41 protein-coding genes (1 of these 41 running past the window's edge) are annotated in these 57,671 nt (G+C 43.2%); 19 read left to right on the top strand and 22 right to left on the bottom strand.

Annotated elements, in window-relative coordinates; translation table 11 throughout:
- On the bottom strand, window positions 1-1,323 hold the 5' portion of the coding sequence (locus HUJ21_RS16785; protein ID WP_291371802.1) for a T9SS type A sorting domain-containing protein. Its footprint begins 1,023 nt before the window's first position; only the first 1,323 of its 2,346 coding nucleotides appear in the window; its start codon is at window positions 1,321-1,323; its stop codon lies beyond the left edge, outside the window.
- 253 nt (window positions 1,324-1,576) lie between these two features.
- Here HUJ21_RS16785 and HUJ21_RS16780 point away from each other — a divergent pair, with 253 nt between their 5' ends.
- From HUJ21_RS16780 to HUJ21_RS16765, 4 genes are read left to right on the top strand one after another with little or no spacing between them, the layout of a single operon-like run.
- Window positions 1,577-2,755: a DUF4105 domain-containing protein gene (locus HUJ21_RS16780; protein WP_291371840.1), complete on the top strand. Its 1,179-nt coding sequence runs from the start codon at window positions 1,577-1,579 to the stop codon at window positions 2,753-2,755.
- A 55-nt stretch (window positions 2,756-2,810) separates the two neighbouring features.
- On the top strand, window positions 2,811-4,850 hold the full coding sequence (uvrB, locus tag HUJ21_RS16775) for an excinuclease ABC subunit UvrB (protein ID WP_291371801.1): 2,040 nt from the start codon (window positions 2,811-2,813) through the stop codon (window positions 4,848-4,850).
- Entirely contained in the window at window positions 4,847-5,287 is a 441-nt protein-coding gene (locus HUJ21_RS16770; RefSeq protein WP_291371800.1) for a hypothetical protein, read from the top strand. The genes uvrB and HUJ21_RS16770 overlap by 4 nt, the downstream gene beginning before the upstream one ends.
- Window positions 5,288-5,293: 6 nt before the next feature.
- Window positions 5,294-5,929 carry an ATP-binding protein gene (locus HUJ21_RS16765; protein WP_291371799.1) on the top strand — a complete coding sequence of 212 codons (636 nt, stop codon included), beginning with the start codon at window positions 5,294-5,296 and terminating at the stop codon, window positions 5,927-5,929.
- Here the strand turns inward: HUJ21_RS16765 and HUJ21_RS16760 are convergent.
- A complete protein-coding gene (locus HUJ21_RS16760) occupies window positions 5,919-6,425 on the bottom strand; it encodes a regulatory protein RecX (protein WP_291371798.1) in 507 nt (168 codons plus the stop codon). The two genes, HUJ21_RS16765 and HUJ21_RS16760, sit on opposite strands and share 11 nt — an antisense overlap.
- Window positions 6,426-6,498: 73 nt before the next feature.
- Between HUJ21_RS16760 and tpiA the strand changes: the two genes are divergently transcribed.
- A complete protein-coding gene (gene tpiA / locus HUJ21_RS16755; protein ID WP_291371797.1) occupies window positions 6,499-7,260 on the top strand; it encodes a triose-phosphate isomerase in 762 nt (253 codons plus the stop codon).
- A gap of 77 nt (window positions 7,261-7,337) precedes the next feature.
- The gene (gene prmA, locus HUJ21_RS16750) at window positions 7,338-8,174 is read left to right on the top strand and encodes a 50S ribosomal protein L11 methyltransferase (RefSeq protein ID WP_291371796.1); all 837 of its coding nucleotides are present in this window, start codon (window positions 7,338-7,340) and stop codon (window positions 8,172-8,174) included.
- A gap of 10 nt (window positions 8,175-8,184) precedes the next feature.
- Here the strand turns inward: prmA and HUJ21_RS16745 are convergent, their stop codons facing one another.
- Window positions 8,185-9,567 carry a DUF4270 family protein gene (locus HUJ21_RS16745; RefSeq protein ID WP_291371795.1) on the bottom strand — a complete coding sequence of 461 codons (1,383 nt, stop codon included), beginning with the start codon at window positions 9,565-9,567 and terminating at the stop codon, window positions 8,185-8,187.
- Window positions 9,527-10,339 (bottom strand): glycogen/starch synthase, encoded by an 813-nt coding sequence (locus tag HUJ21_RS16740; protein ID WP_166146112.1) that lies wholly within the window; start codon window positions 10,337-10,339, stop codon window positions 9,527-9,529. Before HUJ21_RS16740 ends, HUJ21_RS16745 begins: the two co-directional genes overlap by 41 nt.
- A 128-nt stretch (window positions 10,340-10,467) precedes the next feature.
- Here HUJ21_RS16740 and panC point away from each other — a divergent pair, with 128 nt between their 5' ends.
- From panC to HUJ21_RS16710, 6 genes are all read left to right on the top strand, one after another.
- Window positions 10,468-11,316, top strand: coding sequence for a pantoate--beta-alanine ligase (panC, locus tag HUJ21_RS16735; protein ID WP_291371794.1), 849 nt, complete (start codon window positions 10,468-10,470; stop codon window positions 11,314-11,316).
- A 16-nt stretch (window positions 11,317-11,332) separates the two neighbouring features.
- Complete coding sequence (gene panD, locus HUJ21_RS16730; protein ID WP_166146106.1) at window positions 11,333-11,680, top strand: aspartate 1-decarboxylase; 348 nt, start codon at window positions 11,333-11,335, stop codon at window positions 11,678-11,680.
- Window positions 11,677-12,672 (top strand): lysylphosphatidylglycerol synthase transmembrane domain-containing protein, encoded by a 996-nt coding sequence (locus HUJ21_RS16725; protein ID WP_291371793.1) that lies wholly within the window; start codon window positions 11,677-11,679, stop codon window positions 12,670-12,672. The genes panD and HUJ21_RS16725 overlap by 4 nt, the downstream gene beginning before the upstream one ends.
- Window positions 12,673-12,711: 39 nt before the next feature.
- Window positions 12,712-13,404, top strand: coding sequence for a zinc metallopeptidase (locus tag HUJ21_RS16720; protein ID WP_291371792.1), 693 nt, complete (start codon window positions 12,712-12,714; stop codon window positions 13,402-13,404).
- A 96-nt stretch (window positions 13,405-13,500) separates the two neighbouring features.
- Window positions 13,501-14,640 carry an acyl-CoA dehydrogenase gene (locus HUJ21_RS16715; RefSeq protein WP_291371791.1) on the top strand — a complete coding sequence of 380 codons (1,140 nt, stop codon included), beginning with the start codon at window positions 13,501-13,503 and terminating at the stop codon, window positions 14,638-14,640.
- Window positions 14,641-14,780: 140 nt separating this feature from the next.
- Window positions 14,781-15,710, top strand: coding sequence for a helix-turn-helix domain-containing protein (locus tag HUJ21_RS16710; protein ID WP_166146094.1), 930 nt, complete (start codon window positions 14,781-14,783; stop codon window positions 15,708-15,710).
- Here the strand turns inward: HUJ21_RS16710 and HUJ21_RS16705 are convergent.
- Genes HUJ21_RS16705 through HUJ21_RS16695 form a run of 3 tightly spaced genes read right to left on the bottom strand, consistent with a single transcriptional unit; the run spans window position 15,693 to window position 17,132 of the window.
- Window positions 15,693-16,472, bottom strand: coding sequence for a geranylgeranylglyceryl/heptaprenylglyceryl phosphate synthase (locus tag HUJ21_RS16705; protein ID WP_291371790.1), 780 nt, complete (start codon window positions 16,470-16,472; stop codon window positions 15,693-15,695). The two genes, HUJ21_RS16710 and HUJ21_RS16705, sit on opposite strands and share 18 nt — an antisense overlap.
- Window positions 16,456-16,788, bottom strand: a complete 333-nt coding sequence (locus HUJ21_RS16700) for a hypothetical protein (RefSeq protein WP_291371789.1) — start codon at window positions 16,786-16,788, stop codon at window positions 16,456-16,458. The genes HUJ21_RS16705 and HUJ21_RS16700 overlap by 17 nt, the downstream gene beginning before the upstream one ends.
- Window positions 16,789-16,790: 2 nt before the next feature.
- Window positions 16,791-17,132, bottom strand: coding sequence for a phage holin family protein (locus HUJ21_RS16695; protein ID WP_291371788.1), 342 nt, complete (start codon window positions 17,130-17,132; stop codon window positions 16,791-16,793).
- 265 nt (window positions 17,133-17,397) lie between these two features.
- On the opposite strand from HUJ21_RS16695, the gene HUJ21_RS16690 reads away from it, so the two are divergent.
- Together HUJ21_RS16690 and crtD are read left to right on the top strand one after the other, a co-directional pair.
- Entirely contained in the window at window positions 17,398-18,045 is a 648-nt protein-coding gene (locus tag HUJ21_RS16690) for a DsbA family oxidoreductase (protein ID WP_291371787.1), read from the top strand.
- A 35-nt stretch (window positions 18,046-18,080) separates the two neighbouring features.
- Window positions 18,081-19,550 carry a 1-hydroxycarotenoid 3,4-desaturase CrtD gene (gene crtD, locus HUJ21_RS16685; protein WP_291371786.1) on the top strand — a complete coding sequence of 490 codons (1,470 nt, stop codon included), beginning with the start codon at window positions 18,081-18,083 and terminating at the stop codon, window positions 19,548-19,550.
- Here crtD and HUJ21_RS16680 read toward each other — a convergent pair.
- The 5 genes from HUJ21_RS16680 to HUJ21_RS16660 all read right to left on the bottom strand — a co-directional run bounded on the left by HUJ21_RS16680 (window position 19,547) and on the right by HUJ21_RS16660 (window position 30,291).
- Complete coding sequence (locus tag HUJ21_RS16680; protein WP_291371785.1) at window positions 19,547-20,947, bottom strand: transporter substrate-binding domain-containing protein; 1,401 nt, start codon at window positions 20,945-20,947, stop codon at window positions 19,547-19,549. The genes crtD and HUJ21_RS16680 overlap by 4 nt on opposite strands.
- Before the next feature lie 124 nt (window positions 20,948-21,071).
- The gene (locus HUJ21_RS16675; RefSeq protein ID WP_291371784.1) at window positions 21,072-22,391 is read right to left on the bottom strand and encodes a TolC family protein; all 1,320 of its coding nucleotides are present in this window, start codon (window positions 22,389-22,391) and stop codon (window positions 21,072-21,074) included.
- Window positions 22,392-22,393: 2 nt separating this feature from the next.
- Window positions 22,394-25,456, bottom strand: a complete 3,063-nt coding sequence (locus tag HUJ21_RS16670; protein WP_291371783.1) for an efflux RND transporter permease subunit — start codon at window positions 25,454-25,456, stop codon at window positions 22,394-22,396.
- Window positions 25,457-25,462: 6 nt separating this feature from the next.
- A complete protein-coding gene (locus HUJ21_RS16665) occupies window positions 25,463-26,539 on the bottom strand; it encodes an efflux RND transporter periplasmic adaptor subunit (protein ID WP_291371782.1) in 1,077 nt (358 codons plus the stop codon).
- Window positions 26,540-26,919: 380 nt separating this feature from the next.
- Window positions 26,920-30,291 (bottom strand): TonB-dependent receptor, encoded by a 3,372-nt coding sequence (locus tag HUJ21_RS16660; protein WP_291371781.1) that lies wholly within the window; start codon window positions 30,289-30,291, stop codon window positions 26,920-26,922.
- 421 nt (window positions 30,292-30,712) lie between these two features.
- On the opposite strand from HUJ21_RS16660, the gene HUJ21_RS16655 reads away from it, so the two are divergent.
- Window positions 30,713-31,402 (top strand): lysoplasmalogenase, encoded by a 690-nt coding sequence (locus HUJ21_RS16655; RefSeq protein ID WP_291371780.1) that lies wholly within the window; start codon window positions 30,713-30,715, stop codon window positions 31,400-31,402.
- Between the two features lie 183 nt (window positions 31,403-31,585).
- On the opposite strand, the gene aspS is transcribed toward HUJ21_RS16655, so the two are convergent.
- Entirely contained in the window at window positions 31,586-33,346 is a 1,761-nt protein-coding gene (gene aspS, locus HUJ21_RS16650) for an aspartate--tRNA ligase (RefSeq protein ID WP_291371779.1), read from the bottom strand.
- Window positions 33,347-33,580: 234 nt separating this feature from the next.
- Between aspS and HUJ21_RS16645 the strand changes: the two genes are divergently transcribed.
- The 4 genes from HUJ21_RS16645 to HUJ21_RS16630 all read left to right on the top strand — a co-directional run bounded on the left by HUJ21_RS16645 (window position 33,581) and on the right by HUJ21_RS16630 (window position 40,949).
- Window positions 33,581-34,858, top strand: coding sequence for a peptidoglycan DD-metalloendopeptidase family protein (locus HUJ21_RS16645; protein ID WP_291371778.1), 1,278 nt, complete (start codon window positions 33,581-33,583; stop codon window positions 34,856-34,858).
- A gap of 564 nt (window positions 34,859-35,422) precedes the next feature.
- A complete protein-coding gene (locus HUJ21_RS16640; RefSeq protein WP_291371777.1) occupies window positions 35,423-38,707 on the top strand; it encodes a SusC/RagA family TonB-linked outer membrane protein in 3,285 nt (1,094 codons plus the stop codon).
- A 12-nt stretch (window positions 38,708-38,719) separates the two neighbouring features.
- Window positions 38,720-40,348: a SusD/RagB family nutrient-binding outer membrane lipoprotein gene (locus HUJ21_RS16635; RefSeq protein ID WP_291371776.1), complete on the top strand. Its 1,629-nt coding sequence runs from the start codon at window positions 38,720-38,722 to the stop codon at window positions 40,346-40,348.
- Between the two features lie 28 nt (window positions 40,349-40,376).
- Window positions 40,377-40,949, top strand: coding sequence for a hypothetical protein (locus tag HUJ21_RS16630; RefSeq protein WP_291371775.1), 573 nt, complete (start codon window positions 40,377-40,379; stop codon window positions 40,947-40,949).
- Between the two features lie 114 nt (window positions 40,950-41,063).
- Here HUJ21_RS16630 and HUJ21_RS16625 read toward each other — a convergent pair whose 3' ends face one another.
- The 9 genes from HUJ21_RS16625 to HUJ21_RS16585 form a co-directional block, all read right to left on the bottom strand.
- Window positions 41,064-42,632 carry an amidase family protein gene (locus HUJ21_RS16625; RefSeq protein WP_291371774.1) on the bottom strand — a complete coding sequence of 523 codons (1,569 nt, stop codon included), beginning with the start codon at window positions 42,630-42,632 and terminating at the stop codon, window positions 41,064-41,066.
- Window positions 42,633-42,639: 7 nt separating this feature from the next.
- Window positions 42,640-44,394 carry an asparaginase domain-containing protein gene (locus tag HUJ21_RS16620; RefSeq protein WP_291371773.1) on the bottom strand — a complete coding sequence of 585 codons (1,755 nt, stop codon included), beginning with the start codon at window positions 44,392-44,394 and terminating at the stop codon, window positions 42,640-42,642.
- 14 nt (window positions 44,395-44,408) lie between these two features.
- Window positions 44,409-45,563 (bottom strand): acetamidase/formamidase family protein, encoded by a 1,155-nt coding sequence (locus HUJ21_RS16615; RefSeq protein WP_291371772.1) that lies wholly within the window; start codon window positions 45,561-45,563, stop codon window positions 44,409-44,411.
- Between the two features lie 202 nt (window positions 45,564-45,765).
- Window positions 45,766-47,349, bottom strand: coding sequence for an amidase (locus HUJ21_RS16610; RefSeq protein WP_291371771.1), 1,584 nt, complete (start codon window positions 47,347-47,349; stop codon window positions 45,766-45,768).
- A gap of 245 nt (window positions 47,350-47,594) precedes the next feature.
- On the bottom strand, window positions 47,595-49,109 hold the full coding sequence (locus HUJ21_RS16605) for an amidase (protein WP_291371769.1): 1,515 nt from the start codon (window positions 49,107-49,109) through the stop codon (window positions 47,595-47,597).
- Window positions 49,110-49,250: 141 nt separating this feature from the next.
- Window positions 49,251-50,843 (bottom strand): amidase, encoded by a 1,593-nt coding sequence (locus tag HUJ21_RS16600; protein WP_291371767.1) that lies wholly within the window; start codon window positions 50,841-50,843, stop codon window positions 49,251-49,253.
- A gap of 37 nt (window positions 50,844-50,880) precedes the next feature.
- Window positions 50,881-52,428 (bottom strand): amidase, encoded by a 1,548-nt coding sequence (locus HUJ21_RS16595; RefSeq protein ID WP_291371765.1) that lies wholly within the window; start codon window positions 52,426-52,428, stop codon window positions 50,881-50,883.
- 27 nt (window positions 52,429-52,455) lie between these two features.
- Window positions 52,456-53,937, bottom strand: coding sequence for a SusD/RagB family nutrient-binding outer membrane lipoprotein (locus HUJ21_RS16590; protein ID WP_291371763.1), 1,482 nt, complete (start codon window positions 53,935-53,937; stop codon window positions 52,456-52,458).
- 77 nt (window positions 53,938-54,014) lie between these two features.
- The gene (locus HUJ21_RS16585) at window positions 54,015-57,251 is read right to left on the bottom strand and encodes a SusC/RagA family TonB-linked outer membrane protein (protein WP_291371761.1); all 3,237 of its coding nucleotides are present in this window, start codon (window positions 57,249-57,251) and stop codon (window positions 54,015-54,017) included.
- Between the last annotated feature and the right edge of the window lie 420 nt (window positions 57,252-57,671).

Raw genomic sequence — 57,671 nt, 5'->3', positions numbered from 1 at the left:
CAGGTTGAGCCAATTTCCTCCTGAGTAGCTGTAACTTCCTGTAGCCCCAAAATCAAGGGTCAAATCCTGGTCATGAAAATTTACCGTTCCAGCCACCTGGCTGAAGGAATCAAAAATGGTTAACCTATGTCTTACATTCACTGTACCCGATGCTTTATCCAAATACAATCCGGACAATTCCAATCCTGGCACTTTCAATTCCTGATCCATGCTTCCCGTCAGTTGCAGTTCGGTGTCTAGCCCATTGACCTGCCCACCGAAAAGATATTCCATATCCCCCTGAACTGAAAGCTCCTCCGGAAGATTTTTGGTAGCCAGTCCCTCGAAATAAAGGTTTTGGTACGGGAAATCTGATTGGGAGTCGGCCATGGAGGCTTGTAAAAACTCCTGTGAGGCCCCGTCAGCTTTATAATAAACATCACCATCCAATACCACATTGACCGCATCGATGACGGGTTCCTCTCCCAACATCACAAGGCTAGCCCCCTCCTCCAGGATAAAAGAGCTTGCGGGTTTGGTATCTGACCTTCTAATCAATTGGTTAAACTCACGGGTAGCTTCTGAAATAAGCGTTGCCCCTGCTGCAATTCGAAATTCCCCAAAATCTCCTGTCCCAAATACATCGTCGGTTGTGAAAGAAAAGGTGGATGAGGCAGGAGTTCCTTCGGTATTAACAGTTTGTCTTACTGTACCATTCTGTATCAAAAAACTGCTTGCTTTAAACACTGCGTTTACAACGAGTTCCTGACCCGGATTTGGATCAAATACCACAGCATACCTGCTAGCCAGGTTTTGCCCGCTCCAGGAATTCCTATCCACAACAATTCTTGAATCGCCTTTGAAAACAATCCTGCCCTCCTCAGGATAAATCCAATCGTCTCCCAACCAGGCACTACCATATAATATGAAGTCATTTTCATCCCTATCAAAACTATGGAGACTCCCGTAAATGTCCAGATCGAAATTTTGAAGATTCAATTTTTTCCCAGCGTCAGCTGCACCAAATAAATAAAGGTTATTGACTTCTTCATTTCCCGTCAATCTGATTTCATTTTTTTTGATTATGAAAACATCGTGATCCCTATTGGGTGAAATGGCAGCAGCCACCCAGCCCGTGCCATCATAAACCAGCCAGCTGCCAGGATCATCCCAGTCACCAACACCACCTTCAGGCAGATTGGATTTATAGCTCAGTGTTGATAAGGGAATCTGCGCTTCTGCCGAAAGCACTAATACCAACAACAAGCCAAACACCGCAACCGCCCTGGCCAATAAAAGCCAGTGAAGGTCTTTGAGGGAATTTTTTTTATAAAAAATATCCATAATAAAAATGAATAGATGATAAAAATAATTATTCCCCAAATAAATTCAAAGTATGTAATTCGTATATTTTTATGTAAAATTCATTTTTTTTGTTTCAAACCAATATTTTCACGTAAAAGTTACCAAACAGGATTTACTTAAACCCTTATCGGAAAACGGAATTAAACCAGTAAATTTGGCCTGTCGAAATGGTTTTACCTGATATACACCTATGCAACTTGCTTTTTCTCCCATTACCTCCTTAAAAACCTGTATGATGAGCATGGGGCTTTTTTTGCTCCTGGTAGCTGCGATACCCTCCCAGGCACAGCAATATAAAATCAGCCTGCTCACCTGTGATCCAGGAGATGAACTGTATTCTACCTTTGGACACAGTGCCATCCGAATACGGGAACTGGATTCAGGACAAGATCTGGTTTTCAATTATGGCACATTTGATTTCAATACACCCTTTTTCTATGTCAAGTTTGTCCGCAGGACCCTGGATTACCAATTGTCACTTACCACCACAGAGCAATTCCTTTATGAATACAATTATTTCAAACGAAACGTCAGGGAACAGGAACTGAACCTCTCCAATAACCAGGCTAAAGCAATAGTTGCATTTTTGCAGGAAAATTACAGACCTGAAAACCGAAAGTACCGGTATGACTTTTTCTTTGACAACTGTTCGACCAGAATCAGGGAAATGATGGAAACCGTCCTGGGTTCCTCCCTTAAGTGGAACCTGAGCGCGGAAGGGCCTGAAAAAAGTTTTCGAAATCTCATAGATGAATATGTTTACCCCCTTCCCTGGTCAGATCTGGGAATTGATCTTGCCTTGGGGGCTGTAATCGACCGGAAGGCCGATGAAACAGAGAAAATGTTTCTGCCGGATTATCTGGAGGCTGCCTTTGAAAGTGCCAGCATCATCGGGGATGGCCCGGAAAGGCCCCTGGTCAGCCAAAACAACACCGTTTACGAATTTCCGGATGATGGCTCACAAAACTGGAGTGTTTTCAACCCCTATATGGTTTTTTGGGCGTTGGCCATCGCCACAGTATTGCTCACCTTTCTGGGCTTTAAAAGGAAAAGGCTTTATTTGGGTTTTGATATTGGCCTGTTTACGGTTTTGGGCTTGTTGGGGCTACTGTTGGTTTTTCTTTGGTTTTTCACAGAGCATTCTCAGACTAAAAATAACTGGAATATTTTCTGGGCCTTTCCCCTGCACCTTTATCTGGCCCTAAAATTAGCCCTCAATTCCCAACAGGCCTTGGTAAGAAAACTGTTGCTGGGGGCCATGATCCTTGCTGATCTTGCTTTGGTTATCTGGATTTTAAATTTCCAATCCTTTCATCCCAGTATTCTTCCCCTACTGCTCATCATTATTATACGCACCAATTTCTTGTATTATAACCTCAACATATTCAATCGTTTGGGTAAAAGTACCTGATTCCGAAAACTATTTCCTGCCTTATGGGCGTTGTATCTAAGTAAATTAAAATTATATGGATTTTAATATCATTTCGGATTATGAACCTACAGGAGACCAACCTACCGCCATCAAAAATCTGGTATCGGGGGTAAATTCCGGGGAGCCGGCGCAGGTACTACTGGGTGTAACAGGTTCCGGCAAAACGTTTACCATTGCCAATGTAATCCAGGAGGTACAGAAGCCTACATTGGTCCTGAGCCACAACAAAACATTGGCTGCCCAGCTTTACGGGGAATTCAAACAATTTTTCCCGGAAAATGCAGTGGAGTATTTTATCAGCTATTACGACTACTATCAGCCGGAAGCCTTTATTCCTACCAGTGGAACCTACATTGAAAAAGATTTATCCATTAATGAAGAAATAGAAAAGTTGCGCCTTTCCGCCACTTCCGCACTACTTTCAGGCAGAAGGGACGTGATTGTGGTGGCTTCGGTTTCCTGCATTTACGGTATAGGAAACCCGGAGGAATTTGGTAAAAATGTCATCAAAATCCAGGAAGGTGACAGGATTCCCAGAAACCAGCTTTTATTCAAACTGGTGGAAGTACTATACAGCCGGGCTACAGGTGATTTTACCCGGGGCACCTTCAGGGTTAAAGGCGACACCGTGGATATATTTGTGGCCTATGGGGATTTTGCCTACCGGCTTTTTTTCTGGGGAGATGAAATAGAAGCCATTCAGCGAGTAGATCCTGCAAGTGGCAAAAAAATTTCAGATGAGAAAATTATCACCATTTTTCCTGCCAATTTATTCGTTACAGGCAGGGACGTGATCGATACCGCTATTCATGAAATTCAGGATGACCTTGTTTCACAACTTAGTTTTTTTGAAAAAGACATGAAATTGATGGAAGCAAAAAGGCTGAAAGAACGGACTGAATTTGATCTCGAAATGATTCGTGAGTTGGGGTATTGCTCCGGTGTGGAGAATTACTCCAGGTACTTTGACCGCAGGCAACCCGGCACCAGACCCTTTTGTCTTTTGGATTATTTCCCGGATGATTTCCTGCTGGTCATTGATGAAAGTCATGTCACCCTGCCCCAGGTAAGGGCCATGTGGGGTGGAGACAGGTCAAGGAAAATGAACCTGGTGGATTATGGTTTTAGGTTACCTTCAGCTTTGGATAACCGGCCTTTGAAATTTGATGAGTTTGAGTCACTGACTAATCAGGTCATTTATGTCAGTGCAACCCCTGCAGACTATGAGCTAACCAAATCCGAAGGGGTGGTGGTGGAACAGATCATCCGGCCCACCGGACTACTGGACCCGGTGATCGAAGTCAGGCCCAGTGGGAATCAAATAGATGACCTTTTGGAGGAAATTGACCAAACCATTAAAAATGGCTTCAGGGTATTGGTCACCACTCTTACCAAGCGAATGGCTGAGGAATTGGACAAATACCTGGCCAAGGTAGGGGTCAAATCCAGGTACATTCACTCAGAAGTAAAACCACTTGACCGGGTGGAAATTTTGCGGGAGCTGAGATTGGGCATTTTTGATGTACTCGTGGGCGTGAATTTGCTGCGGGAGGGTTTGGATCTTCCCGAGGTAGCCCTGGTAGCTATCCTTGATGCGGATAAGGAAGGTTTCCTCAGGAACGAAAGAAGTTTGGTGCAGACCATAGGGCGTGCCGCCCGAAACGAAAATGGCAAAGTGGTCATGTATGCCGATAAAACCACCGAAAGCATGCAGCTGGCCATCGATGAAACCAATCGGCGAAGAGCCCGGCAAAAAGAATACAACGAAGCACATGGCATTACCCCAAAAACGGTCATTAAATCCCACGACCGGATCATGGGGCAGACCAAGGTGGCCGACAGCAAAAGAAACGCTAAAATATATGTGGAAAATAACCCTGAAGAAGTGGATGTAGCGGCAGATCCCATCATTCAGTACCTAAGCAAGGATAAATTGGAGAAGCTGATCAAACAAACCCAAAAGAGAATGGAGGCTGCCGCCAAAGAATTGAATTTTATGGAGGCTGCCCGGCTCAGGGACGAATGGATGGGGCTTAAAAAAAGATTGGAAACGTTAAACGGGGGCACCTCATGAAAAAAAAACTGATTCCCACTCTTTGTTTATTGCTGTTACTTGGCGGAATCACAATTGGGCATGCCCAGCAGGCTGCCGGCAGTTTTTTAATCAGTGGGGGAATGGATCTTATCAGGTCTGATGTCAGGGGAATATTCCAAAAGGCTCAAATTGGTGCCGAAATCAATTATTTTCACCTGCACCACTTGTCCTTTTCGGGCGGATATGAATACAATACAGAAGGACCCAACCAAATTACAGGTGGTCTGAGGTTTTATCCGTTGGAGGCGGCATTCATTCGTGCCCGGGCCCTGGTGGGCAACAACGCTGACTTAGGCTTGGGAGCCGGATATACCTACAATTTTACTTACCGGATGCGGTTGGAAGGAATGGCAGATTATTATGTACAAAACCAGACACTTGGGGCGAGAATAACGCTGGCGGTTTTAATAAGATGAAAGGCAATGACAATTCAGGAAATTGGGAAAATAGCCAGAAAAGGAGAAGGTCTGCATGTGGAATTCAAAAAAAAAGCAGCCCACCCTGAAAAAATTGTTAAGGAAATCGTGGCCATGGCCAATACGGATGGTGGACACCTGCTCATTGGAGTGGATGATGATGGCACTGTAAGTGGTCAGCGCTATATTGAAGAAGAGGTTTATGCCATGGACAAGGCCATTCAGGACTTGATCCTACCTTCCATACAAATAAAAAAACATGTCGTCCACCTCAACCCGAAAAAGGGGGTTGCGGTTTATGAAATTCAAAAAAGTAAGTCAGGTCCGCATTTCATATGGGATGATAAGCGAAAGAAGGCGTATATCAGGGTAGCCGATAAAAGCATACAAGCCAGCAGGGAAATGTGGGAAATTATGAAGCGAAAACAAAGACAAGAGGATATTATCTTCAAATACGGCAAAAAAGAAGAATTGCTGATGAAAGAACTGGCCGTCCGATCGCACATTACCTTGAAAGAATACATGTCCATGGCGAAAATCCCCATTTATATCGCCTCCAGGACACTGGTCAAATTGGTATTGGCCAATGTCATAGATGTCATTCCGCAGGAATCGGAAGACCGGTTTATCCCTAAGCAATAGCCAGCCTGTCCACCACTTCCTTAATCAGGTCCGGTTCGAAGCCCCTGAACAACAAAAAACGGGATACCTTGGCTTTCTTTTTATACAAGTCGGACTCTTTGGTCAATTTCCACTTTCTTTCCGCAAGGAAATTTAACGTTTCCTCATATTCCCTTTCATCCAATGCCTCAAGAGCTTCCAGGATCATTTCATTGGGTATTTGCCGCATTTTCAATTCCTGACGTATCCTTACCTTTCCCCATTTCTTTAACCCAAACCTTCCTTTGACAAAACTATCCACAAATCTTTTTTCGTTTAGAAAATCCTGTTCCACCAAACGGAAAATCAACTTCTCAACCTCCTCTGCATGCAAACCCCAATCTTCCAATTTACCCCTAACTTCAAAAAGACTACGCTCCTGGTAGGCACAAAACGAAGCTATTTTTTTTAGGGCAGTGGAATAACCCAGCTTCTTTTTTGTACCTGGATCCGAATTTTCTTTTTCTGGAACTGACATTTTACGTAATTTTAACCTTTGGTAAATGAACGGGATAATCCTGACCAAATATATAAATCTTAACTAATATATCATGCGAAAAAAAATTGTTGCCGGAAACTGGAAAATGAATTGTGTTCAGGAAGAGGGGCAAAAGCTTACTTCTGAGATTGTAAATATGATCAGGGATGAGCCCTCAATGGATGTAACTGTTGTTTTGAATCCTCCATTTGTTCATCTTCATGGGGTCAATAAATTGATATCGGGTGTTAAAAATATACATTTGGGGGGGCAAAATTGTTCCGATAAAGCCTCCGGAGCTTTTACCGGTGAAATCTCAGCCGAAATGCTGGCTTCATTTGGAGCAGGTTATGTTATCATCGGTCATAGTGAAAGACGGGAGTATTTTCAGGAAACCAATGCTTTGCTGACTGAAAAAACCAAACAGGCACTTGCCAATAAGCTGGTCCCCATTTTCTGTTGCGGTGAACCTTTAGAAATAAGGGAAGCCAATACCCATGAGGCCTATGTGAAAAATCAGCTTACCGAAAGTTTATTTGGCTTCTCCGAGGATGAAATCAAAAACATTGTCATAGCCTATGAACCCATTTGGGCCATTGGAACCGGAAAAACTGCTTCGGCAGAACAGGCACAGGAGATGCATGCTGCTATTCGCAAACACCTGGCAAGTAAATACGGAGAATCTGTAGCCAATGAAATTTCCATCCTTTATGGGGGAAGTTGTAAACCAGACAATGCCAAAGAGATCTTCTCCAAGCCAGATGTAGACGGCGGATTGATAGGCGGAGCATCACTGAAGTCAAGGGATTTTGTAGACATTGTCAAATCATTCTAAAACAGGTGCCATAATTATGCCCGGACTAAATTGGTCCGGGCATAATTGTATTGAAACCGAATCAAAAAACCATTCACATGGAATACCTGGAATTCAAAATTACCTGCAAGGAAGCCTACAGAGAAATTCTAATGGCAGAAATGGCCGGAATTGGTTTTGATTCATTTTTGGAAACAGAAGAAGGATTTGATGCCTATATTCTCCCTGGGGACCTGGATAAAAACGAGTGGAAAGAGCTGCTTGCCCAGTACACAGGCCCGGCAGGCATTCAGATCTGTGAAGGGATATTGCCAAAGGTCAATTGGAATGAAGCATGGGAAAAGCACTATGACCCAATAACGGTGATGGACAAAGTTTATGTGAGAGCTACTTTCCATCCATCCAAAGCATCGGCCTTTGCCCATGAGATCATCATCAATCCAAAAATGTCTTTCGGAACGGGACACCATGCCACTACCTACCTGATGTTGACCTGGCAATTGTCCCTTGACCACCAAAATAAAAAGGTGATGGATGCTGGCTCAGGCACGGGTATTCTGGCCATTATGGCCAAAAAACTTGGTGCAGAAACAATTACTGCATTTGACATTGACGACTGGAGTGTGGCCAACGGCAATGAAAATTTTGAAATCAACGGCTTGCAAAACATCAGCATGCAAAAGGGAAATGTCCGAACCGTAAATAAAGAAAGGTATTATGACCTGGTACTTGCCAATATCAATAAAAATGTATTATTGGATGAAATGGACACTTACGCCCAGGTCCTGGACAAAGAGGGATACCTGGTATTAAGCGGTTTTTATGAAGCTGATATTGCCGATATCAGAAAGGAAGCCGAAAAATGCGGGCTGCTTTACAAAGACAAAAAAAGCAACAACCAATGGGCTGCTTTACTATTCAGCAAAACCCATTGATTCCCACTTGTTACCTGATTTTGGTATAGTATACTTTTAATTTGATATTGTTTTTATCGACTACAAACTCCCTGAGTGATCTTTTAAATGCATCAGAGTTTACCGGCGCCCTTTCCGTACTTGGGGTATTGGGATATAGGAACAAGTCTGTTCTGACCAATCCGGAGCGGTACAAGGCATTCACGTAAGAGGTGATTTGGTTGGCATAAACCCTGTTTTCAGTATTAAATGCCAAACCTGTCTGGTTATTCGTTGTGGGCACGACGTTTCCTTGCTGATCCAACCCGGTATGATTGCCACCTTCGGCCTGTACAGCTACTTCCGATCCATCAAAGCGACGGTAGATTTTATTGTCTGCTGTAGCAAAATACATCACCAATGCGTTGTAAGGTGCCTTAAATTCCGGGTAGGTTTCTATTGGACCTACCTCCAGCATGATCTGATTAAAGGTAATATTCTCCAGGGTATCCAGAAAGTCATGTAGTGGACTCATGCCTAATTTCACCATTAATCCCAGACCGGCTTTTACACCTAGCCGATCCCCGGTCACTTCATATGCTTCTCCTCTTTCAGAGACAGCATCAATTCCTGATCCCTGCCTTTCACTGATCACCCCTGTAAAATGCCGGGACTGAATGGTATTGATGGGATAGGCCGTGGACACGGTATCTCCATCATAATGATAATAAAGTGTCATACCTGTACCACTACCCGTTGCCAATGAAAGCGAGGTGTTCTGTTCTGGCTCTCCGGTGATCACGATGCCCGGGAAATAATCCCGGAAGGCAAAAATATTGTCAAATACCGGATCATCTGATTTAAGCTTATTGAAAAAATCAGCAGAAAGTTCCGGATTAACCTGCATTCTTAAAAGGTTGGCTGTATCTGGTTCCAATAAAAAGGAGCCCGATGCTATGTTGGCCTCTTCTTCAAATTCCAACTGGCTAAAATTATAATAGGCGGTATCCAGAATAGGTTCGGTCAGCCGGTGAACACTGAAAGTTTTTTCCTCGTCAAAATCCTCTCCTATAAGGTCTACCACATTCATGGTAAAAATCGCCGAGTCGAAAATCGCCTCTTCCTCGGGAGGTATCCCGTTTGGATTGAAGGAGAGCCTGCTGTAACCAATGGATCGGGTAGTCCCAAACAGATCGCTTTGGTCTCCACCTACCACCATCCTTCCCTGGCTGGTGGTATTGAAAGAATCTGCCAGCACCAAATAAGAAGAAAGGGGTATTTCTTCGTAGAAAACCCCTATCTGATTAGAGTCCGGATCCAGTACCAAACCTATCTCTGAAGGATCGGAACAGGCACCGGTGAATAAAATGACGGATAATAATATCCCGAAAATCTTAGCCTGCCAGGTCGGTGTAGATGTTGTAATAACTTTCAAAAAGCTGACCTTCTTCTTCACTATTAATTTCAAACTGTTTGTCTTTAGATGTTTCTTTAATCATGGTAGTAAGGCTTTCAGAAATATCCTCACCCTTGACGACTACATCTGCATACTCCATCCCAAGTTTAAGGAAGCCCTCATAATCTTTGGATTTTAATGGAGCAAGCAGTTTATCATCAATATCTACCATTTTGATTTTTTCAAATAAATCGTCCCCAAATTTATGACTAAATCCGTTATTATAAATGGCAAACACAGATTTTGTTTCCTTAAAAAGCGGTTCATTCTTGTAGGTTGTTTTTAGATACAACGGAATCAGGCTGGTCATCCAGTCATTGCAGTGCACTACATCCGGTGCCCAACCCAATTTTTTTACGGTTTCCAATACACCTTTGCAAAAGAATATCGCCCTTTCGTCATTGTCTTCGTAAAACTTATCCTGCTTGTCAAAGAAAACGCTCTTCCTTTGAAAATAGTCTTCATTATCTATGAAATAAACCTGAAGCTTCGCATTGGGGATAGAGGCCACCTTGATGATCAGGGGTTTTTCTTCCTCTCCCACTGAAATATTGATTCCGGAAAGCCTTACTACCTCATGCAACCTGTTCTTTCTTTCATTGATCAAACCGAATCTTGGTACCAGGATACGGATTTCCATTCCCTTTTCCTGCATGGCCTGAGGCAGTGCCCTTACAAAATTGGCAACCTCTGAGGTTTGAAGAAATGGATTGATTTCACTTGCTACGTAAAGGATACGAAGTTTAGACATATCTAGTGTGTTTTGTTAAGGGATATAACGGGACTACAAAATTACAAAAAAAATAAGGAATTCCCATTGTTTTTAATCAAAATAATATACTTTTGCACCTATTTTGCTACACCATCTCAAGGAAGCCTTTGGAAAAATTTGAAACCATACCCGCTGTAAGGCAACAAATTAAGCATTTGAAGAGCCAGGGCAAGTCTATTGGATTGGTACCCACTATGGGAGCCCTGCACAGAGGGCATATTGAGTTGATCCGAAGTTCCAGAAAGGTTTCAGACATTACTGTGGTTTCAATCTTTGTCAACCCCATTCAGTTCAATAACCCGGAAGACCTGTTAAAATATCCGCGTACTTTATCTGCTGATCTGGAAATTCTTTCCAGCGAAGGTACTGACCTGGTGTTTGTTCCCAACGAAAAAGAATTGTACCCGGAAGCCATTACCACTGAATTTGATTTTGGGCCCATGGAGCAAGTTATGGAGGGAAGGTTCAGACCCGGGCATTTTAACGGGGTGGCAATTGTAGTGGCCAAGCTATTTCACATACTTCAACCAGATGTTGCCTTTTTTGGCCAAAAAGACCTGCAGCAGGTATCCATTATTCGCAGGCTTACAAAAGACTTGTCTATAGATACCAGCATTGAAATGATCCCCACCGTCCGCGAGGAGGATGGATTGGCCTTATCCTCCAGAAACCTGAGGCTCTCTGAAAACGGCCGTTCCCTGGCACCTAAACTTTACCAGGCACTTCAAAAGTGTAAGACTGAACTTTTAAATGGAGGAGATTGGTTTAGCATACGAAAGAAAGTTATTGAAGAAGAGCTTTTGCCTGCAGCCATACAACCGGAATACCTGGAGTTGGTGGAGTTAAAAAGGTTCTCTTTGACGTACAAGCCGGTAAACGGAACGCCCTTTGCTATATGTATTGCCGCCAACATAGAAAATATCCGCCTGATAGACAATCTTGTTATAGGCGAATAGCTCAACATAAATTGCCATGCACATCCAACTCTTAAAATCAAAGATACATCGGGTAAAAATCACCCAGGCAGAACTTCATTATGTGGGAAGTATTACCATAGACGAAGACCTTATGGATGCTGCCAATATCATTCCCAATGAAAAAGTACAGGTTGTCAATATCAATAATGGCGAAAGATTGGAAACCTATGTCATTAAAGGGGAAAGAGGTAGCGGACAAGTCTGCCTGAACGGACCCGCTGCCAGAAAAGCCCAGGTGGGGGATGTTGTGATCATTATCTCCTATGCATCCATGGATTTTGAAGAAGCCAAAGGCTACAATCCCATCGTCATATTTCCGGACGATCAAAATCAATTGATTTGAGCAAAAATATAAAACAGGGAATTCAGGTAACCGTGTCCCTGCTTATTGCGGTATTCATCTTTTATTATTTGTACCGGGACATTGATAAGGATACCATCCTGAGCTCTCTTAGAAACACAGATTTGCTTTTGTTGACTTCCTCGGTATTGGTAGGCATTCTGGGTTACTGGTTGCGTGCATGGAGGTGGAAAATCCTTATTGAAACCGGTGAAAAAATCCCTGTCAGCACAAGCAATGTTTTTTGGGCTTTAATGTTTGGTTACCTCATGAACTTGCTAATCCCCAGAGCAGGAGAATTGGCCAGGTGTGGAGCAATAAACAAGACCTACCCTATCAAAATAGGAAAATTGTTTGGCACCGTCGTTTTGGAGAGAAGCATAGACATGGTCTTCATGTTCTTGATGATTGCCCTGGCTTTCTTACTTCAAGGAGGTATATTTCTGGAAATTTTCGGCTTGCTGGTTTCTGTTCCCGCATTGACAGCCTTCATGAACAATTATTTCTCCATAGGCCTGGTTATTCTGGCAGGGGGAGTGGGACTTGTTTACTTTACGTTCCGCAGGTACAGGCAGTCCGGATGGGTAGGGAAGGTAAGACAGTTTTTACGACAATTTGTCAGTGGTCTGGAAACGGTCTTTCAAATGAAAAAACAGTTCGGATTTTGGGCCGTCTCTGTATTGATCTGGATAATATATTTTTTCATGATGTATTGGATCGCACTAGCAATTCCCTCAACAAGCTCTTTATCAGCATCTTCGGTTTTGATGGTATTGGTAATGGGGAGTATAGGAATGGTGGCCCCGGTACAGGGTGGTATAGGAACTTTCCACGCCATGGTGGCATTTATACTCTTGTTTTATGGCATATCTGAAGAGCAGGGCAAGATATTTGCAATGATCGTTCATGCCTCACAAATGCTGACCATAATGGCTTTGGGAGGGCTAAGTTTGCTTCTTTTAGCGAGTAAAAAAGAAAGCAACCTTCAGCATTGATGGTTCGTTTATGTAGCAAAAAATAATTATAAAAAGAAAATGGGAATCATATTAATTGTAGTTGTATTTGGGATCATTGGTTATGTGGTGAGCAATAAGCTCAAGAATAAATTCAGGAAATATTCTCAGACCGCCTTAAAGGCCAATCTTTCCGGAAAAGAAATCGCAGAATTGATGTTGGCAGATCATGGTATCCATAATGTAAAGGTAAACTGCGTCGAAGGCCAGTTGTCTGACCATTACAATCCGATGAACAAAACGGTAAATCTTAGTCCTGATGTCTACTATGGCCGAAATGCTGCGGCAACAGCCGTATCAGCTCATGAGTGCGGACATGCGGTACAACACGCCCGATCTTACACCTGGCTTCAATTGAGGTCTACCCTGGTGCCAATTCAAAACGTCAGTGGTAAAATTCTGAATTTTGTACTGATTGCCTCTTTGTTTGGAGGGATTGCTTTGTTGGGGCTACCTTATGAGGCAGTGGGAGTAGTCATCGTAGGAGCCTACAGTATGCTGACCCTTTTTAGTCTGGTAACATTACCCGTTGAATTTGATGCCAGTAAACGAGCTCTCGCCTGGGTGCAGGAACGTAATATTGTCACCCCTGAGGAATATGGTATGTCAAAAGATGCATTGAAATGGGCCGCGATGACCTATGTGGTGGCAGCAATTGCTTCCATGGCCACTTTGGCGTATTATTTCTTTATTTTCTTTGGTGGCAGAGAATAACCCAATTCGAAACTATATGAATTAAAGGGGCATAAATTGCCCCTTTTTTATTTTTTAGCGTATATTATCCAGGTTTTGACTTTTAACTGACCAGACATGGATTTCGAATATACCCAAGAGCAACTGGCTGTCCGGGAAGCTGCCAGAGATTTTGCCACTACCCAATTGTTACCTCGTGTCATTGAAAGAGACATTGCAGCAACCTTCCCGAAGGAGCTTATTCTCCAAATGGGGGAAATGGGTTTCTTGGGCATGATGAGCAGTCCGGAATACGGAGGAGGGGGCATGGATACCATTTCTTATGTTTTGGCCATGGAGGAAATTTCCAAAATCGATGCCTCTGCTGCTGTCATCATGTCTGTCAACAATTCCCTGGTTTGCTGGGGCTTGGAAAAATATGGCAATGACCAGCAAAAGCAACAGTATTTAAAGCCGCTGGCCTCCGGAAAATCATTGGGGGCTTTTGCATTATCAGAACCAGAAGCCGGATCAGATGCCACCTCTCAGAAGACCACTGCCACTGACATGGGAGACCATTATTTGCTCAATGGTACCAAAAATTGGATAACCAACGGGAATACCGCAGACATTTACCTGGTAATTGCCCAAACGGACAGTACAAAAGGCCATCATGGTATTTCTGTTTTTATTGTAGAGAAAGGCTGGCCTGGCTTTGAAATTGGCAAAAAAGAGGATAAAATGGGTATCCGGGCATCAGACACTCATTCACTGATGTTCTCGGATGTAAAAATACCCAAAGAAAACCGGATAGGGGACCTGGGTTTTGGGTTTAAATTTGCCATGGAGACCCTGAACGGAGGTAGGATCGGCATAGCGGCTCAAGCATTGGGACTGGCTTCAGGAGCCTTTGAAAGGTCATTGCAATACGCCAGGGAAAGATACACCTTTGGAAAACCCATCTCAGAACATCAGGCCATCCAGTTCAAACTGGCTGATATGGATATGGAAATTGAAATAGCAAGACTGATTTGCATGAAAGCTGCAAAAACCAAAGATATGGGTAAAGATTATTCCAAACTCAGTGCCATGGCCAAACTGTATGCCTCAAAAGTTGCCATGGAAACCACAACAGAGGCGGTACAAATCCATGGAGGTTATGGATATGTAAGGGAATACCATGTAGAACGCATGATGCGTGATGCCAAAATCACCCAGATTTATGAAGGCACTTCAGAGATTCAAAAAATAGTTATATCCCGGAGTATTTTAAGATAATTGCATAAGCTATGGATTTTTAAAAAAATATATTAATTTTCATATCGAAATTTAGTTTATTCTAATTTTTTATCTATAATTGTCCTAACAAATCAAAAAAATAATATACTTTTGCTTAAGTAAACCTAAAGGCACTAATCATGGAATATTACAATAAGGTGATCGAGTCGGTTGGAGTTAGGTACGTTAAAGGAAACAACTTTAAAATAGAACGGCCCGTTACCATCACCGATTATTCAGATTCTGAAAACACAGCCATCCTTCTTCACAGGGGTTCTTTAAACTTTGGAGAGGACCAAGAGTCTGTAAATGAGGGAGAAATACTTTTTATTCCTGCTGCCAGGTCTACGAAGGTTTCTTTTGGTACGGTCACCAAAAGGAACGAAACTAACAATGAAAGTTTCCTGGAGAACAAAAAGAAGTACCTCCAAACCATAAGTTTTAAAGACATTAAAAATGAGGAAAATGACTGCATCACCTCACTTTCCTTTGAAGCGAAGGTATTTGATGTGGTTAATTTTTTTAATTCTCTCGGGATTCCTGCATTTGTAATCCGTTTCAATGACAGGATCGCATCTATCATTGAAGATGTGGTAAAAGAATCCGAACAAGCTACCCCAGGTAAGGAAAGGGTGATCAAGTTATATACCGAACTGCTGGTAGTAGAACTTGTCAGGCATATCTTAAAAAACAGGCTTTTTGTTGAGGAATTGTCCACAAATAGCACCTATTTCAAAGATCCCAGGCTTATTGACATGTTTAATTACATCAAAAAGAACATTGGAGGAGACCTTTCTAACAAGGTTCTTGCAAAAGTGGCCAATGTCTCGGAAGACTATGTTGGCCAGTATTTCAAAATGCTTACAGGGATCAACCCACAGGATTATATCGAATACCAGAGGATGGAAGCTGCCGTAGAATTACTCAGAACCACCAAAAAAAGCATCCGGGATATAGGCAAGGAAGTAGGGTATAAGGATACAGCTTACTTTTGCAGAAGATTTAAAATGATGTATGGACTTCCTGCCGGTAAAATGAGAAGGAGAGAATCTTTAATTAACGTTCAGTGAGGCATTATAACATTTGGCATAATGAAGGACCTCAGCTATCAGGCTGGGGTTTTTTTCTGCCCCATTGCCAATGACCAGCACATCAGCACCGGCCTTCCAGGCCTGCTTTGCCCTGGCCAAAGAATTAATCCCTCCCCCTACAATCAATGGGCATCCTGTATGTCGATTTACTGCATGGATCATTTCAGAAGAAACCGGTAGCTCTGCCCCACTCCCGGCATCCAAATAAAACACGGATAAGCCAAGGTACTTTCCCGCCAGCGCAGTGGCCACTGCCAAATCGGGTTTGTCATGGGGAATCGGGATGGTTTGACTGATATATTCCACACTGGTTGCATTTCCCCCATTGACCAGCATGTACCCGGTAGGGATGATTTCCAAAGCACTTTTGGCCAAACTTGGCGCTGCAAGTACATGTTGTCCTATCAGCAATTCCGGATTTCTACCGGATATAAGGGATAGAAATAAAATACCATCTGCCTCTTCTGAAAGCTGCATGGCGCTTCCAGGAAAAAGGATGATGGGAACGCTTCCTGCAGCAAGTCTTTTGACGCGTTGAAGACAGGCTGTCAGTTTATCCCGGTTTACCAGACTTCCACCCACAAAGAAAAAGTCAATGGCAAAGTCAGAAGAACTTTGGATCAGTTCATCAAAAGAAGTTTGTTGATCCATTTTTTCAGGATCAACCAAAAGGGCCAGGCATTTGGACCCTTCCTTTTTTCTTTGGAGAAGAAGGTCTCTTAGTTCACTTCCCTGGTTCATTCTCTTCACTAGCTTTTGCCACCAACTGCTCCAAAAGCCTTGACTTACCATAATCAAGGGCCATCCAAAAAAACCTGTTTCTGATATTTCGCAGTATGCTGAATTTCTTTTTTTGTTTTCCTTTGCTCTTTTTTATCGCCTGCTTTTTTTTGCCGCTTCCGGAGAATAACCTGACGGTACCCACAGCCAATAGCCCTCCCATCAGGGCTATACCTCCTACTTTGATATACACCCTGGAATCCTGCTTCAACAACTCCAGCTGCTTCTGAAGGGTTTGTTCCAATTCCTCAGATTGCCTTTTTAATGCTTCATCCATGATCAATCCTTTTTACTCTTGAATAAAAACACGTACCGGGAAAGTGAATTTTTAAACCCTTTTTGAACAAAATTGGCATTCCTTACCAGGTATAAGATGATGAATAACAAAAAGTAAATTCCCGTCAATAATAAAAACCCCACGGAAGTGCTGCCATGAAGTTCGCTAAAATAAAAAGCTAGCGATATACTGCCAAACAACAGGATAAAGGACGCTGCCAAAACCATTAGCAGTAAGATGCCTACCCTCGCAGCAATGCTACTAATCTCATCCAGGATTTCAGATTTTAAGATTTTAAACCTTACTTCTATCAATTTTTTAATGGTGGTAATGATCTCTGTCATACTACATCAATATTATATGGAAATAAAATGCTATTCGGTTGATCAAGTTAGTATATTTTATATCAAAAACCTTGCTGAAGGTGATTAGTACCTCCATTTCGTGAAAATCTGTGGCTAAAATGCCAAAACCTGTACACCTCAGGTTACTATTACCCTTTTATGGTTTCTTAAATAATCCGCATAGACTGAACCGAAGCCAGCCTATCAATTGTTTGTTCTGTGGATTCGGGATTCGATGTTATTCGCCCTAAAATTAAGTACGGACATGCAAATAGAAATTTGGAGTGATATTGTTTGCCCCTTTTGCTACATAGGCAAACGTAAATTTGAAAAAGCCTTGCAGACTTTTGAGCTGTCTGATGAACTGCAGATAATTTACAGGAGTTTCCAGTTAATGCCCGACATGCAAACAGATCCTGATAGTTCCGTCAATGAATTTTTGGCCAGGGAAAAAGGCATGACCCTGGAGCAGGTTGCCGAAATGAATGTACATGTCGGGAGGCAGGCAGCTGCTGTCGGCTTGGATTATCAATTGGAAAAAGCCATTGTCGCCAACACCTTTCAGGCCCACAGGTTGTTGCACCATGCCAGGGACCAGAACCTTCAGCAACAGGCGAAGGAGCGATTTTTAAAAGCCTATTTTACCGAGGGGAAAAATATTGACGACAAATCGACCCTGATTCATTTGTCGGAAGAAATCGGATTGAAAGTAGCTGATAAAATACTTGCCGGAGACCGATATGCTGCTGAGGTAAAAAAGGATATCCTGGAAGCCCGGCAATTGGGGATTAAAGGGGTTCCATTCTTTGTATTTGACAGGAAATATGCCGTTAGCGGTGCTCAGGAAGCCGAAGTATTTCAGAACACCCTCGCCCAGGCTTTCAAGGAATGGAAAACGGAATCCCTGATTTAGCCTGAACTCTTCCATTTCCTTTTAGTTTTACAAATATGGGAAAAAAAGCAATTGTAATCGGCTCGGGAATTGCAGGACTGGCGGCAAGTATCAGGCTGGCCAATAAGGGATATCAGGTACAGGTTTTTGAATCCAATGCCTACCCGGGAGGGAAACTTTCTGAAATTTCCATCCAGGGCTATCGCTTTGATATGGGCCCATCCCTTTTCACCTTACCCGAACAGGTGGATGAACTGTTTGCCCTTTCAGGTAAAACCGCCAGAGAGCATTTTCACTATAAGCGGCTTGAGGTGAATTGCCATTATTTTTGGGAGGATGGCACCCGTCTCCGGGCTTTTGCCGACAGGGAGGCGTTTGCAAATGAAGTAGAAAAAAACTTGGGGGAAAACCCTGAAAATATCAAAAAGGCACTTGACAAATCCGCATACATTTACAATTACCTCGCTCCGCTTTTCATGCACAGGTCCCTGCACAAGTGGGGCACCTGGATAAACAAAAAAGCCTTGAAGGCTTACCTGAGATTGGGCAAATTGGGCTTGTTCAATACCATGAACCAGGCCAACAAAAATCATTTTGACAATGAAAAGCTGGTGCAACTTTTTAACAGATATGCCACCTACAATGGCTCCAATCCCTACCAAACACCCGCTACCCTGAACATCATTCCCCATTTGGAATTTAACAGGGGAGCCTATTTTCCTGAAAAGGGAATGCATGCCATCACCCAAAGCCTGTATACGCTTGCCACTGATCTGGGAGTAAGTTTTTCATTTAACAAACCTGTGGATAAAATTGTGGTTGAAAAGCAAGTGACCAAAGGCGTGGTGGTTCAGGGCAGGTTTCAGGCTTCAGACCTGGTAGTCAATAATATGGATATGGTAAATGCCTATAAGACTATTCTCAAAGACCAGAATCAGCCCACCAGGTTATTGCAACAGCCCAAATCCAGTTCCGCATTGATATTTTACTGGGGCATCAGGAAAGAATTTCCTGAACTGGACCTACACAATATCTTGTTTAGTGAAGATTATGCAGGGGAATTTGACCATATTTTCAACAAAAAAAGCATTAGTGAAGATCCTACCGTTTACATCAACATCACTTCGGTTCATAAAAAAGACGATGCCCCGGAAAACTGCATGAATTGGTTTACCATGATCAATGTACCCAATAACCAGGGGCAAAACTGGGAACTGTTAAAGGCCAGGGCCAGAGCGTCCATCATCCATAAAATCAACCGCACGCTCCATACAGATATTGAACCCCTGATTGCGGTAGAAGAAATACTCGATCCCATTACCATAGAGTCTAAAACGTCTTCTGCAAATGGGGCACTTTATGGGAACAGTTCAAACAACAGGTACGCTGCATTTTTGCGGCATGCCAATTTTTCTTCAAGTATAAAAGGACTTTATTTCTGTGGAGGAAGTGTGCACCCAGGAGGGGGGATACCCTTATGTCTGCTTTCTGCCAGGATCATGTGCGACCTGATTCCCAAAGCCTAAGATTCCACCAATACCTTGTAAGACTCATACAAACCATACACCTCCCGAACATACCTTACTGTAACATGCCCTTTGGCATAGCCACTTTTTACCCAGGGATCTCTATAAATTTCGGGTTGAGATTTCCTTTCCAGGTAATAGGCTACATTTTGCCATCGGCGGGTATCTTTTCCGTATTTATAAGCCAGTCTCCATGCATCCTGTACATGCCCGTGCCCCACATTGTAGGAGGCGAGAATAAATTTAATCCTTTCGGTGTTGTCCGGTACCCTCTCCATCCAAAATCCATCCAGGTATTTGAGGTAACTTACACCACCCCTTAAGCTCTCATTGGGGTTATTGGGATCATTGACACCGAACCTTTGTAAGGTGACGGGCATCAATTGAAGCAAACCTACGGCACCGGCATAGGAAACGGCTGAATTATTGAAACGACTTTCTTTGTAAACCAGCGCAGCAAGCAAGCGCCAATCCCAGCCGAGTTGGTCCGCACCATCCTTTATGATATCATCATATTTGGAAATTCTCCCGCCCGAAACGGATGAAAAGGCAGAAGAGGTACGGTAATAACTGTTTTTCTTGTTCAAAAAATACTTGTGATAGAGAATGGCTTTATATCCTGTTCGGTCTATACGGGCAATCCACTCATTGATCCGGTTTAGTAAATCCGGAGCATTTTTTCTTATTGCCCATGAAACCGGGTTTGCCTGACTAACCATAAGGCTAACATCTAGATTGTCATAATAAGTCGCATTGACCAAAGCCACATCATCATCCACAACCGTATAATCAATTTCTTCTTGTACCACTTTATTGATGAGATTCTCCAGGCCAGTATTTTCTTCTTCCAAAGTAAAGTTCAACTGGAGAGAATCCTGAAGAGAAAGCAGGCGATCCTTGTATATCGTTCCTTTCTTGATATAAATTTTCTTTTGGTCCAGTTCAGCAAGGCTATCTATATGGGTCCTGTCTTTTCTTTGAACGACCACTGTTTTCATCATCCCAACAGGTTGGGTAAAAGCGGCATATTTTTTCCTTTCCTCATTTACTTCAAAATTAATGGCTACAATATCAGCCTTTCCTTCGTTTAATAACCTGAAGGCATCCTCTATATCATGCCTGACAATCAACCGCAAACCTACTCCCAGTCTATTGGCAAGGTTTCTTAGCAACTCAAACTCGTAGCCCATTGTTCTTCCCCGATAGATGTAATAGCTGGCGGAAGAATTATCCACGATGGCCCTGATAAATCCCCTGTTTTGAATGGCATCAAAATCAAGCTCTGCCGGAAACTCCCAAAAATCAGGCTTGGATTCTTCTACATCTGCTGACTGGCATGCATCCAAAAATGGCAGCAAAAAAATGATCTGAAGAAAAAAAAACCAAGTCTTTCTCATACTTTATAGCTCCCTATTGGGGCGTTGGTCAAATCAATTATAGCCCATTATCCTCAATTAACCAAAAAAGCCCGGTATTATCTACCGGGCTTCTACGGATTTCCCATTTAGGGAAAATAATGTTTTATATATCCTGCGGGAAATATATTTTTCCTGAAATCCTCATTAATTCTATTTCGTTTTCCTTAATGGTATACAAAGATTCTATCAATCTGCTTTCTGCCTGCAGGCGGTTTACCTGGGCATCCCTAAACTCCAGGTAATTGGCTATACCCAGTCGAAACCTGTCCAGGGCTATATCAGCATTTTCTACAGCCACTTCATAATTCTTGCGTTCTATTTCCAACAACCGTTTGCTGTTTTGATAAGTATTGTAGGTCCGCTGTAAATCAGCCTGCATTTGGTTTTCATACTGCTCCATCAAATGCCGCTGGTTGTTGATTTGAATTTTGGCCCCTTGGATTTGGCGGTTTAGGGAAAGTCCACTGAATAGGTTCAAACTGATGGTGGCACCAAGATTAATTCCCTGTTGTTGGTTGCTTAAGAGGAATCCTGCATCCGAGTTGAGGGTATTGTCATTGTAAGAACCATTAAGCGTAATCGTTGGCAGTCGCTGTGCCCTCAATTGCTTGAGCTGCAGGTAGGCAACATTTTCCATGCGTTGTGTCACCAAAAACATCTTGTTCTGGCTGTAGGCATTTTCCCGCAGCTCCTCCATGGAGAGGTTTTCTTCTATGATAATGGTATCCCTTACTGCGAAATTATCGTCCAGGCCCAGTGCTAGCAATTCATTGAGATTAACCCTTGAATTTTGAATGACCTGTTCCTGGGTTACCAGAGCGGTAAGGTCTGCATTGTAATCCACCTGAGCCGCTAAAAAATCGCGTTTGGAGGCCCTGCCAAATTCATATTGTGCTTTGGCAATTTCCAACCTTTCATCAGACAGCTCCAGGGTATTGTTCAACACATCATACCGCTGTTGCTCCAGGACCAATCTGTAATAGGCAGTAGCTATCGCCGCTACTGTATTTTCAATGACCACTTTGGCTTCAAGCTCACTGACCTCTGTCAGTTTCCCTAACCTTTGCAAAGCTACCACAGCATCTGCACTAAAGCCATAAATTGCCACGAGGCTGTAATTATTCGTTCTTGTCTGCGCTCCTGGAATGATCCTGGGATTTTCCGGGTCACTGACGAATGCCTGCTCCGTATCCTCTCTGCGATAACCCCTGGTATTGTTTAGGTCAATGGTAGGCATCAATAGGCTGGTGCCTAATTTTCGATCATTTTCCGTCAAAAGGACCTGATTGGTAGCTATTTTAACATCCAGGTTATTCTCCAATCCAATTTCAACCGCTTTTTGAAAAGTCAATATTTCCTCTTCCTGCGCAAAAAGGGGGAAAGAAAAGACAATCAATACGTGTAATAATAAAAATTTCTTCATAATTAGACTCTTGTCAATCTGCCTTTTTTAGATGTCAAATAAGAATAAATTCCAGGGATGACAAACAGCGTGAGGATAGTAGCCAAAAGCAGGCCTCCGATAACGGCCACACCCATAGGCACCCTTCCCTCGGACCCGGCTCCCAAAGCCAGGGCAATGGGCAGTATACCCAGGATAGTAGATAAGCTGGTCATCAGAATCGGCCTGAAACGGGCTGCGGCAGCTCCTTCAATAGCTTCGGAAATACTCATCCCGGTGGCTTTCCTCTGGTTGGCAAACTCAACTATCAGAATACCGTTCTTCGTGACCAGACCTATGAGCATGATGATTCCGATCTGGCTAAATACATTGAGTGTAAAATCAAACAACCACAGAGAAAATAATGCCCCGAATATGGCCAAAGGAACCGTAAACATTATGGTAAGGGGGTCCATAAAGCTTTCAAACTGAGCTGAAAGTACCAGATAAATCAATACCAGGGCAAAAATGAAGGCAAAAACCAAACTGCTCGAACTGTCCCGGTATTCCTTGGACAATCCTGCCACATCAGTAGAATAGGTTTCATCCAAAACTTCGGCTGCTATCTTGTCCATTTCTTCCAGGCCTGTTCCCACTGTTTCTCCTGCCGCCAATTGGGCTTGCACGGTAGCACTTACAAAACGATTGAACCTGTAAAGTTGTGGTGGCGTACTCCTTTCAGAAATTCGGACCAGATTATCCATTTGTACCAACTGACCATCCTCTCCCCTTACATAAAGCATTCTCAGGTTAATGGGTTCATTTCTGTCCTCTAATCGCATTTCCCCTACTACCTGATATTGTTTCCCATTCATGATAAAATAATCAAATCGCTGTCCGGAATAACTCAACTGAAGAGTTCTGGCTATTTCCTGTACCGAAACACCAATATTTCTCGCTTTCTCTCTGTCTATCTCTACTTCAATTTCAGGTTTTGTGAATTTCAGGTTGACATCCGAAAAACTAAAGGCAGGATTTTGACCTACCCTTTCCATAAAGACAGGTATTATTTCCTTCAATTTTTCCAGTGTCTGTGCCTGAATAACATATTGAATGGGTAATCCGGCTCTCCTGTCACCTATAGAAGGTTCCTGGGCTCCAAATGCCCTGACCGCTGTTTTGGTTTTCAGGTATTCAGAAACATCATCAAAAATCATTTGCTGTGACCTCTCCCTTTCTGAAGCATCTTTGAGAATCACTCTCACGAAACCTGAATTGGTACTGGCACTGCCAAAACCAGGAGAAGTTACAGAAATCAACCCAGCTCTTTCCGCATCGGGTACTAGTTTCATCAGATCCTCGGTCATTTCGTCTATGACCCTATCCATATAACCAAAGGTTGCTCCTTCAGGTCCTGCCAGGTTTATTCTAATTTGTCCCCTGTCCTCAAGAGGTGCCAATTCGGATGGAATGTCATTGAACAGGTAATAAGTGCCCATGCCCATAATGGCCAATAGAACAAAGGAAACCCATTTTACTTTCATAAAACCGGATAAGGCTCCTGCATAGAGGTCATTCAACCATAAAAAGAAGGGTTCGGTTTTGGTGTAGAGCCAATTTTTCTTTTCCCTCTTTTTCAGCAATTTGGAACTGAGCATGGGCGTCATGGTAAGTGCCACAAATGAGGAAATGATAACAGCCCCTGCTACCACCACGCCAAATTCTCTGAACAACCTACCTGTGGTGCCCGTAAGGAATATTACCGGCAGGAATACCGCTGCCAATGCCACCGTGGTAGCAATCACCGCGAAAAAAATCTCTTCAGCTCCCTTTTCAGCAGCCTTATCGGGATCTTCTCCTCCTTCTATTTTGGTGTAAATGTTTTCCAATACCACAATGGCATCATCCACCACCAATCCAATGGACAAAACTATGCCCAGCAAAGTAAGTACATTGATGGAAAAACCGGCAAAGTACATGATAAAGAATACCCCGATCAAACTGATGGGAATGGTAAGTACAGGGATAAAAGTAGTTCTCCAATCCCGCAGAAAGAGGAAGATGATCAAGACTACCAGGACAAATGCCAGCAGAATGGTTTCCTGTACCTCGCTGATGGAACTTCTGATATATTTGGTCGTATCAAAACCTATTCCCAACTCAATATCCGGCGGCAAATCCTTTTGAATAAAATCCAACCTCCGGTAAAATTCATCCATAATTTCGATGCTATTGGAGCCTGGCAGCGGAACCAGTGCCACCCCTACCATGGGGACACCATCTCTTTTCAACACCGTCTTCTCGTTTAGCGGAGCAAGTTCAGCATTGCCAATGTCCTGAAACCTGACCACATTGTTGGACTCTTCCTTTATGATGAGCCTGTTGAATTCATCCGGAGTACTCATCCTGCTTCTGGTCCTGACAGAAAGTTCTATGGATTGTCCTTCAATGCTCCCTGTAGGCAATTCTACATTTTCACTTTGCACCCTTGTAAGCACATCCAGGGGAGTAATACCATAAGATGCCATCCTCAAGGGATCCATTCTCAACCTGATGGCATACTCTTTTTCTCCCCAAATCCGGATTTCACTTACCCCATCTATGGTTTGAAGCCGCTCCTTAAAAATATTCGTGGCGATATCGGATAAATCGAGCAGGCTGCGCTGCTCACTTTGAACATTTAGAAAAACTATGGGCTGGGTATCGGCATCTTGTTTGGTAACTATGGGAGGTTCAGCATCTATGGGAAGATTCCGCTGAGCCCTGGACACCCTGTCCCTGACATCATTGGCTGCAGCTTCCATATCAGCTCCAACTTCAAATTCCACTGTAATACTGCTACCCCCATCGTTAGAGATGGAAGTCAGGGATTTGATTCCCGATATGCCGTTGATCCCTTCTTCAAGGGGTTCGGTTATCTGTGCTTCTATTACGTCTGCATTGGCACCTACATAAGTGGTTCTGACATTGACCACCGGAGGGTCCACGCTTGGGAATTCCCTTATGCCCAGAAAAGATATCCCGATGATCCCGAAGATCATGATGGTCAGGGACATTACTATGGACAATACCGGCCTTCGGATACTGATGGTGGATAAACTGGACATGAATGATCAATTAATTTGGTTGACGTTTACAGGCATTCCATCCCGGGCTTGCAATACTCCGGTAGTTAAAACCAGCTCTCCCGGAGCCAGACCATCTATGATTTGAACCCTGGTGTCCGAACGCTGACCAATTGTCACCTTTCTGGATTCTATTTTTCCTTCTTTGGCTACATATACCTTGTATCCCTCAAGTTCGGGGATCAGGGATTCCGAAGGGATCAGTATGGCATTGTCTATTTCGTTCAGCACCAACCTTACCCTTACAAACATTCCTGGCAAAAATTTCTTTTCCTTATTCGGGCTCATTGCCCTTATTTTAAGGGTTCTGGTGGCTGCATCCACATTGGGTTCAATCGCATAAACCTTTCCATCTGCCTCCTCAATGCTGTTGTTTGCTCTAAAATGAATGATAGAACCTTCTTTGATTTCATTTGCGTACCTTTCCGGAATAGAAAATTCGATCTTAATGGGGTCTACATTGACTATACTGGCAATTACATCAGAAGTACCGATAACACTTCCCTCAGAAACCTGCCTGAATCCCAATTCCCCGTCAAATGGCGCACGAATGACCATTTTGTCAAGTTGTGCCTCTATCAGCCTCAGGTCGGCAAGATTGGTATTGTACTGATTAAGGACAATGTCATACTCTTCCTGACTGATGGCTTCTCTGGCCAACAATTCTTTTTGCCTGTTCTCCTGGCTCTCGTACAATTTTTTGGTAAAAGTCAGTCTTTCCCGCTGGGCATCCAATTCCTCATCATTGAGGTAGAGCAAGGGTGTTCCTTTTCTCACAAACTGGCCTTCATTGAAAGCAACTTTTTCCACTAATCCGGCTACTTCGGGCCTTAGGGTAACTATTTCATTTGGAATCAAAGAACCTGTGATGTTGAGGTTATTTTCTAACTTCTCTTGTTTGAGTTCCACCACATTCACGGGCAAACTGGATTGGGCTCCCCCATTTTGTGAAGTGGTGGCTTTTTCCTCTCCACCAGTTAAAATATCCATCCTGGGGTAAAAAAATATAACACTTATCACCAACACGATGATAAGTATCAAAATAATTTTGGTCTGTTTTTTCATTCCTGTCTCAATAGTAAATAATTCCCAAAATCCAGCAATTCCGGATCGCTATATTAAATAAGTGGTTTTCACTTGAAATGTTTTTTTAATTTAATTTTAAAAAGTCCTTTTTGACTTACAAATAAACAAATACGTACGGGTTTTAAATCCATTTGTCAACAAAATAAATCATGTTTTTTAAAGAAAGGAAACAATAAAATATAAAAGGCGATACCCAGCCACCAATGGCATATTCGTGATAAAAAAAAGAGATTTCTGGTTGTTTTGAAACCTGTTTTTTCAAAATTCTAATAAAATTCATCAAACAGATGTAATTTTTTAGCACAATAAAAAAAAGCCACCCTTCGAGAAAGGATGGCTTTTTAGTTCGATTTCTATATTTAGAATATGTATCTCAACCCTACCTGCATGCTCCAGGTAGTACTTGTAGTGGTGATGTTTCTGAAGGGAGTGGTGGGCAGGATGGTTTCTCCATTTTCAGTAACCGTATTCATCCTAAAAGTAGAAGGACCATCTTGTTGCACATCAACAGGAACCAACAAATTCTGGGCATTATTGAGTGTCTTGGCCAGCCCCCAATCAGAGTTCAATAAATTTCCCACGTTCAACACATCCAAACTGATTTGAAGGGTGTTTTTCCTATTCCCCAAATCTGTAAACAAATCCTGAAGTATACGAACGTCCATCCTGCTGAGCCAGGGAAGTAAGTTGGCATTCCTATCAGCGTAGTCTCCTCTTTTTGAGCTTAAGTGGGAATCATTATCCACGTATTCATTGAAAGCTGCCAACTGCTCTTCCGCAGTAAATTGTACAACTCCGTTGTCGTCGACGATATCTGTGAAATTTATTTCACTATTGTTGGCAGGAACATATAATAAATCAGAATTGATGCCATCGTTATTGATGTCATTCAGGTACCTGTAACTAAATCTACCCTGGTGAGAACCACTGTAGAACAAGGACAAGGTAGTTGATGCATGGTTCAGATAAGTAAATTGATAAGACAAACTACCTACAACCCTGTGTGGCACTGCGAAAAATGAAGGGTACAACAACTGCTGGTTGGGATTATTGATATTTGGTCCTGCAAAGGCAGAATTTGCGGAAGACCCAGGATTACTGGACACTTCATCTGCATAAGTATAGGTATATGCAATGGAACCAAAGAACCCATTTCCCGCATTTACATTTGCACTAAAGGTAGCGTTGAAAATATTTCCCTTTTCTTCCGTATTGGAAAGGATAAATACATTATTGGCACCTACAGCAGGGTTGAATCGGGGAGCACCATCAGGGTAAAATTCCCTGTTATCGTTACCATTGTTCATGAACTCAGTTGCTTCAGCCCTGTTGGCAAGAAACTGGTAAACCGCATTCACGTCTCTGGTATACATCAAATCTGTTGTCAGGGTAATGGGCAAGGTCGGCATTTCATAATCCAGACCAAGACTTGTCCTCCAAACACTTGGCATTTTGAATTCGTCATCAACCAGGGCAATGGTACCAGGTACTCCGCCTTCAGCACTGGTCAGAAACACATCTTCCGCTCCGGCAGGGGGGTTGTTTGGCCAATAATATTGGTCGGGATTAAAGGTGATACCTTCGATCCAGTCTTCTACCTGGTCATAGCCATTGGGTTCCACATTGTTTTGGTATCCACCTGCTCCTGACGGCATATTGGTAAACCAAACAAATGGGATGTTTCCAAAAAATATACCCGTACCACCACGGAGTTTGAGCATGCCATCTCCCGTAATATCGTAATTGAAGCCCACTCTGGGGCTGAGGTTAAGCCTGGACTTGGGCCACTCCCCGGAAGTATAATTTTTACTCCCTCCATCAATAGACCGGAATTCCAAAGCGTCTATCTCAGGATTGGTAGTCAGATCGTTTAAAAATAATGGTAGTTCTCCCCGCAATCCAACCGTCAAATCCAGTTTCTGGTTGACATTTATTTTATCCTGAATGTAAAGCCCTCCAGTTCCCAAGGTAATACCACCATAAGTGTCTGCTCCTTCATAAGGATACGTTATTCCGAACATTATGGGAGAGACTTCATTGGGCGTACCGGTACTTAAAAAATCCTCAACAGATGCATACCGGTAATAAGATGCTCCGATCCTCAAAAACTGGTTGCCAAAATTTTGGGATTCAAAAGCTGCTCCAGCGGTAATTTCGTGTTTTCCAGCAATGTAGGTTAGGTTATTGACAAAATTGAAATTATTGTTAATAACATCATTGCCAAAGGTAAAGGGGTCATAACCTGCAGTGATATAGTTGCTTCCACCGTCTGGTAAGCCGGTATTCGGATTGGTCCCTACACCAGACCAGATATCGATGGTAGGAAACACCCTGTCACTGAATGAAGATCGGGTGGTCTGAATTTTTGAATAGGACCCTATAAATTGATTGGATAGCCTTGGTGAAAAATAACTGCTCAATTCGACAGCATAGGAATCTACTATATCATCAAATCCATACTGAGTGGATTCAAAAGCAATGGACTGGTCACTGACCCTGTTGGTAGCCGACCTGGGTCTGGGGCCAGAGGACCCGTTGACCAGTGAGGATCTGCTACCACGTACATTACTGAACCTGGCGGATAATTTATGCTTATCGTTGATATTCCAATCCAATCTGGCAAATAAGGAAAGGCTCTCATCACCGGCATCATTGGCATAACCCTGGTACCTTCCCGGATCGTAACCCCATTGGTCAATCAAATGCTGTCTTACAGCAATCAGATCCGATTCCCTGGTTCTGGAAATATTTTGATCCGGAACAGCTACTCCATCTTGAGAAGGCCTCCACAAATTGACCGCATTGGGGTTGGTTCCTTCATTTCTGGTTTGCTCAGCATTTACAAAAAAGAAAAGCTTGTTTTCAATAATTGGTCCCCCAAGTCTAAAACCCAGAATGCGGGTGGAAGCCTGGTCTTGTTCATCTAATTCGAGATCACCAACTCTCCTGCCATTAAAATCCTGGTTCCTGAAAAACCCGAATGCCGATCCTTTAAAAGTATTGGTACCACTTCGGGTGATCGCATTCACTCCTGCTCCGGTAAATCCACTTTGCCTCACGTCAAATGGGGCAATATTTACCGTAATTTCTTCAATGGCATCCAGGGAAATGGGTTGGGACCTTCCACCGGGAAGCAAGCCGTCACTAAGTCCAAATCCATTATTGAAATTCGCACCATCTATCTGAACATTGTTATACCTGCCATCTCTACCTGCAAAACTGTTTCCATTGGATTGAGGTGTCAGCCGGGTAAAGTCAGTTAAACTTCTTTGGATGGTCGGAAGTGAGTTAACCTGTTCGTTACTTATATTGGTAGCTGCACCAGTTCGGGAAGAACTGAAATCACTTGACCTTATGGCTGTAACCACCACCTCTGACAGATCCGCGCTTTCGTCCAGAAGGACAACATTCAGGGCATAAGGCTCACCTAATCTCAAGGTGATGTCCGTGTAAGATTGAGACCTGAAACCCACAAAACTAATTTGGACGGAATAGGGTCCGCCGGTTCGTAGGTTAGGTAAAGTAAACCTGCCCTCAATATTTGTAACTGTTCCGTAGCGGGTACCTGATGGCTCGTGTACCGCTACAACATTTGCTCCGGGAAGAGTTTCGCCCTCTCCGTCAGTGACGATACCCTGAAGAAAACTCGTTGTAACCTGCGATTGGACAGCTCCCACCGCAAAAACGAATAACAGGGTAACCAATAAAATTTTTTGTAGTATTTGCCTCATTTTTAACAATTAATTTGGTAGAATTAAATAACTTTAATTTAGGTATAAGGTTATCCGGGCAGGTACAAAGGTAAGCCTATATGGAGACTATTTTTTTGACGAATTGTTATATTTTCAATTGATACCGTAAAAATAGTTAACAAAATCTTAATATTAGAAATTAGAAGTAAATTTTTTAAAGGGCTCCAAATACATCCTTAAAAAGTCTTTTTATACTGAGATTTAAAAAAACACGCTACAAATGTTCTAAATCCGCTTTTTTCATGATCTGCCTCGCCTTATCGGTCAAATTCTTATCCGAAAAGATTCTCTTAAAATTGACAGGACAAAAATAATCATGCTACCAATCATTGATTTGAATTTTTACTGTTAAAGTCTTTATCTTATGGATTCAAAAAAATTCCCATCGAAAACGAATAAAATGTACAAAAAAGGAATTGTCTGGTTGTATCTATTCTTACTATCTGCTTTGGCAGACATGGCTTTGATCATCCATGCAGTGCCCAATTACAGGATACTTTCCAAACCATTGATAGTAGCGGCCCTGCTGGGCTATTTCCTTTATTCTACGAAACTTATCAAAGGAAGTCTTTTGAGAATAAGTGTGGCTGTGGCCTTATTTTCATCCATTGTAGGCGATATTTTACTTTTATACCCACATTTATTCCTGTATGGTTTAGGGGCTTTTTTTATGACACACATCTGCTATATTGTTGCATTTAAACTTACCCAAAACCATACTTTCAATCCATTGAAAGTAAATTTTATCAAGATGTTTCTATACAACTTGCCCATCTACATTCTTGCAGCCTTTGTCTACTTTTTGATACAAAAACAACTTTTTGATTTGAAAATTCCTGTGGTGATTTATCTATTGGCCATAGTCATGATGCTGACCATCGCCAGAGAAAGATATGGCAGAACCAATAATTCCAGTTTTTGGCAAGTGTTTTTGGGGGCTTCCCTCTTTTTTATATCCAACGGCCTTCAGGCCATGGACAAGTTCTTTTTTCCTATACCTGATGGGAAAATATTGATCATGGGATCATATGTACTCGCCCAACTATTAATTGTCATGGGCATCAGAAGCCATTTGCTACAATTTAAATGACCTTCCAGGTAGGTTAAATGAAACATGCATGGCCTAACTGCGCCACCGCACACAGGTATTACGAGGTAAAACTGTTTTCAATCAGTCCCTAGAATTCCCGATTTGAAGATCGGGACTGATTTTGTTGAAGTTTCAGCTTTTCCCCTGGTCGCGATAGGCTATATATGCTTAATCTCGTTTAATTTACAGTTCTTTTTTCTCCCTGATGGCTATGGACAGCTCTTCAAGTTGACTTTCAGAAACAGGGCTTGGGGAATTGATCATTACATCTCTTCCTGCATTATTTTTTGGAAAAGCGATGTAATCCCTGATAGAATCACTACCTCCAAATATGGCGCAGAGCCTGTCAAAACCAAAGGCAATACCACCATGGGGCGGTGCTCCATATTCAAAGGCCTCCATCAGAAAACCAAATTGGGACTGAGCTTCAGCTTCGGTAAAGCCCAAATGTCTGAACATTAGTTGTTGGGTTGCCTTATCGTGGATACGAATAGACCCTCCTCCGATTTCTACTCCGTTAATCACCAGGTCGTAGGCATTGGCCCTAACTTTTCCGGGATCGGCATCCAGTAAGGGGATGTCCTCCTTTTTTGGGGAGGTAAAAGGATGGTGCATGGCGTGAAACCTGGCAGTTTCCTCATCCCACTCCAGCAATGGAAAATCCAATACCCAAAGTGGCTTGTAGGTGAATCTGTCTCTCAAACCCAGGTCTTCTCCCATCTTCAGCCGGAGTTCGGAAAGTTGTTTCCTGGTAGCATTCAGCTCTCCGGACAAAACCAAAATCAAGTCCCCTGCTGCTGCCCCTGCTTTATCCGCCCAGGCTTTCAGGTCCTCCTGGGTATAAAATTTATCCACCGAGGATTTAAAAGTACCATCTTCATTGCACTTTACATATACCAAACCCCTGGCGCCAATCTGAGGTCTTTTTACCCAATCCGTTACCGCGTCAATTTGTTTTCTGGTGTATCCAGCAGCACCAGCGGCACAAATACCCACCACCAATTCGGCATTGTCAAAAACATTGAATCCTTTTCCCTGTGCCAAATCCGTCAATTCAAAAAAGGGCATACCGAATCTTACATCAGGTTTATCGTTGCCATACAACCTCATGGCATCTGCATAAGTCATGCGGGGAACTTCTTCCAATTCCACTCCTTTAACTTCCCGAAACAAATGCCTGATCATTCCTTCAAAAATTTCCAAAATATCCTCCTGCTCCACAAAGGACATCTCACAGTCTATCTGTGTAAATTCAGGTTGACGGTCTGCTCTGAGATCTTCATCCCTGAAACATTTGACAATCTGAAAATAACGGTCAAAACCACTGACCATCAACAGTTGCTTGAAAGTTTGTGGTGATTGTGGCAGGGCATAAAATTCACCCGAATGAATCCTGCTGGGCACTACGAAGTCCCGGGCACCTTCAGGCGTAGATTTGATCAATACAGGTGTTTCCACCTCCATGAAGTTCTTTGCATCCATGTATTTCCGGGTTTCCTGCATCATTTTATGTCTCAGGTGCAATTTTTCGCGGATCACATTTCTCCTCAAATCCAAATACCTGTACTTCATCCGCAAATCTTCCCCACCGTCTGTATCGTCTTCGATAATAAAAGGAGGCACCTTTGCCTTATTCAATACTTTCAAACCATTAACCCGTATCTCTATATCTCCTGTTGGGATCCTGTCATTCTTGGCTGTACGCTCAATAACAGTACCTTCTGCCTGAACTACAAACTCCCTGCCTAGTGAACCCGCCTCTTTGAGCAAGGAAGCAGCCACTTCCCCCTCTTCAAATATCAGTTGGGTGATGCCATACCTATCTCTCAAATCTACCCAAACAAGCCCTCCTTTATTTCTTACCCTTTGGACCCATCCGGCCAGGGTTACTGTTTTATTTAAATCCTCTAGACGCAGCTCTCCACAAGTATGTGTTCTATGCATAAAATTTAATGTTTGTTTGCAATTAATCGCCAAAGATAATCATTCAAAAGAGAGATTGCTATTTTAGCTTGAAGATAAAGCAATAGACAGGACTTTTTATCCGTTGAAACATTCACATGCTTCATGTATGTTTATCCAAAAAGCGTATCTTTAGGAAGAAAAGTAAATTTCAATTGTAATTTATCAGGAAAATTGACTTATTTTGCATAACATTTATTATTTAAACTTGATTTTATGAAAAAATTTTGGACATACAGTGGAATCCTCTTGATTATCGGGATGGTATTCTGGGTAGTTGAAAGGAAAGAAAATTCACCCGTAGAAAAAGAAGAGCCCGAGCTGGCAATTGTTGAAGAGGTTATACCCATTGAAGAGAATTTACTTTATGGCATCAACGTGGATGAACTGGACATTACAGAAGGGATAGTCAAAAGAAATCAAACCTTGTCCGCTATATTGGCACCTTTCAATGTGCCTTATCAAATCATCGATGAAATTGCCAAAAAATCATCCGAGATTTTTGATGTGCGAAAAATTGCTTTCAACAAAAAATACACGGTGCTCACTCCTAAAGATTCTTTAAAAGCCCAGTTTTTTATTTATGAGCCCAATCAAACCGAATTCGTAGTCTTCAAACTGGATCAACCGGAAATTTACAAGGAAAGCAAGCCAATGGAGATCAAGGACAGGGAAATTGGTGGCACCATCACTTCTTCCTTGTATGTCAACATGGTCGGCCTGGGCCTTACCCCTGATTTAATTGACCAGTTTGCGGATTTGTACGGTTGGGTGGTTGATTTTCAGCGACTCCAAAAAGGGGATAAATTCAAAGTAGTATTTAAGGAACAGTTGGTAGAAAACCAAACAGTAGGCATAGAGGATATTGAGGCAGCTTATTTCGAACATATGGGACAGGGATACCATGCCATACCTTTTGAGCAGAACGGTATTGTTTCTTATTTTGATCAGGAAGGCAATAGTTTGAAAAAAGCATTTCTCAGGGATCCGCTGAAGTTTACCAGAATCAGTTCCAGGTATAGTTTAAGCCGTTTTCACCCGGTACAAAAAAGGTATAAGGCCCACCTGGGTACAGATTATGCTGCTCCAAGGGGCACAGAGATCCGTTCTGTGGGTGATGGCACCGTGTTGGAAGCTGGCTATAGCGGAGGCAACGGCAATTATGTTAAAATCAAACACAACGGCACTTACTCTACCCAATACCTTCACATGTCAAAAATCGGCAAAGGCATCAAAAGAGGCACCCGGGTGAAACAAGGACAGGTAATCGGATATGTGGGAAGCACCGGACTGGCAACCGGACCTCACCTTTGTTTCAGATTCTGGAAGCACGGCAAACAAGTTGATTGGCTAAGAGAGGACATCCCCCCCGCCGAACCTATTGCAAAGGAAAACCTGACAGCATTTGAAAAGGTAAAATTGGAAAAATTGGCACAGCTGGACAGTGTCTCCTACACAGAAAACGTGGAATTGCTTACAAGCCTGGATGATTAATCAAAAGTGGTCTTAAATTAGACCACTTTTTTATAATAATGCTATTTTAAACCATTTTTGAGTTAATTATTAGAGAAGCCTTATTTTTAACCTTTTCATAATCATATGATATTATTTTTGCGTTTTTTATTTAATTAAATTCCATTATTGCTAATTTTTGAATTCAAATCCATTTTTATAATTATTTCGCAAATATTGACTTAACATCCATTTTATTCTAACCATAATTTAAGCTATTGGATGGGTTTTTCTACTTCTTAAAAAACAAAGATTTCCCAGGCGACAACATGGGGATGTATATAGAATTATTCTTTTTTATTTTATTTTTTTGCTATTTTCATTCTATTAATCTTCAAAATTTAATTATCATAATTTTTTATTCTGTCAGTAAAGCTGATAATGACATTTAGCATGTATTGAAAGGCTATTTAATGGCTTAATATTTAAATACCTGTTTATCAACTATTTATAACCAATATTCATCCATTTGCTTCAGATTGCAACCTAATGTGATTGATATTTTTTAACATTAGGTAAATTTCAATTTCCACTAACAACTAAAACATGAGAAAGAATTTACCAATAATTTTATTATTGGGTCTTTTTGTGCAATTTTCTTTTGCACAGACCCAGGAGATTAGCGGAACGGTGGTTTCCGCAGAAGACAATGCCCCAATCCCCGGGGTTAGCATATTGGTCAAAGGTGCCAATATCGGTACCGTTTCTGATTTGGACGGAAAGTACGCTTTAGATGTACCACAGGGAAATGGAACCCTGGTTTTCTCCTTTATCGGAATGGCTACCAGTGAAATAAATATCGGTGGCAGGTCTGTCATTGATTTATCGATGTCCCCAAATATAAATGCCCTGAATGAAGTGGTCGTAACCGCCATAGAAATAGAGCGGGAAAAGAAAGCTTTAGGCTATGCGGTTTCGGAAGTGGACTCCGACGACATTACCCAAAGGTCAGAACCTGATGTAATCCGTGCACTAAGTGGAAAAGTGGCAGGTGTGTTGATCCAGGGTTCCGGCGGAGTCACGGGGGGAAATACCAATATCACCATAAGGGGTAGTTCCTCACTTACCGGTAACAACCAACCCCTTTTTGTAGTGGATGGAATTCCCTTTGACAATTCAACTCAAGGCTATACCGACCAGGGAGGAAACAGCGTTGCCAACCGGGCATTTGATATCGACCCCAATAATGTAGCTTCCATGACCGTCTTGAAGGGTGCCGCGGCGGCAGCTTTGTATGGGTCCAGAGCTCAAAACGGAGTTGTCATTATCACTACCAAAAGCGGTAGCAGTGCTTCCAAAAAAGGTATGGAAGTAAATTACAGTACTTCTTTTGGCATTGAAGAGGTTGCCAAACTTCCTGATTACCAAAATGAGTATGGACAAGGGGGTAATGGAAACGTCTATATTGAGAATTATTTTGGTTCTTTCGGAGCTCCCTACACGGCATATGATTCGGTCCCCCACCCTTATACCAACCCTGCACTGGGACCATATTTAAACTCTCCTTCTTACCAAAACGTAGCTACCAGAGGAGACAATGTACTTTACCAGCCATTTACCGACAAATACCGTAATTTTTTCAACAACGGCAAATTACAGGAACATGCCATTTCGGTTCAATCCGGTGGAGAGAAAACAAATCTCTCCGCAGGTTTGTCATGGATGGATAACACGGGTATCATCCCCAATTCATCTGTGAACAGGATATCTGCCAATGTAGGCGGAAATGCAACATTGGACAACGGGTTGAAATTGAGTGCAGGACTGAATTACGTCAGCACGGTACAAACTAACCCAGCCCTGGGTAGTGGGAATTTCGGAGGGTTCAACCAGTCGGCTTCACAGTTGGTCTTGTGGGCACCAACCAGTTTTGATTTGGATGGCTATCCTTATCAAAGAGAAGAAGATGGAGGAGCCATGTATTACCGAACTGCGAACAACCCTTATTGGGTAGCCGACAATTCAATGAATGAAAGCAATGTGGACCGGTATTTCGGCAATATTAAAGTAGGATACGATATTACCGATTGGATGAATATTGGTTATCAACTGGGATTCAATGCCTACACAGATAGGAGGTTTTTCATGATGGAGCCTGGTGGCTTCGGATCCGCCATAGAACAATCCGGCTTCATGCGCCACTCCACCTATTACAATGCAGAATTGGATGGAAACTTACTGATCAATATCAATAAGGCCCTGAATGATGATTTCTATTTGCGCACCATAACCGGCTGGAATATCAACCAAAGAACCAATACCGCCAGCCAGTTTGGCGGAAATGGAATCATTGAAAGGGGAATCCAATCCTTTTCCAATACATCATCACAATTTATCATTGAAGACCGGTTTGTCAGAAGGCGTTTTGCAGGCTTGTTCACAGATATTTCCCTGGCTTATCAGGAGTGGGCATTTGTTAATGTGACAGCGAGAAATGACTGGTCTTCCACTCTACCGGAAGATAACAGGAGCTACTTCTATCCCGGAATCAGCACATCCATCATTTTAAGTGATGCGCTGTCGCTGAATAGCAACTTTCTGGATTATGCCAAAATCCGTGCTGGAGTCGGACAGGTGGGTAATGATGCAGATCCCTACCTGACCAACAATAATTTTCTTTTGAACCAACCGGTAAACGGGTCAGGAGGAGCAACACAGTTTCCATTTAACAATCAATTTGGAACCATTAATGGCTCTGCGATCAACAGTAACCGGGGAAATCCCATACTGAAACCTGAACTTACTACCGAAACAGAAGTGGGTGCCGAACTCCTTTTCCTGAAACAACGCATAGGCCTGGACCTTACGTATTACAACAGGACCACGGAAAATGGCATCACCGCCATCGATGTGCCCCCCTCCAGTGGATCCGCGACACAGGTGGTCAATATCGGAAAAGTAAGGAACCGGGGCATAGAAATCGGACTGAACCTGAAAGTTCTGGAAAGACCCAATGGGTTAAATTGGAATATTTTTACTGCCTTTACCCGAAACAGAAATGAGGTACTTGAGCTACAGGAAGGGGTAGACCAAATCGTGTTGACCAGCAGTGCAGGTAGCAGCGAGATTGTTCAAATTGCCCACCGTAATGGTCAACCCTTTGGTGTTTTGATCGGGAGAAGAGCCATCCGGGACGTTGAAGGAAATTTGCTGATCGATGGTCTTCCCGGAACTACCTATGGCAAATACATAGACAACCCGGAACCACAGATCATCGGAGATCCGAATCCCGACTTTGTGGTAGGCGTCACCAATGATTTCTCTTACAAAGGTTTGTCCTTAGCTGTGGTACTGGATTGGGTACAGGGAGGAGATCTTTATTCCAAATCCAACCGGGAAATCGTGGGCAGGGGCCTGACCCATGACTCCGGTGACCGTATGGTTTCCAGAATTATGCCCGGTTACATAGCGGCAAGAAACGAGGATGGCAGTCTGGTCAGGGATGAAAATGGCAATTACCAGGCAGCGGTAGATGCCAACGGAAATAAAATCAGAAATAAAATCAACATCACCAATTTCAACTGGTGGTATGACAGGGGAGGCTTTGGATGGAATGCCGCAGAGGAATTTCACACCTTTGATGCCACCGTTCTCCGATTAAGGGAAGTAGCCCTAAATTATAACTTTCCATCCAGATGGCTTGAAAAAACACCCTTTGGCACAGCCAGGGTAGGCGTATCCGGAAGAAACCTGTGGTTTATCACTCCCAATATGCATGAGGGCTTAAATCTTGATCCTGAGACCAGTTCATTCCCAGGCCTGAGAGGTATTGACTTTATTGGTGTTCCCTCGGCACGGAGATACAGCATGAACTTATCCTTCACCTTTTAAAATTCCCTCAACATGTTGAAATTAAAATTTAAATACAATATCGTCCTTTCCTTGATAATTGGTAGCAGTCTGCTCCTGAATTCCTGCAGTGAGGATCTGCTGGACATCAATCAGGACCCCAATACATCCACTCAACTGGCCTTGCCAAACACGCTGGCCTTTGCCCAGGTATCACTTGTGTCCAACCTTTTGGATGATCCCAATACCAATGCAGGTTCCTTTAGCAGAATGTGGTATACCACTGCTATCAGGAACTACGAACAAAACCAGGGCACTTACAGCAATTCATGGGTGAACCTGTACTCCAGACCTTTGGCTAACCTGCAGGCCATTTTGGATGGTGCCCAGGAGGATGAGTCCGGGTATAAGGGAATCGCCCGGCTGCTGAAGGCCTATACTTTCAGTATATTGGTAGATCTATACGGTGATGTGCCCTATTTTGAGGCCTTGAACCCTGAAATTACCTTTCCGGAAATAGATCAGGGAGAGGAAATCTACGCAGATCTTTTCCTTCAGGTAGATCAGGCCATACAGGAACTCAATGCGTCTTCAGCCATGATTCAGGGAGATATGATTTATGGAGGTGACAGGGCTAGTTGGATCAAAATGGGTAATTCCCTAAAATTGAAAATGTATGTCCAAACCAGAAAAGAAAACTCCATAAATTCAGTGCAAGGATTTACCCAGATGCTGAATAGCGAGCTGATTAACGGATTGGCAGATGATTTTCAATTGAAATACGGATCTGAGCAAACCCCAAACCAAAACCGTCATCCCCTTCATGTAAACCATTACAACCAGGCTACTGCTTATTGGATGGACAACTGGACCATGGCAAACCTGCTGAATGATGGCACCATCAGTGCGGTAACCGGGCAAAGGGTTTCTTACCGGAACGTGCAGGATCCCAGGTTGAGGTACTACATTTTCCGTCAGGTACCCGGTGATGGGGGCGGATCCGTGGTTACTTGTGCAGGCGGAGGTTGTCCTATCGGCTTAATCGGAAACGGCTACCTGGGACGAGATGCAGGTGATCCTTCGGCTTTTTCCAATGAAGGAGCCCTTATCGCAACCTTTGGTGTGTATCCCATAGCCGGCCTTGTGGATACCGATCAACCCAGAACTGTATCTGCTTCGGATGGAAGCGGGCGAGGGATTTTCCCCATGCTTACCTCTTTTATGATCAAGTTTTTGCATGCCGAGATGGCTCTGACCACCTCGGTTGAAGGGGATCCGCTGACCCTGTTAAGAGAAGGGATTACTCAGTCCATGGAAAAAGTAAGGGATTTTGGTGCAACAGAAATGCCAGCCATCTCCGGAAGTGACTATGAAATGACAGATGAGGCAATAGCAGCCTATATTGCAGATGTATCCACCCAATACGAGGCAGCAGAAACAGATGAAGAAAAGCTGAATATCATTATTACGGAATATCAGTTGGCCCTTTGGGGCAACGGAATAGAAGCCTATAACAATTACAGGCGCACCGGCTTTCCGGATTTTGCAGAGACCTCCCCGGTAATGGGAAATCCTCCCTATCCGCAAAGGTTTATTATACCCGTTTCTGAGCTGGAAACCAACCCTGCCCTATCCGATTATTCTCCAGATCCATTTGAGCCGGTATTCTGGAGCCAGCCCTGATTGTCTATCCACTAAAATTCAAAGCAAAATGAATATTAAATCATATACCTTAATACTATCCGCAACCCTTGTCCTATTGTTTACCGGTTGCATCGAAGAAGATTCCATCAAGGAGCCCGATTATGAAGTGGGCATCATTGCAAAGGCCAGCATTGCACCGGGAAAATACTGGTTTAACATCAATGACCTGCCCAGCTCTGAGGTATCCTTTGACCTCAGCTACGAAGGTTTTGACGTACATACTGCTTCTTCCATCGAATTATTTCTTGGCAGGGGCTCCGGCCAGGTTTCTTTGGGCACATATACCGACTTTCCTTCCACCATTACCATGACCGGGGAAGAAGCCTATGCCTATTTCGGGGAGACTCCCGCCACCATTATGGCATCAGGGATTTCCAGGGATGAATTTAGGATTACCTATGAAATCACTACAAGTGAGGGGGAAACCTATTCCGAATATGGTCAATATTACAATTATAATCCTTCTCTGGATGGGCGTTTCACCGGCAGATATGCCCAATATTACACCAATTTACCAGGTTTTGGCACCCTGGTTTTGGATGTCAGGCCTCCCAATCCACAAAATCCGAATGAGGAATAGAAAAAGAAAATTCACAACTTCTTAAAATGCTAAAACCAAAAAACCAGTCCAAGAAATTTGGGCTGGTTTTTTTTGATATATATTATTTTTGAACCAATCCAGAAGTTAAGTATCTTACTTTGAAGTTAATTCATCGAAACCCTCAGGTGCTCTACGGTGGTTAGTCTGCTGCTCATAACCATACGCGATACCAAAAAGCAATCCTTCGCTAAATGGCCTGCCCAGAAGTTGAAATCCTGCTGGATATTTATCGTATGAGTAACCCATAGGTACGGAAATAGCCGGGAAACCGGTTGGCGGAGAAAGTTTTCCACTAGTATCCCCCCTGGGACCATTGAGATCTCCAATCAACCTTGGAGGATAAGTGAAAGAAGGATAAATAAGTGCATCCAGATTTAAACTGTCCATAACTGCCAAAATCCGATCCCGAAGGGTTTGTCTTAGCGCCATATTTTTATCCCAATCGGGATGGTCTTCAGGGACATCCACGTCATCCTGTGCATCAAGTAACCTCTTTTCCAGATAGGGATGATATTCCTCAGAATCAATGATATCCTGGAGCGTCTTAAACCTGGAACTATCTCCCAGGCTGGCAAGATAGGCATTGTAGTCTCTTTTGAGTTGGCGGATACGGGTGCCTGATTCATTTAAAGAGTCTAAATCATCGATCTTCACACTATCGATTAAAATGGCTCCTCCCAGTTTTAAATCTTCGAGAGCCTGGAACATAAGCGCATAAACACTGCTATCAGAATCGTTTTCCGGAAAGAGTTGATGGAGCACACCAATTCTTTTTCCCTTAAGGGCATCAGGGTCAAGAAAGGACATATAGGATTCCTCTCTGGATGCTATACTAGCCTCTGTGACGGGGTCAGCCTCATCATACCCTGCAATAACATCAAATACCCTCACTGCATCCTCCACTGTCCTGGTCATTGGACCGCCCACATCGTTGGTAAGGGCAAGTGGAACTATCCCATCTCTGCTGGTTAGCCCCATGGTAGACCTGATACCTACCAAGGCCTGGTGAGCAGATGGTCCCCTAATTGAACTTCCGGTATCCGTCCCCAAACCCACGACTGCCAGGCTTGCGGCTATGGAGGCAGCGGTACCACCACTCGATCCTGCAGTTGTTCTACGGGTATCATATGGATTACGTGAATATCCAGGCAACACCGAACTCACCGAAAACTCCCCACTAGAAGCAAATTCGGCCAAATTTGACTTGGCTATGATGATGGCACCAGCCTCTCTTAACTTTCTGATTTGAAATGCATCATCCGGAGGATAAGAATCCTTAAGAGCCAGTGTACCATTACTGGTGGGCATTCCAAAATAGTCGTAGTTATCTTTGATGATGACAGGAATACCATGGAGAGGACCTACCATTCCACTTTCGTTGTAGATACTGTCCAGGTACCTTGCAGTAGCCATTGCCTCAGGATTGATAATAATGATAGAGTTGATGGAGGGCCCTTGTTTATCGTAAGCTTCAATTCTGTCCAGATATCCCTGGACTAAATATGCTGCGGTAACATCTCCATTTTCCATAGCGTCATGAATACCTGCTATTGTGGCCTCCACAAGAGGAAAATCAGCAGATTTTTCTTCTTGTGAAGCACAACCATTCAGAACCAGCATTCCAATCAATGAAATCTGTATTGTCTTTTTTGTAAGTAGCATTATCTTCTTAATGGGTGTGAAAAACGTCCTGATACAATTTGATCTTGGCTTTGATGGCCTCCAATTCTTTAGCCGTTGGATTTAACGGATCCTTTGCAGGTGGATAAGTTCCATATCGAAGGATACAAGCCATTAAAAGGACTCTGCCTTTGGTGGATGTGGTATTGTGGCCCTCAATAAACAAATTATCGGGATCAGTATTCATAAAACCATCTGCATTACCTCTAGCTGCTTTAAGTACTGGATATCCATGCAGTGCAGCTAGTTCTAAGGCTGCATCCATTGGTGCTATCATGGAGCCATAGGGGGCCATTCCCTCTCCAACAAAGCCAGCTAGCGGATATTTCTTTAGATTGTCGTTTATTCTGGCAAGAATATCTATTTCACCAGAGGGGTCATCTCTGCCATCATCTTCCGTTTTCCAACGGGCACTTTTGAAGATCGAAACCATCGGCATAGACTCAGGAATCAACTTGCCCCCGGCATCTTTAACCGCAACCTCAACATTTGAAATGGAACCTGCTTCTGAAACTGTTATACCTGGAACAGTATTGGGAATTTTAGTGAAGTTTACTTCCGAAAGGTGAGTATGCTTCCTCAAAGGAAGAAATGTCAATTTAGGTCCATAGCCCATGGATCCTATAATTCCGCCATAACCTCCTGTGGTCACATATCCACCCGGCCTTGCATCTCCCTTTTGTACTTCCCGGGAAGAAAATATTATTTGATCCTGGATCATCACTGAACCAACCCGCGTTACCCCATTTTCATCCGCCCATACCCCGGAAGAAATGTAATTGATACCGTCGATGATGTTTTGATCTCCATCGGCACTCACCAGTCCACGCATCCGTTGCGCAGCATTAAATACCAGTGGGGCTTTCGAATCGATAAGTAAACCCATCCAATAGGAAGTATTTTCAATACTGGGGCTTCCCTCAAGCCAGATAGAGCCATCGTATTCACCTGAAGCCATAACCTCCTGCACCATGTTGGTGGCTTTTGCCAATTGCATCCGGTTTTGAGAGGCTCCGTAGGGGCCATAAGTGAAAAAGTCCTTACCCAAGGTCTCAGGTGGAATATCCCCATCACCAGTATCGGTTCGCTCTTCAGCTGGCAAACCTTTGGTATATCCCCCTGCAGGAGCCGGTCTGTAGAAGTCATAGTCTGCTACCCCATAAATATTACCGCCATTCCGTTCGATCTCTTCTAAAATTCTGGAGGCATTGGGGTAGAAAGTTTGTCTGGACTCTGAAAACGGTGCACCTGGATAGGCAGCCGTGGCATCCCAGGGTTTGCCGTCGGCCTGAACTGCCATGTAAGGCAAGGGGTATAGACCGTCTTCTGGTTTTAATTCCACCTTTAATACGGGTTTGTCGGAGGGAGATTTCCTGGTTTTCCGGAATTTCCCATTTTCATCAACATAGCCATCAGGTGCGCCATACAACTCCTTTACGTCACTTTCAAGGGGATGGGCAGTAAACATCTCAATGTACAAGGTTACGGGAGCTGCTATCTTTTGATAGTACAACCGATCAAAAGGCATCTTTTCGCCTTCATCGTTGGTCAATAAAGATAGTTCGTTCTGCTCTCTGGCTTTGTTACTGGTGATTAGTGGGTGACTATTTTGAATCGTTGCAGTAGGGCCTGAAAAAATAGCAATACGGGGCTTTTCCTGGGCATTGCCTACCTTGTAGGAAAACATCAAAAGAAGAAAGAAAACGAATTTAGGTGAAATCGGAAATTGGTTGGTGGTTGTCATATTGTAAGTGGGTTTTAAGAGGAGTACCAATAATCAAATTTTTTGTTGGTGAAGATGGACTTAGGTATCATACCGTGTACTCCCTCGGTGCGATCAACGACTTGCGTGACCTCAAAATCAACTGCGGTACTGGATATTGACATTGCTTCCTCGTAGGTAAAACCGAGTTTTTCATGAATGAACACTACGGATTGTTGAAGTGCCTGCTTCATTGCCTCGTCCAAATCAGGGTTGAGCCCAAAAACAATGAAATGATCCGGCGTTTCGGCTACTGGCATCTGGATGGATTTTTTATGAATAATGAACTCGGCTACCAATATCATAGACGTTTCTATGGCCGTACCACTCACCTCTCCATTTCCTTGTGCTCCATGAGCATCGCCGGTAGTGAAAAGTCCGCCTTCTACAGACACCGGCAAGGTGAGTGAAGTACCTTTGACCAAATGCTTCAAATCCAGGTTTCCCCCAAAAAAATCCGGTGGAATAGAGCTTACGCGTCCCGTTTCAGGTGGCGGCGAAAGAGCCATTACCCCCATAAACGGTTTCAATGGAATTTCTACGCCGGGAAGAAATTGAGCACTGGTTCTTTTTTTATTGTATTTATAAACAAAGCTTTCCTGGTTTTTAATTTCCAAAGGAACATCATCTCTGCTGCCAGGCCTTACGTGATTTACCCCATAGTCACTTCTCAGCCGTACATCATGAATGCGGATCTCAATACTATCACCGGGCATTGCACCTTCAATATAAACAGGCCCAGTAAGCATATGCCCCCTAATCCCTGAGGGCTCTGGGGGAACATTATTAATGATATCAATAAGCTCTTTTGCATGGTCATCTAAAGGCAAGTTATTTTCTTTGAAAAAAGCTTCCGGGTCTTCCCTCGAAACTCCAGAGGTACTAATCGAATGGATCTCTACGATTTCACCTTCTTTTACGGAGATTTTGGCCGGAACATCCGCCCCAAAATAACCCCAGACCATGTTTTCAGGAAATGAACGAAGGACTTTATCCGGTTTGATTTTCTTGAAGGTATTGACACCATTTTTAACAGGTGATTCTGCAAGGTCTTTGCCGAGTACCATACCTGGTAATCCGGTAAGGGCAAGAGCACCCCCGTAGAGCGATTTTTCTAAAAACCCTCTTCTTGAATTTTTTTTAATTTCCATATTATATTATTTTTTATTTCGCTTGTCGAGAAAATGAAATTTATCAAAAGGACCGAAATCCCTTAGGTCAAACCGGTAATAGCACCATCGTATTCCTTTCCTAATGGAATAATTTATTTGCCCAGGAAAGAACTATGGTCGATTTTTTTTAAAGTGGTATTTCAGCCGATTTTAATTTTGATAAGCATGGACTGAAAAGCTACTAAATCATAGGTTTTCTCCAACCCCCTGATCTGCTTTCGAGATATTGGGCAACAGCCAATGAAACATCCTCTCTCCATGGATGAGCCACACATTGAACTCCTACGGGTAAAGCGCCATTTGAATCTCCTCTTACCACGGTTACAGGCCATCCTGTTGTATTGTAAGGTCCACAGTAGCTTGCCCCAGGTTTGCTACTGGTCCACTCACTGCCAATACCCTGGTCGATTTCTTCTGCTGGAGTGGCAGTAGTAGGACAGAGAATCACATCATATTTTTGAAACCACTGAAGCATCCTTGATCTATTTTTATCCTGAAGCGTTAAAAGTTCCGAATAACGATCTGCTGAAATTGGATTTCCATTGTCTAGTCTATTTTGAATGGATTCACTAAGGGTTTTACTTCCATGTAAATCACCAGCCCTTTTAAGAAATGCCCAACCATCTCCGGCAACCAACTCTCTTCTGATTTCACCAAGCTCGGTAAAAATTTCCAATGGCATATCCTCGTTGACTTCTGCTCCAGCTTCTTCCATCCATTTGGCTGCTTGTCTGATGGTATTTTGGGTCTCCTCCGCGGTATCCGCAATAAGGTTGGAGGGATAAAAGGCGACTTTAAGCTTTTTGATATCAATTAGCGCAGGATCGGGCCAGGGCATGGGTACTACAGCTGCGTCCATACCGTCCGGACCACTCATCAGTGGCGTAAGCATGATCAGGTCTTCTACCCTGCGCGCCATAGGGCCAGGCTGTTGCCAGGAATCAAATACGCCTCCGTAATCCACAATATGACCGGTGCGGGGACATCTCACGCTTGTAGGTTTGAGTCCAGCTATTCCATTTGTGCTGGAAGGCAACCTAACACTACCTCCCCAGTCTGTCCCAATGTCAAATCCCGATCCGCCGGCAGCTACAATAGAACCCGCTCCTCCGCTACTTCCAGACGTACCTCTTGTAAGGTCGTACGGGTTTTTACTAAGTCCGTAAATAATATTACCTGTGGTACGTACCCCTCTCATACCACCTCCTGCAAGGGTAAATTCCGGGGTATTGGTTTTTCCTATCAATATGGCCCCATTGTTTCTCATTCTGGCCAGCACTGTTGCATCTTTTTTACCAACGTAATCGATTCTGCCAAGCGTGCCCCCAGTACTGATTACACCCTCGGCTTCGAAAGAGTCTTTAAGGGTCATGGGAACACCGTGGAGTGGTCCCATTAATTGTTTTTTCTTTAATGCTGCGTCTGCTGCTTTGGCTTCATCCATGGCCCGGTCAAAACACTGCATCACTACTGCATTGAGGTGATAATTAACATCTTCAATGCGATCGATATAGGCTTGTGTCAATTCCACTGATGAAACCTTTTTGGTCCTGATCATCTCTGAAAGCTTTACCGCTGACATATAGATTAAATCATCTGTCTTGTCTTTTGAAGCAAGGTATTGAGTAGAAGAGGGATTTAAGCTGGCTGCCGATAGGTTAGAAGTTGAAAAAGTCATTGCCGTGGCGCTACCAGCACCAATCAATGACAAAAATTTTCTCCTTGACTGAATACTTCCGGCTTGCTTTAATATATTCTTTTTCATTTGGTGACGTTTTTAATATTTTATAATCTATTGAATTCTAATGAAGTAGATCTTGAAAATTCGCATTTACTTTTTTTAAAGTACAAATGCTGAATAGCGCATAAAACATAATGTTCCACTTATCCGCTGGTTGATAGACGGCATGATCAAATTCCTCTAGTAACCTGTGGATTGGTCGGATTGATTTATAAAATCGAATTGGCAATACAGCTATTCATACCCATCAGTTAAGTAAAGTAATGTTATTATATATTTTCTGGTTTGGAGTACCCTCCAAATTTTCTCTCCAAATCAGCAGCTACCGCCAGCACTTTATCTTCCGTCCAGGGCTTTCCGACAATTTGTATTCCAAGCGGTAAACCCTCATTTGAAGTGCCTGCACGTACCACTGCGGCTGGCCATCCGGTGGCATTGTATTCTGATGTATACCAATGACCCGGTATTCTTTCGTCATCCAATTTCATGGCTGCTGTGGAGGTAACCGGACAAAGCAGTATATCAAAGTCATCCATAAAATGAAGCATTTTGCTTTTAAGGGCATCTATCTCCTCCACCAGTTTGGTGTATTGTGAGCCAGAAACTACTTCACCAGAAATTTTGAGATTGGGTGAAATTACGGTGGTACCGCAAGCCTTAATAAGTCGCTTGATGTGAGCTTTACCATCTGCGCTGTTTAGCTCACTCCTTTTTTCGGAAAGTTCATGAAGAACAGGTGGTCTTGCTTCGTCTACGCTGCTAACCGATGATCTGAGTTGGTTGGCGCAATCAACCACCATTTTTTTGATTTCAGGAATAGGCTCTGCCAAATCGTTTGTAGTGTAATAAGCTATTCTCAGTTTTGAAAGATCCACCTCGGCAGGGTCATAAAGTGGCACCGGGCTTATGCTCGCATCCATTTGATCAGGACCTGAAAGTATAGATAACAACAAATACAAATCTTCCACTCTTCTGGCCATCGGACCTGGCTGTTGATAACAACCATAGCGATCACCATAACCCGGTAAATGGCCTGTTTGAGGTATCCTTCCGCTGGTAGGCTTGATACTGGCCAAACCACAGACGTGGGCAGGAGCCCGTACACTACCACCGGAATCTGTTCCTATGTCAAAATAAGAACCGCCGGATGCAAGAATAGCCGCTGCTCCACCACTGCTCCCTGATGGATGACGGGTGAGGTCGTAAGGATTCAGTGTCTGACCGTATATTAGGTTGGAGGTAAGATAAGACATGGTAAATTCGGGGGTATTGGTCTTGCCCAGCAATATGGCTCCTTCCTCCCGCAGTCTGGCAACTACCGTAGCGTCTTTGCCTGGCATATAATCCTTCCGCCCCAAGGTACCGGCGGTTGAAATAATTCCAGCCGTGTCAAACGAATCTTTTATCGTCATAGGCACACCATGGAGCAGACCCAAAGTTTTGCCTGCCTTAACCGCTTCATCTGCCGCCTTGGCTTCCAAAAGCGCTCGTTCCCGGGCTAGCTGTACCACAGCATTGATTTGGGGATTAACCTCATCAATTCTTGCCAGACAGCTTTCCACAACTTCCTGGCTGCTTATTTCTTTATTCCTGATCATTTCAGCCACTTTTGTAGCTGACATGTATAAAAGTTCATCTGTTTCATCCGAGGAAACAAATTGTTGCTGAGGTAGCACTACTCCCTCCGGAAGCAGCTGACCATAAGCCGGCAAGATTGAGCCCAGGGATCCCATTCCCAGAGTGGTGATAAATTTCCTTCGGTTGTTGGTGGTTTGTTTTTTCATTTGGCTTTGGATTAGTATTGGTTGGAATATTTATTTTTACACCTTCCTGTTTCACCTTATTGATAATGACTTATTTGGAGTGATTAAAATGGTGAGGTGATTTCAATTATTACCAGGAAAGGTATTTTTGAAATGAAATTTTTAGATGGGAGGTTTTTTCCAACCACCTGACTTTAACTCAAGGTAACTGGCTACTGCCAGGGCCACATCCTCTCTCCAGGGCTGAGCCACTACCTGCACGCCTATTGGCAAGCCATCTTTATTTTGTCCACACCTGACCACTGCTCCGGGCCATCCACAGGTGTTAAAAGGCTTGGTGTAACTCTCCCCGGGATTATCCATATACCTTGATGATTCATTAAATCCACTATTAATGTCTCCGGCTGCTGAATTAGTTGCCGGGCAAATGATCACATCATATTGTGCAAACCATTGGAGCATCTTGCTCCTGTTGGCATCCTGCATTTCCAATAATTTGGTGTATTCAGCAGTGCTTATCACATTTCCCTGTTCTGCAAGTCTTTCTCTCAGAGAGGCTCCATAAGTCTTAGAGCCTGCCCGCTCGGTAGCTCTTTTAAGCCATTGCCAGCCATCCCCGATTATCAATTCTCGCCTGATGGTTCCCAACTCAACCAGTAGGTCTTTGGGACAATCCTCTTTGACTTCCATGGCTACCTCATCCATCCATTTTGCAGCCATTTTAACTGTTTCAATGGTAGCCAGGTCTGTATTGGCTATTCCGTTTTCCGGGAAAAATGCCACTTTAAGTTTACCTAAATCTACTTCTTTATAATCCGGCCAGGGCATGGGCACAACTGCCGCATCCCTAAAATCAGGGCCAGCCATGATAGGGCTAAGTAAATCCAGGTCCTTCACATATCTGGCCATGGGTCCGGGCTGCTGCCAGGAATCAAAAAGCCCACCATAATCTACAATATGTCCAGTGCGGGGTAACCTAACCGATGTTGGCTTTATACCAGCTATTCCATTGGTACAGGAAGGCCCTCTCACACTTCCTCCCCAATCAGTACCCACATCAAATGAAGCTCCACCAGATGCCACTATGGCGCCGGCACCTCCGCTACTTCCGGATGTACTTTTATTAAAATCATATGGGTTTTTACTGATGCCATAGATGATGTTATTGGTAGAGTTGACTCCCAAAACACCTCCAATGAGTGTGAATTCCGGAGTATTGGTTTTGCCCAATAATATGCCTCCTGCTTCCCTCACCCGGGCTACAACTGTCGCATCCTCTTCAGGGACATGGTTCATTTTACCAATAGTGCCACCAGTGCTCACCACTCCTTTCGTCATAAAAGAGTCTTTGATCGTCATTGGTACGCCATGAAGCAAACCATACGAGTCTCCTTTAGCCATAAGCTGATCTGCCGTTTTTGCTTCCTCAAGAGCTCTGCCGAAGCATTCCATTACCACTGCATTCAGCTGGTAATTTATGTCATCGATTCTATCAATATGTGCCTGAACCACTTCCAATGCTGACACTTCTTTTTTGCGAATCATTTCAGCTATGGAGGTCACAGATTTATAATGAATCTCAGCAGGTTCTGCATTAGGACCAAATTCCCTGATAAGCAAACGTTTATCACTCCCATTGGCAATGTATGGCAAACATGCCGTCACTAAAGCACCAGCCGAAAACTTGGTCATGAAAGCCCTTCTGGTATTTCCCTTAATATCTTTTTTTGATGATTGTTTTTTCAGGTTGTTCATTTATTTAGTTGTTAAGTGGTCAATTATCATAGCAAGATTATATTGGCGGTGCCTGCCAGCCTCCCAGTTCTTTTTCTAAATACTGAGCAACGGCCAATACCTTGTGATCCTGAAAAGGCTGTCCCACTATCTGAACTCCTATTGGCAAACCTTCTTTACTAGTCCCTGCTCTTACAACTGCAGCAGGCCAACCCGTGAGATTAAAAATTCCCATATATCCATACTCATCAGCAGCTCCTGAAGATCTCTCGAAAACCGTAGGATTTGGCGCTGCACCATCAAAATGAACAGGACAAATGACAATGTCATAATTTTGCATCCATTGTAATAACTTACTTCTGCAAGCGTCTAATTTTTCCACCAACCCGGTAAATTCGACTGAAGGAATAGCAGTCGATGGATCAGATAACCTCAGAAGGGGATGCGTTTGTTTGGTACCGTATCTTTCTGTGAGCCTACTTACCCATGCCCTACCATCAGCACTGAATAGCTGATAACGGACTTCTTCTGCTTCCTGGAAATCCTTTATGGGTGCATCTTCTTTAACTTGAATACCGGCAGTTTCCAAAGATGCTACAGCTCGGGTAATGGCTGCTACAGTTTCCACTGAGCAATCCTTCGTGCTTCCATGCTCTACAAACCAGGCATATTTCAAGTTTTTTATTTGGATGGTGTCAGGATCTGTCCAGGGAACCGGGTGAATGGCTGCATCTATTTGATCCGGCCCCATGATGATTGGAAGGATGAGTTTCAAATCCTCCACATATCTGGCCATAGGCCCAAGTACCTGATAGGCATCAAATAATCCTCCGTAGTCTACAATATGGCCGGTACGCGGCACCAATCCGGTAGTGGGTTTCATACCTGCAATACCATTGAAATGAGCTGGTCCTCTGATACTCCCGCCAAAATCCGATCCGATGTCGAAAGGAGAGCCTCCAGCTGCCACGATGGCTCCGGCACCTCCACTGCTTCCCCCGGGACTGTACCCCTCTTTATAAGGATTGCTCGTCATGCCGTAAATCAAATTGGCCGTGGTGCCTGACAGGGTAAATTCAGGAGTATTGGTTTTACCCAAAAGAATGGCTCCCTGAGAACGGAGTCTGGCTACTAAGGTCGCATCTTGCGGGGGGATATGATCTTTTCGGCCCAAAGTACCCCCTGTACTGAGTACTCCCGCTGTATCCAGAGAGTCCTTGATGGTCATGGGTACTCCATGCAGAGCGCCCATCAAATTACCTTTCGCCAGCATCTCATCAGCCTTTTGAGCTTCCATTAGTGCTCTTTCTTTACAAGTCAAAACCACTGCGTTGATCTGGGGATTTACCTCCTCTATCCGACTGTACAAGATGTTAACCAATTCCACGGAGGAAATTTCTTTATCCCTGATCATTTGCGCCATCTGCACAACAGAGGCAGACTTAACGTCTTGTGAATGGTAATTGGATTGATAGAAATGGGAGGAATTGATGCTGTTGGCTGCGCTAAAAACAGGGGGGGCCATCAGGCCAAGCCCCCCCTTACCAAACAACATGAAAGATGAACTTATGAAATCTCTTCTGCTATTTTTCTTTTTGAAAATCATAATCCTATTTTTTAGTTCAAATGTTCTTTATTGTCTGTCCCACCATACCCTGGTTAGCAGATCATCCGAACCTTGTCTGGCCAGGGCCTCCTCATAATTTGATTTATTCAAATTGATTTCACTTGGCGGATAGCCCCTACGTCTCGGGATCGCTTCGATAACGGCATCTTTGGCAACATCCAGCTCTGGATATTGTAATCTGCGCCATTCACTCCAGGACTGCACACCCTGCATGTAAAGAGATATCCACTTCTGATTTCCAATTGACTTGAATGGATCTGTACTGTCATACCTTACATCACCCTGAGACAAATAACTTTCTATAGCTGAGGGATCCGAAATGCCCCATTGTTCCATAGAAGCCGAAATTGCCGAATTGTAATAATCCGAGGCATTGCCAGAAATCCAACCCCTTTCAGCCGCTTCAGCCAAAATGAAATTTACCTCGGCATAAGACATGATGGTAAAAGTTGAGGTGGGTTGTAGGATATTTTCAGCATTTGGCCAGGATACTGCAAAGTCACTTATAGCACTTCCAGAAGCTACGTCAAGCCCCACAGGCTGCCCGATATATCCTCCTCCCAAATCCTGATTGAAAGCAACATCTGCATACTTTTCAAGCCTTGGATCATTTAATGATTTGAGCATATCCACCAAAGTGCTACCTACACCGTAGTTGGGGACACTTAATTCAAATCGGAAAAACCATGGATTGTTGTTTGGCTGGGATTCTAAAAATTTGTAGTAAGCATTGTCGTCTACCGAAACCATTGGTCCAGCTGTAAACGCTTCGGAAATGTGATTTTCAGCTACTTCCGGGGCGACATTGGACAAGCGAAGGGCAACCCTCATCCTCAGGCTATTCGCAAACCTGTACCATTTGTCCATGTTACCATCAAAAATAATATCTCCGGCTATACCCCCCCCTGCAATATCAATCATTTCAGCTGCTTCAGAAAGTTCCTTGAGCAAATCCATATAAATGAACTCCTGGGTAGTGTAGGCAGGAAGTGGAAAATTATTCCCCTGGAGTGCCTCTTCATAGGGAATATCCCCCCATACATCCGTTATATTTTGATAGGCCCATGCTTTAAGAATTCGGGCTACAGCAATTTGATTTTGATTTGGTCCTGAAAGGGCTGCATTGACCATGGTTTCCGGATTGGTGTTCAGAAGAATGATTTCCTCCAAATCCCTGAGTCCACTGGTGTAAAAGGCGGAAAAATCTGCCTCTACGGTCGCATATGTATCGGTGGCCCCACCCCTCAAACTAGCCATTTGCTGAGCGTAAATCATACCCGGTAGACCAATTCCATCAAGCTGACTATGATTCCCGAATATATTTGCAACCAACTCCCGTTGTGCACCAGTCAATAGACTTGAAGTTGGCACTTCCAAAGGCTGATTTGGATCAATATTTAAATCTTCAAAGCCTTCCGTACAAGCCGACAAGAGAAGCAAAAAGCCTGTTGCCAGCATAATCAAACTTTTATTTATGTTATTTTTCATTTTGATAACTCTTAGATTTTAAACATTAGTTGTAAGAGATTTTAGCCTCAATCACTGTGTAATATTTACTATGGATTTTACAGCTTGAGGTTGATATTAAAACCAACCACCCTTGGCGCAGGCAGAGAAGCACCTTCTAATCCTTGAACATTACTTGACCCATAAGCAATTTCTGAGGGATCAATATGAGGCACATTACTGTGGAGCAATGCCACGTTCCTGGAAAAAACAGAAAGTCTGACTCCTCTAACAAATAAATTGCTTAACATTCTGGCAGGTAGGCTGTAACCCAGCCTGATCTCACGTAACTTGATGTAGGAGGCATCGTAAACATGCAATCCATCCAAATTATAATGTTGCTTTAAAAAATTCTGTGCTTCTAAATAAACCGTATTAGGTTCTCCATTTTCAAAAACGGCATCTGCCCTGATTCCTCCTCCTTCGGCAACAGGGTTTCTCATGGGAACCCCTCTGTCATTGTCGCCTACCGATTCAATAAACTGCCCATTGGCAATGCCATTTTGTACGGTTTCTGACCAAAAGCTCCCTCCAGACTGAAAATCAATCAAGGCACTTAAACTGATCCCCCGGTAGTTAAAGGTATTGGATAGTCCACCGGTTACATCAGGCATAATATTTCCTACCACTTCCCCAGGGTTACGCAAATAAAACCCGTTACTTCCAACAATCGGTTTACCAGTCTCCTCATGGTAGATGACGTTTGGCGTGATGATGGTTCCATAGGGCTGTCCTACAGTAGCATTGATAGAGTTTGTGCCGTCTCTTCCTCCAAGCTCAAAATTGTCCTGCCCGGCAGCCAGTTCCAGTACCTTATTCCTATTACGGGCAATATTAAAATTAACGTCCCAGGAAAAATTACTTGTTTCTACCGGAGTACCGCTAAGCATGACTTCAATGCCTTTATTCTCCATTTCTCCCGCGTTGACGATAAGGGATTGAAAACCTGTGGTAGAGGAGACCGGAAGTGCTAAAATCTGATCAAAGGTATTTACCTTATACACGGTAAAGTCCAGTCCGATCCTATTTTCCAAAAACCTCAGATCCAGACCTGCCTCCAGATTGGAAACAATCTCAGGTTTGAGGTTGCTATTTTTCAAAACATCGTCTACAGTAAATACAGAGGTGTTTCCATAGGGATCTCCATTAGCATAGGTATTGATTAAACGATACGGATCGGTATCATTTCCCACCTGTGCCCAACCAATTCTCATTTTTCCAAATGAGAAGAAATCAGCTCCGGTCATCAAATTGGAAAAAACAAAACTGCTGGATACTGCTGGATACAAATAAGAATTGTTATTCACAGGCAAAGTGGAAGACCAGTCATTTCGCAAAGAAGCCTCGAAAAAGAGGTAGTCTTTATACCCAATGTTTCCACTGGCGTAGATACTGTGAACTTCCCTTTCAGAAGTAAAGTCTCTTATCTCAGGACGCTGAAGGGATGCCATCAAATTGTAAAAATTTGGGACACTTAACCCTCCCTGGGTCCTTGTATAGTTATTCTTAAAGGTGTTTTTCCGAATGTTTCCGCCAAAAGTAACCCCCAAGCTAAAATCATCCCCAAATTCTGTATTGTACTGACCCAGCAATTCCAGGTTATCTTCTCTAAAGTTGTAGAGGTCTTTTTCGTAGGCGTTTTGAAGGTAACCCCCTATTGAGGCCCTGTCCTCTCTTACATCATTATAAAAATCTGTCCTGGCATATAGCGTCAAAGATAATTCCGGCAGGATTTGGTAGGAAATATTGATGTTACCAAAAACCCTGTCTTTCAAATCATTATTATAACTTTCATACAGGGTGAAGTATGGATTGTTGTTATAACTTTGTTCCAAATGACGTCCCAAACCCTGGGTATTCCAGGTCATGTGGTAATACCTGTCTGATTTATAATCTCTCATTCTTGCAGGATCAATCTGCCGCTGTGTCCAGGCATACCAGTAAGTCAACACATTTACCGGCCGCTCCGGAGACCAATCTCCCGTTGCTGGTCTTCCTATAGCCTCCGTCCGAATGTAGTTGATTTTAGCACCCGCTGAAAACTTATCAGAAAGCTGTGTATTGGCACTTACAGCAATGGTGTTTCGGTTCAGCGAACTATTGGGCATAGTCCCGGTCTGGTCCAAATTGGTGTAAGAAAGCCTGAAAGAGCTCTTATCATCCCCACCGCTAATGGAAACATTGTTTGACAGGGTCACCCCGGTTTCGAAGAAGTCCCTAACGTTATTGGGTGTTGCCACCCATGGGCGTACTTCTCCATAATTGGGTTCTCCCGGGTACATGCTGTCCCAATGCCTTACCAAAGTACCATCAAACCTGGGTCCCCAGCTGTTATTCGCGTTGGTGTTGACCACCTTATACGTCTGTCCATCTAGTGGATCTACCACCTCATCGAAGGTGAGGGCAAAACCACCCCCATACTCATTCTGCATTTCTGGCAACAAAAATACGTTGCTAAACATGGTGGATGAATTGACACTAACACCTATTCCCTTCGTGTTTTCACCAGATTTTGTAGTGATCAAAATGACACCATTAGAGGCTCTGGATCCATATAGGGCCGATGCACTGGGTCCTTTGAGGACTGAAATAGACGCTATATCATCAGGGTTAATGTCTTGAGCGGCATTGCCATAATCCCTACCCCCATTTCCAGAAACCTGATCGTCAGAATTGTAATTGGAATTGTCAATAGGAGTTCCATCCACGACAAATAATGGTTGGTTATTGCCAGAAATAGAGTTAATTCCCCTGATGGTGATACGGGAAGAGCCCCCTATATTTCCCGAAGAATTGGAAATTTGGACCCCCGCAATTTTTCCCGTAAGGGAGTTTACGATGTTGGTCTCCTTGGCCTCATCCAGACCTCTCGTGTCCACTTGCTGAACGGTGTATCCTAAAGCCCGTTCATCTCGCTTTACACCCAAGGCGGTAACCACCACCTCGGATAAAGCCGTTTCTTCAGAGGATAAAGATACTGTCAGGTTGCTTTGGTTCCCTACTTTGACTACCTTTTGATCGTAGCCAATAAAGGACACTTCCAATTCATTTTCCGATTCCGATAAATTCAAAGAGAATTCACCATTGATGTCTGTAGCGACACCTTTTGTTGTACCCTTGACCAGCACACTGGCACCCGGAATGGATTCTTCATTTTCGTCAATAACTTTTCCAGTTACAGTCTTGTCCTGCGCATGAAGTGAATGAAATGCGAAACAGGCGATGAGAACGACCATCCCCATAAATGGTCTTATTCCCCAGGAACGTCGTTCCTTTGAATTAGTAAAATTTTTCATAATTTGTTAGTGGTTAATGTGTGATAGAACGGCACTTTCGGAATATACCGGAAGTACTACAGGAAATCCTGCGTTCAAGCTTGAACAGATTATTCTGGGGGGGCTAAAATTGGGCGATAAGAAGGTGATATAATCAGACTTCAAAAACAACAATGCTATAACGTCTGAGTCAAATTAAATCTTTAAATTTCGACAGCTGCTAAGTCCTTCTTGATCAAATATATACGCAGTAAAGAAAACAAAAAAATAAACCATCTATTATTTTTTTAAACTAAAAGGTAATTATTCATTATAGTATGGCTTTTTTATACAATTTTATATTCTTTTAATTTATTTAAACTTATTATATTTTACTTATTATTTAATTTAAGACTTTTTTTATTTAATTTTTATTCTTCGATAATTTTTTAACTTTTTTTT

The organism is Cyclobacterium sp. (assembly GCF_014762705.1).
GTDB lineage: Bacteria > Bacteroidota > Bacteroidia > Cytophagales > Cyclobacteriaceae > Cyclobacterium.
This window is presented reverse-complemented; position numbering and strand designations above follow the sequence as displayed.

Coding starts and splice junctions, on each gene's coding strand:
- HUJ21_RS16625 (WP_291371774.1), bottom strand. CDS start 42,632: ATGCTACTTACAAAAAAGACAATACAGATTTCATTGATTGGAATGCTG.
- HUJ21_RS16595 (WP_291371765.1), bottom strand. CDS start 52,428: ATGATTTTCAAAAAGAAAAATAGCAGAAGAGATTTCATAAGTTCATCT.
- HUJ21_RS16760 (WP_291371798.1), bottom strand. CDS start 6,425: ATGTCAGTTCCAGAAAAAGAAAATTCGGATCCAGGTACAAAAAAGAAG.
- HUJ21_RS16770 (WP_291371800.1), top strand. CDS start 4,847: ATGAAAAAAAAACTGATTCCCACTCTTTGTTTATTGCTGTTACTTGGC.
- HUJ21_RS16600 (WP_291371767.1), bottom strand. CDS start 50,843: ATGAACAACCTGAAAAAACAATCATCAAAAAAAGATATTAAGGGAAAT.
- HUJ21_RS16620 (WP_291371773.1), bottom strand. CDS start 44,394: ATGACAACCACCAACCAATTTCCGATTTCACCTAAATTCGTTTTCTTT.
- crtD (WP_291371786.1), top strand. CDS start 18,081: ATGGGAAAAAAAGCAATTGTAATCGGCTCGGGAATTGCAGGACTGGCG.
- HUJ21_RS16615 (WP_291371772.1), bottom strand. CDS start 45,563: ATGGAAATTAAAAAAAATTCAAGAAGAGGGTTTTTAGAAAAATCGCTC.
- HUJ21_RS16605 (WP_291371769.1), bottom strand. CDS start 49,109: ATGAAAAAACAAACCACCAACAACCGAAGGAAATTTATCACCACTCTG.
- HUJ21_RS16635 (WP_291371776.1), top strand. CDS start 38,720: ATGTTGAAATTAAAATTTAAATACAATATCGTCCTTTCCTTGATAATT.
- HUJ21_RS16690 (WP_291371787.1), top strand. CDS start 17,398: ATGCAAATAGAAATTTGGAGTGATATTGTTTGCCCCTTTTGCTACATA.
- uvrB (WP_291371801.1), top strand. CDS start 2,811: ATGGATTTTAATATCATTTCGGATTATGAACCTACAGGAGACCAACCT.
- panD (WP_166146106.1), top strand. CDS start 11,333: ATGCACATCCAACTCTTAAAATCAAAGATACATCGGGTAAAAATCACC.
- HUJ21_RS16700 (WP_291371789.1), bottom strand. CDS start 16,788: ATGGATGAAGCATTAAAAAGGCAATCTGAGGAATTGGAACAAACCCTT.
- HUJ21_RS16715 (WP_291371791.1), top strand. CDS start 13,501: ATGGATTTCGAATATACCCAAGAGCAACTGGCTGTCCGGGAAGCTGCC.
- HUJ21_RS16680 (WP_291371785.1), bottom strand. CDS start 20,947: ATGAGAAAGACTTGGTTTTTTTTTCTTCAGATCATTTTTTTGCTGCCA.
- HUJ21_RS16780 (WP_291371840.1), top strand. CDS start 1,577: ATGATGAGCATGGGGCTTTTTTTGCTCCTGGTAGCTGCGATACCCTCC.
- HUJ21_RS16720 (WP_291371792.1), top strand. CDS start 12,712: ATGGGAATCATATTAATTGTAGTTGTATTTGGGATCATTGGTTATGTG.
- HUJ21_RS16675 (WP_291371784.1), bottom strand. CDS start 22,391: ATGAAGAAATTTTTATTATTACACGTATTGATTGTCTTTTCTTTCCCC.
- HUJ21_RS16705 (WP_291371790.1), bottom strand. CDS start 16,472: ATGAACCAGGGAAGTGAACTAAGAGACCTTCTTCTCCAAAGAAAAAAG.
- prmA (WP_291371796.1), top strand. CDS start 7,338: ATGGAATACCTGGAATTCAAAATTACCTGCAAGGAAGCCTACAGAGAA.
- HUJ21_RS16645 (WP_291371778.1), top strand. CDS start 33,581: ATGAAAAAATTTTGGACATACAGTGGAATCCTCTTGATTATCGGGATG.
- HUJ21_RS16640 (WP_291371777.1), top strand. CDS start 35,423: ATGAGAAAGAATTTACCAATAATTTTATTATTGGGTCTTTTTGTGCAA.
- HUJ21_RS16660 (WP_291371781.1), bottom strand. CDS start 30,291: ATGAGGCAAATACTACAAAAAATTTTATTGGTTACCCTGTTATTCGTT.
- HUJ21_RS16585 (WP_291371761.1), bottom strand. CDS start 57,251: ATGAAAAATTTTACTAATTCAAAGGAACGACGTTCCTGGGGAATAAGA.
- HUJ21_RS16655 (WP_291371780.1), top strand. CDS start 30,713: ATGTACAAAAAAGGAATTGTCTGGTTGTATCTATTCTTACTATCTGCT.
- HUJ21_RS16630 (WP_291371775.1), top strand. CDS start 40,377: ATGAATATTAAATCATATACCTTAATACTATCCGCAACCCTTGTCCTA.
- aspS (WP_291371779.1), bottom strand. CDS start 33,346: ATGCATAGAACACATACTTGTGGAGAGCTGCGTCTAGAGGATTTAAAT.
- HUJ21_RS16765 (WP_291371799.1), top strand. CDS start 5,294: ATGACAATTCAGGAAATTGGGAAAATAGCCAGAAAAGGAGAAGGTCTG.
- tpiA (WP_291371797.1), top strand. CDS start 6,499: ATGCGAAAAAAAATTGTTGCCGGAAACTGGAAAATGAATTGTGTTCAG.
- HUJ21_RS16710 (WP_166146094.1), top strand. CDS start 14,781: ATGGAATATTACAATAAGGTGATCGAGTCGGTTGGAGTTAGGTACGTT.
- HUJ21_RS16590 (WP_291371763.1), bottom strand. CDS start 53,937: ATGAAAAATAACATAAATAAAAGTTTGATTATGCTGGCAACAGGCTTT.
- HUJ21_RS16670 (WP_291371783.1), bottom strand. CDS start 25,456: ATGTCCAGTTTATCCACCATCAGTATCCGAAGGCCGGTATTGTCCATA.
- HUJ21_RS16695 (WP_291371788.1), bottom strand. CDS start 17,132: ATGACAGAGATCATTACCACCATTAAAAAATTGATAGAAGTAAGGTTT.
- HUJ21_RS16740 (WP_166146112.1), bottom strand. CDS start 10,339: ATGTCTAAACTTCGTATCCTTTACGTAGCAAGTGAAATCAATCCATTT.
- HUJ21_RS16665 (WP_291371782.1), bottom strand. CDS start 26,539: ATGAAAAAACAGACCAAAATTATTTTGATACTTATCATCGTGTTGGTG.
- HUJ21_RS16610 (WP_291371771.1), bottom strand. CDS start 47,349: ATGAAAAAGAATATATTAAAGCAAGCCGGAAGTATTCAGTCAAGGAGA.